Raw genomic sequence first — 42849 nt, 5'->3', positions numbered from 1 at the left:
GCCGGCAAGGACCGCGGCGCGTTGCTCTTCGCCATCATTGGTGCGAAATGATGCCCCCGCCTGATGGGATACCACCCCGGCGCGGCTGGCGAAGGTCCAGGGTCGCGGTCCATCCCGTGAGACAAAAAACACGCCGTCGTGGCGGTCGAGATCGCTCGGTCGCTTCGGCACTCCTCTGCGTTCCAGATAGTCCGCAGACGCTACGGCGACGAGGGCGAACTCGCCGATCTTGCGCGCGATAAGGCTAGAGTCCGCAAGGGCGCCATTGCGAATGGCGAGGTCGATGCCCTCGTCAACGAGATTGATCGTCCGCTCGGAGACGAGCGACTCGACAACGACCTTGGGATAGCGAACGCGGAACGCAGGGAGTTGCGGCACGACATAGAGTCGAGAGAAGGCGGGCGCGGCGCTGACACGCACCACGCCGGACGGCGAGACCTGTCCCGAACCGATGCGGGATTCCGCTGCCTCGAGATCGCTGATGAGTCGTACGGCAGATTCGTAGAAGTCGCGCCCGGCCTCGGTCAGGCTCAGGCTGCGGGAGGTGCGCATAAGAAGCTGCGCACCGAGATGTTCTTCGAGCGCGGCAACCTGTTTGCTGATCGCCGGCTGCCCTGTCCCAAGCTCACGCGCAACCGCTGAAAAGCTCCCGCTTTCTACGACGCGCACGAATATCTTGATGCCTTCGAGCCGATCCATCCGATCCTCCTACGGGGAATGGGTCATCTAACTAAGGAATAGATCATGCATGATCATGGGCAAATTTATTCCGGAATTGAGGGGGCCTCTCCGGGCCGTTTTGCGGCTCTTGTGACGAAGCATGAGGTAGTTACCTTGGGAAAGCTCGGCGAGGACCGTGCCCAGGTTCTCGGCCGTGCGCCCGTCGCCGCGATGTCCGGCTTCCAGATAGCGGTCGTTCACGACTGTCTGGAACGGGTCGAGGCTGTGTCAATACGCGTAGTGCTACGACTTGGCTAAAGTCGGCTTGTCAGAACGCTCATACGGGCTTCGTGCCCCTCCCGGAGGGGTAAAACGACCTCCCGAAACCTGGTGTTCTTGAGTTTTGACACAGCCTCGGTCGACTACGGTCTTTCGAAGGCAACGCGCGGTGTCGGCTGCTATATGCGGAACGGTTAATATGGATGGTTAATCGCGGTAAATAATTGAATTAAAAGGAATGACGACGGCCTGCAAAACCGTTTAGGCCGGTTCGAATCCCGGCACATCAACACGTGACTTTGCACGGAGCAGAGAGTAACCGAGCAATTGATGAATGCTCGAAAACTCTTGGACATTTTGGCTACCGACTTATGCAAAAGTCAGGCGGATGGGAAATCCGCGAGCCACTCGGTGGCCGCATCCGGACGAAGTCATTAGAACAACTAGTTGAGTACACTAGATCAAAGCAGTTTCAGGGTAACGCAAGGTGATACTCACACATTCGCTGCATTGACCGGCCCTCCGATCCCACACACGGCAACTGACAAGCTGGTCCCGCACATGTCGATCGTTGGACGTTCGCTCTTCGGAAACGTGACCGACCGGGACGGGGCGAACCCAGCTGCCGCGACAGTCTCAAGCACGCCGAAGTTGCGTCAGAACAAAAAGTCCCAAGGTTTGGGGTGACCCTTTACACTTATCTCGACGCTCCGAATCAGTTGTAGAGCGTTCAGCGTCACTTAGTAGATCGCGCCTCGTTGACGACGGTCGTAGGCGCCTTTGGGTACATGTACCCTCGGGACAATTAATGAAGAACAAGACGCTGCTCCTAACGTTCCTTCTGGCTGGTTGTGCAAGCGTTTCGGACATTGATACCAGCAAGATTGATGCGGCTTGCGCTCAATCCTGCACGGCGAACTATTCCGAATGTCTCGGAAAGTTCACGCTCTTTCCGCTTATGGCTCAACACCAGTGCACCGACGCCATGCACCTGTGCGCGAACGCCTGTCCGTCACGGGTTGCTGATTCACCAAACGCGGGGGGCACCACATCACGAAAGCTGGCCGATCTAAGCGACCTTTATAAACGCGGCTTGATCAGCAAGGAAGAATACGACTCCAAGCGTGCGGATATCTTGAAAGCGATGTGATACCCGGCGACGCGCTATCCTCCAACTTGACGCCTACGTATAGCCCGCACACGAGCCGAAACCGCGCGATTCGGGCTCGTGTGCGCCTTATGTCACGTTACACATGTGCGCGTAACCGACGCTCACGAGCGGCTTGTAGGCCAATCTGATAGGTCGATTTTCTCGCCCAGGATGCGGCGATTTTTTTAACAGAATCAACCGAGTCAAAGCTATGGCACGCGAAGCTGCGAAGCCGGCATCGCTTTGCGTTGAAGGGACACAGGAAGGTACACAAAAATCTGCTCGGTGCGACGAAGCCATTCTAGGAAAGGCAGGGACGGATATTTCTATATTTCGATCAGGAAAACGGTCGTGAACGAGCGCGTCTGCGACGTACCCGACGGATGTGGAGTCATGGGAATTCTCGATAAGGTTGGACGGTGCTTCCATGGATCTGAACCGCTCGCGACGTGCTTATCTCATAGGCGATACCAGAAAACCGGTGCGAATGATTCGTTAATGAAGGAGTCCGATGCATGGGAAGTCGCGATTATCCCAGCACCCTCTGAAAATGTGTGACCAAGGCTTGCACATACAGCGTTCAGCTTTTCGAGATGAAGGCCGAGGTTGGAAATTCGCGCGCGCTGGAGGGATCGCGGCGTTATCTTTTGATTGGCGTCAATTGTTCGCTTGATTGGATACGTTTTCTATGTCTATCGTTTCGTATTCCGATGCATTTGTCTCGGCGGACATATGGCGTGAACTGTCAGGCACTCGTGGTAACTTTCTGTCTTGACTTTTATCCCCGGATTGTGCGGACATGAACAATATCAAGGCGATTCTCACCGGTCATACACGCGGCCTCGGCGCGGCGCTGGCCGACCTCATGCTGTCACGCGGCATCGCGGTGCTCGGGGTATCGCGGACACGCAGCAATGCTCCCGGTTCAGCTCTGCTGCAGGAAGTTGAACTCGACCTCGCCAATCCCGCAACGCTCGGCGCGTGGCTTGGGACTGAAACGCTTGCCCGGTTTATCGATGGTGCGCATACCGTGCTGTTGATCAACAACGCCGGGATGTTGCAGCCGGTAGGTGGAATCGAAGGGCAGGATGTGAACGCGATCGGCCGCGCGGTGAGCCTCAACGTCGCCGCGCCGTTGATGTTGTCAGCCGCGGTGGCTGCGGCAAGCACGGCGTCCGACGAGCGACGGATCGTGCATGTTTCGAGTGGCGCAGCGCGTAACGCGTATCCCGGCTGGAGCATTTATTGCGCGACGAAGGCGGCGCTCGATCATCACGCGCGCGCGGTCGCGCTGGATAACAAACGGGCGTTGCGGGTGTGCAGCGTGGCGCCGGGTGTCGTCGATACGGACATGCAAGCCGAGATTCGCGGCACGGGCCTGGAGCGCTTTCCGTTGCGGGAAAAATTCGATGAACTCAAACGCAACGGCCAGCTTTCGACACCCGCCGATGCCGCCCGCAAAGTGCTCGACTACGCGTTGAGCGACACGTTCGGCGACGCACCGGTGATGGACGTACGCGATTTGTCTTGAGCGTTTGCCTCGGTACCGCCGTGGATTGCGTGCTGCGAAAGCGCATCGGCGGCTGCGTTGCGGGCGCGTGGAATCCACTGGAGACGGACATCGGCGAGCTGGGCGATTAAATGGCGCGCCTGCGTTGCGTAGGAACTGAGCCCGGCCGCACCGCTGGCTTCGTCGCGAAGCACGTCTTCGATCACGACTTGGCTGTCGCCGTGGATCACGAGCTTATCTGGCATTGGTGTTCGCGATAACGCCGCTTCCAGCACCGCGATCAGCGCAAGATATTCGGCCTCGCAGCTATCGCCGTGACCGGCGAGCGCACTGATTTTCACGACTTCGCCGTCCGGGCTTTCCAGCACGCCACCAATGCCGATCTTGCCCGGATTCGGATGCGCCGAGCCGTCGAACCAGGCGTGCCATGCAAGGGCGTCGCGGGCGGCCGGTTGCGGCTTTCTGGCCGCGCGAGCGGCAGCACGTTCTTGTTCGCGCTGGGTTAGCGCCTGCTCTGCTGCGGCCCGTTCCCGATGCCGGGCGCTCACGAGCTCAGCAAGCGTCTGCATGCCGGCGGATTTTTCCAGCGTCTGCGTCAAAGCAGCGTGCGCGGAGAGTGAGGTGAGCTTCGACAAGCGCCGGCTTGTCGCACGTTCCTTCTTGTAGGCAATTAAAAATAGCTCTTCGAACTCGAACATACCGGGAATTGAAGTGATCGAAAGCCGAGCTTAACAAGTTTTTGCGGTGGGTTCGGAAATTGGGGGTGACAGGCAAAACGCCTATAGCGATGGCGCCGCAATCACCACACTCGCGTGCCGGCTCTCCGCCCCCTTCGCATCACTTCGTCCGGTCAGATCATCCCCACCCGATGTCGAAACAATACGTGCTTCCACTACGACCTGCGGGTAGGCCGACAGCGTGTCGGCTGGATTGATGGCGAATCAGACCTTCGTGTGAGCGAAGGTGCGGCGGCGGTATCCATGAGCACGCGCCGTTCGATATCGCTGCGTAACGTCGCACGCTGATCTTCCGACAACGCGCCCGCGTGCAGATCGGCATCGGCCAATTCCCGCCGATACAGCGAGACCGTCAGCGCGCGAGCTTTAGGTGCATCGGCTGGGATTTCACGCTGCATCAGCGGCACAGCTGCGCACAGGATCGCCATGTAGTCGCGAATCTGCGCATCGGTTGCGCCCTGCTCGACTTGCTCGTGAATATTCAGGCGGAGATCGGCGGCGAGATCGGCTGTTGAATCCGCGATGGTTTCGTTCTGGCACATAAGACAGCGAAAGCTCGATTCGAGGCGGCGGATGCGAGCGGTAAGTGCCGGGTTGACGCTTGCAGTCGCGATGATTCCGGTGCTCGGGCTCGCGTCAAATTGGGTTCGAACGTTGCTTTGAACCCGCGCGTCAGCAGGCGAGTTAGCCATTCCCTGATCGCTGACATTGGCCTCGACAATCACCACGACACCGGACCTGGCCGCCGCGCCGGCCACACCCGTCGCTAACGCGCAGCACAACGCGACCACGATCCTATTCATCATCGCTCTCACCCTGGAGCCTGCGTACGAGCGGCAGGATTTGCGTGTCGAGTGCGGTTTGCGTCAGCGGTCCCGAGCGTTTGAAGCGTCACACCACGCCGGTCGACGACAAACGTCTCCGGCACGCCATACGCGCCATAGTCGATAGCCGTCTGCCCCGAGCGGTCCACCATCGATGCGATATACGGGTTGCCCGCCTGCTTGAGCCGCTGTTGCGCCGCGGCCGGCTCACCCTTGTAATCGAGCCCGTAGATCGGCACGATATTCTTGCCTGCGAGCGCTACCAGCGACGCATGTTCATCGCGGCACGACTCGCACCACGACGCCCACACGTTCATCACCCACACCTGCCCGCGCAACGCTTCGGGCGACAGACGCCGGTCGGCGGCATCGAGACGCGGCAGATCGAAGGTGGGCGCTTGCTTGCCGATGAACGTCGACGGCAGGCGTCTCGGGTCGTTCGACAGCGACGCCGCCAGCACCACGCTCAAGCCTGCGAAAAGAATCAGCGGAAGCAGAAAGCGTTTCATGATCTCGTCTCCTTCACCCGTGTCTCCTTCACCCGTGTCTCCTTCACATTAGCCGCCGCGATAGCCGCTTGAGTTCGAATGCGCACGTGAGCAGCACCCGATGCAGCCTCCCGCCGCTCACGCACGGCCAGCCGATACCGCCGGTCGCTCGCGGCCAACACTCTGCCAAACGCCATCAACAAACATCTCGCCCAGATCCAGTCGACGAACGGTTTGATCTGCACGCGCACGGTCCAGGCGGTGTTGCTGTTATCGGCTGCATCGCCGAGTGCGACGTCGAAGGCTACAGCGTCGGCGCCTATGCAACCTGGTACCAGAACGAAGAAAGCCGATCGGGCGTCTACGCCGATACCTGGATGCAGTACGGGTGGTTCAACAACAACGTCGAGGGCGACGAGCTGCCCACGGTGAAGTACTACGCCCATGGCTGGGCGGTATCCAGCGAGGTGGACTATGCCCTCCCTCGAAGAGGCGATTGGGTGGTCGTGCCACAGGGCCAGCTCATCTCCGTTGACTATCGGGAGGATTCGCTTAACGAGCCTAACGGCACTCAGGTGGACGGAGCCAATTCCAGCGGCGTTATCACCCGGCTTGGACTACGGCTGCAGCGCACCGTGCAGCGTAGTGCCGGCAAGAAGGCGCAGTTCTACGTGGCGGCTAACTGGTGGCACACGAACACCAGCAGCACCGTTTCATTCAATGAGCTGCCCAAGGGCAGTCTTTATCCCGCCAATCGATACCAGGTGAAGCTGGGCGTGAACCGCGATCTCGGAAAACGCTGGATGGCCTGGAGCACTGTGAGCGGCGCGTGGGGAGCGCAGAGCTATCACGAGTACATCGTGCGCCCTGGAGTCAAGTACGCGTGGTGATGTCGATAGCTGCTGCTGCGGCGGCGGATGCACGATCCGGCGCGCCCGCCTTACGGCGATGGAGTTGAAAGCCGGCGATTACGTCGATCTGCCCACGGCTTGCGCGGCGAACTGATCGGTTTATGGCCTTGGTTTCCGACGTCCGGCTGCCGGACAGGTTTCCCGCCTGGGCCGGATCGTCCCCGCCGGCCGCACGCCTTCGAGCCCCCTCAGCCCCGCTTCGGAATATTCAGGCCTCTGACCACCGCCGGCCGCGCGACGAACGCGTCCAGTGCGCGTTTCACGTTCGGAAAATTTTCGATACCCACCAGATCGCCCGCTTCGTAAAAACCGACCAGGTTGCGGATCCACGGAAAGCTTGCCATATCGGCAATCGTGTAGTCATCGCCCATGATCCACTTGCGACCGGCCAGCCGCTGGTCGACCACGCCAAGCAGACGCTTCGATTCGGCTACGTAACGGTCGCGCGGCCGCTTGTCTTCATATTCCCTGCCGGCGAACTTGTGGAAAAAACCGACCTGGCCAAACATCGGACCAATACCACCCATCTGGAACATGACCCACTGGATCGTCTCGTAGCGGCTGGCGGCGTCTTGCGGGATGAACTGGCCAGTTTTGTCGGCGAGATAGAGCAGGATCGCGCCGGATTCGAACAAGGCCAGCGGTTTGCCATCGGGGCCATTGGGGTCGAGGATCGCGGGAATCTTGTTATTGGGATTCAGCGATAAAAACGCCGGCGACATCTGGTCGTTGGTTTCGAAGCTGACCAGATGCGGCTCGTACGGCAAGCCGGTCTCCTCGAGCATGACCGATACCTTGACGCCGTTTGGCGTCGGCAGCGAATAAAGCTGAATCCGGTCGGGAAACTGCGCGGGCCATTTTGCTGTGATGGGGAAAGCGGACAAATCGGTCATGGTTATCCTTATCCTGGTGCATGAGGGAGATCGTTGACGCCTCGGCGATAGGTTTTCGGGTCGAGTTCGGCGCACAGGACGACAAATATAGACATTCCCGCGGCGCTTGTCTTTTTGCCCGGGTAACCGGCGGATAACCTAATAGGCAGTGAGGCTCGAAGCGACCTTCCGCAGCCATGGGTCAAATGGCGCTGAAGGGCGTCGCTGAAGGCTTCATTTAGCCTTCAGCGACGCCCCGGCCGCCGAACCCGCGGTGCTCGTGCCGCGCCGCCGCCAAATCGATCGGATAAAGAAGCGTTAACATCGCAACTACAATGCTGAATGTGCTGAACGGCAACGAATACAAACAGAGCTGGAGTTACCCATGAGTCAAATGATCAAGCGAAACGGATTGCAGGTTGCAGCCGAGCTCAGCCAGTACGTCGATGAAGAAGCGTTGTCGGGCGTTGGCATCGATAGCGAAGCGTTCTGGAAAGGCTTCGATGCCCTCGTCCACGATCTCGCGCCGAAGAACCGCGCGCTGCTCGCCGAGCGTGATCGGCTGCAGACGGAACTGGACCAGTGGCATCGAAAGAATCCGGGACCGGTGCGGGATTTGAAAGCGTATCGCGCGTTTCTGGAAGGTATCGGTTACATCGTGCCGGCGAGCGGCGCGGTGCAGGCGACGACCCAGAACGTCGATACGGAAATCGCCGGGCAAGCCGGGCCGCAACTCGTTGTGCCGCTGTCGAACCAGCGCTACGCGCTCAACGCGGCGAACGCGCGCTGGGGCAGCTTGTATGACGCGCTCTACGGCACCGACGCAATCCCCGACACCGACGGCGCGCACCGGACCGCGCAGTTCAACCCGGCTCGCGGTGCGCGCGTGATTGCACGCGCTCGCGCATTTCTTGATGAAACCGCGCCGCTCGCCAACGGTTCTCATGTCGATGCCACCGCGTATCGCGTCGAAGGCGGCAAGCTTGCCGTGACGTTGAAAAACAGCACGTCGGCGTTGAAGTCTCCCGATCAGTTCATCGGTTTCCAGGGCGATGCCGGCTCGCCGTCTGCGGTGCTGCTCAAGCATCACGGCCTGCACTTCGAGATCCAGATCGACGCGACGGATTCCATCGGCAAGACCGATGCCGCGCATGTGAAGGACGTGCTCATGGAGGCGGCCGTTTCGACAATCATCGATTGCGAGGATTCAGTCGCAGCCGTCGATGCCGCCGACAAGGTCCAGCTCTACCGCAACTGGACCGGCCTGATGAAAGGCGATCTGGCGGAGGAAGTCACGAAGAACGGCAAGACCTTCACGCGCCGCCTGAACGCCGACCGCGAATACACCGCGCCCGATGGTTCGACCGTCAAGCTGCATGGCCGCTCGCTGCTGTTCATCCGTAACGTCGGGCATCTGATGACGAATCCGGCTGTCGTCGATCGCGATGGGCACGAGATTCCCGAAGGCATTCTCGACGCCGTGATGACGTCGCTCGGCGCCATGCACGACCTCAAGAACAAGCTCAATTCGCGCACGGGATCGATTTACATCGTGAAGCCGAAGATGCACGGCCCGGCGGAAGTCGCTTTCTCCGATGAGCTGTTCGGACGCGTTGAGGACCTGCTCGGCCTGCCGCGTTACACCATCAAGATGGGCATCATGGACGAGGAACGGCGCACGAGCGTCAACCTGCAGGCGTGCATTGCGGTGGCATCGGCGCGGGTGGCGTTCATCAACACGGGCTTCCTCGACCGCACCGGCGACGAGATGCACAGCGCGATGGAAGCTGGCCCGATGATGCGCAAGGGCGACATGAAGTCGTCGGCGTGGATCACGGCTTATGAGCGCAATAACGTGCTGGCGGGACTTAGCTCAGGGCTGCGTGGGCGTGCACAGATCGGCAAGGGCATGTGGGCGATGCCCGACCTGATGCACGCCATGCTCGAGCAGAAAATTGCTCATCCGAAAGCGGGTGCGAATACGGCGTGGGTGCCCTCGCCGACCGCAGCAACGCTGCATGCGCTGCATTACCACCAGGTCGATGTGCAAGCCGTGCAGCAGGAGATGGAGAAAACCAGTTACGCCAGCGCTCGCGATGAACTGCTGAATGGACTGCTGACGATTCCTGTCGTTGAAAAGGCGCAGTGGTCGGATGAGGAAATTCGCCAGGAGATCGAGAACAACGCGCAGGGGATTCTCGGTTACGTGGTGCGGTGGATCGATCAGGGCGTGGGGTGTTCGAAGGTACCGGATATCCACGATGTCGGGCTGATGGAAGACCGCGCGACGCTGCGGATATCGAGTCAGCATATCGCGAACTGGCTGCATCACGGAGTGGTGTCGGAAGCGCTGGTGAACGAGACGTTCGAGCGCATGGCGAAGGTCGTTGATACGCAGAACGCCAACGACCCGCATTACCAGCCGATGGCCGGCCACTTTGAAACTTCGCTGGCTTTTAAGGCGGCTAAGGCGCTGGTGTTTGAGGGGCGTGCGCAACCTAGTGGATATACGGAACCTTTGCTTCATAAGTTCCGGCTGGAGGTTAAACAGCATCGCAGTTGAAAGTCAGTAGCCTGACGCTCGTTGGATATACAATGTAAAAACGTATATCTAACGAGGCAATCATGCAAGTATCCAAGTGGGGTAATAGTCTTGCGATCCGCCTTCCTGCAGCGGTAGTGGAAGCGCTCGAATTGCACGAAGGCGACGACGTGGAAGTTGTCATCGCCGGTGCGCGGGAATTCCAGATCAAGAAAAAACCGACCGGGCGTGACTTGCTGCAGCGGTTGCGCCAGTACCGTGGCCGATTACCTGCCGACTTCACCTTTAGCCGCGATGACGCCAATCGCAATGGCTAAGGTATTCCTGGACAGCAACGTGGCGCTGTACCTTCTTTCCAGCGATGCGGTCAAAGCAGACCGCGCTGAGGGTTTGATGGCAGAAGGCGGTGTCATCAGCGTTCAAGTGCTGAACGAGGTCGCTAACGTGACCCGGCGCAAGCTGACCATGTCATGGAGTGAAACAAACGATGTGCTGGACGCGATTCGCGCCGTTTGTACGACCGAGCCACTGACCGAGGAAACTCACGATACCGGCCGACGCCTTTCAGAGAGATACGGCCTGTCGGTCTATGACTCGATGATTGCAGCCGCGGCGTTGCTCGCCGAATGTGAAGTCCTCTACTCCGAGGACATGCATGATGGGCTGGTTATCGAGGAGAGGTTGCGGATTGTTAATCCGTTTGTTGGGACTGGATTGTGATTGCTCGTTTCAACATTTTTTTAGACGGACTGTCGGCGCATCGTGCGCGTTTCACGACCACGTCCAATGCACCAACCACTTCACTGCGTACTGGTGCGGCCTCATTTTTACTTCTGGGCATCCAGCGCGCCCTTCTTTTGATCCTCCTGCCAAAGATCAAGCGTGGCCTGATGAGCTAGCCAGGGTTCCGCGCTCTTGCCGAAGGCAATCTCAAGCCGCATCGCCACTCATCAACGTTTTTGTGCGTATCCGCCCGTCGTGAATGTCTTCTCCACAAGGGGGCTGGCACAGACGCGCGAGTTTGCTATAATCCGCGACTTGCTGGAGAGATGGATGAGCGGTTTAAGTCGCACGCCTGGAAAGCGTGTTTAGGGTCAAACCTAACCGGGGTTCGAATCCCCGTCTCTCCGCCAGAATACGTTTCGCATTGTTGAGCAGCACCCGAAACCCGCATCGAGCCTTGTGCCGACGCGGGTTTTTTGTTTTCCGCCGCGCCGAAAAGTCAGAATATTTTGACTAATACCGCCTCACGGATGCCGGATGTAATCCACCAACGCCCTCGTATACGCATCCGGTTTCCGGTCGAAAAGACTCACCCCCACCGCGACCACGAACCCCGCCGGCACCCCGAACACCCCCGAACTGATCGACTCGATCCCGAACCACCTTGCGCCGGAGAACCCCGTCATCTGCGTGAAATACGGATACGTCGACACGATGTAATAGATGCACACGCTCAAGCCCGCCAGCATCCCCGCGACCGCCCCGTGCTTCGTCGTCCGCTTCCAGAACACGCCCAGCACCAGCACGGGAAACAAACTGGAAGCCGCCAACGAAAACGCCGCTCCCACCAAAAACAAGATGTTCCCGGTATTAAGCGACGCCACATACGAAGCAAACAACGCCACGCCCAACAGCAATATCTTCGATATGGTTACCCTGCGCTGACTGCTCGCGGTCTTATCGACCATGCAGTAATAGACATCGTGCGAGAGCGCGTTGGCAATGGTCAGCAGCAGACCATCGGCGGTGGAAAGCGCCGCCGCCAACGCACCCGCCGCAATCAACCCCGACATCACATACGGCAGCCCCGCGATCTCCGGCGCGGCGAGCACCACCATATCCGGCTGCATCTGGATCCCGGACCAGCGCACAATGCCGTCACCGTTCACATCGCCGATACGAATCAGATACGGCTCCACCTTGCGCCATTGCATGACCCACGCCGGCAAATCGGCGAATTTGTGCCCAACAATTCCCGTCAGCATCTCGTACTTGATCAGCACCGCGAGCACGGGCACGCTCAGATAAAACAGCGCGACAAAAAACAGCGTCCAGCCGACCGAACGCCGCGCGGAAGCCACCGACGTCGTCGTGTTATAGCGCGTCAGAATATGCGGCAAGCTAGCCGTCCCCAACGACAGACACAGCAGCAGCGACAAAAAATTCCGTCGATGCAGCCGCGCGTTTTCATCGTCGGACGGGGGGAACGCTTCGGCCATCGGCACCGGTGGCGCGGCGCGTTCGAGCATCGCATCGCGAGCGCGGCTCCATTGAACGTTCGCCTCGGCGGGTGTCTTGGGGAACGACCCAAGTTCACGCTCACGCTCGCTGATATCGCGCAACGGCCCGTTGTGCCGGCGCAAGTCCGCGATCTCTCCCTGCAACCTCGCCTGCTCCGTGTGAAACGACGCCGGCAACTCGTCAATCTGCGCCTGGATCTGCTGCGCCTGACGCCGGTAATCGTCGCGGACCTTGGCTTCTTCTGGCGAACGTTCAATCGTGCGCTCGAGCACTTGCACGCGTTCAAGCAAGTGCCCGTATGAAAGCTGCGGCAACCAGCCAAGCCCTTCGCGATGCGCGATCATCGAGACGGGAATCAGCATGGCGCTGATCAGAATGATGTACTGCGCGACTTGCGTCCACGTCACCGCACGCATGCCGCCCAGAAACGAGCACACGAGAATGCCGGCGAGCCCGCAGAAGATCCCGATAGCGAAATCGATACCGATAAACCGCGACGCAATCAGCCCGATGCCCTGGATCTGCGCGACGAGATAAACGAAGGAACACAAGATGGCCGCGAACGCCGCGATGCCGCGCACGAGGTTGCTCGAAAAGCGCGTGCCGAGGAAGTCGGGGATGGTGTAGCGAGCGAGCTTGCGAACGTAGGGCGCGAGCAGGAACGCAACAAGGCAGTACCCGCCGGTCCAGCCCATCATGTAGGCAAGACCGTCGTAACCGGTTGCATAGATAGACCCGGCCAGCCCGATAAACGACGCCGCCGATAACCAGTCCGCCGCGGTGGCCATGCCGTTGAACGCGGACGGCACGCGCCGCCCGGCAACGTAATACTCGACCAGATCCGACGTCCGCGACAACAAGCCGATCACGGCGTACACGGCTATCGGCACGAACAGGAACACATAGCCGATCCACGTCCCCGGCCCGGTCACGCGCTCGATCCGCGTCATCACGTAGATGAACAGGAAGAAGCCGAGCGTATAAAGCGTGTAGGCCCGGATGAGGCGATGGGTGAGCTTCATCGGCGATTCATTGCTCGGGCTTGACGACGACAAGCGCGGCGAGAGCGCGTTGCAGACGGGCATCGGCGAGCTGCATCAGCACGATATACGCGACGATCAACACGACATACACCAGGATCGCGCCCTGCGCGCCGAAGTAGAACGGCAGCGGAAAACCGGCGAAACGCAGGCTGGCGAGACGCGTTGCCATGAGGGGAATGCCGAACGAGACCACGAGCCCGATCAGCATCAGCACCGATATCAACACAAGGTTCGTTCGCCAGTACAACTGATGCGCACGCGCCATCGCCTCCGTGACGGGCGGTGGTTCGGGAGGACTCGCAGGCGATGGAATCGAAGACATGTGCTTATCTACCAAATGCTTTAAAACGCGGCAATCGGGATCGACATCTTTCCGGCCTCGCTATATAAAAACGGCTCCCTGAAACAGGGAGCCGTTCTAGCCAAGTTTCCAGCCGAATAGTACTAAAACAAATTCAGCGCACTTCGCCGAGTTGATCGAGGATCGCGGGATTCTCGAGTGTCGATACATCCTGCGTGATCGCTTCGCCCTTCGCCAGCGAACGCAGCAAACGCCGCATGATCTTGCCCGAGCGCGTCTTGGGGAGGTTATCGCCGAAACGGATTTCCTTCGGTTTCGCGATCGGACCGATCTCCTTCGCCACCCACGCGCGCAGTTCGCTGGCAATCTGCTTGCCCTCTTCGCCTTCCGGACGCGAGCGCTTCAGCACCACGAATGCGACCACGGCTTCGCCGGTTGTATCGTCGGGACGGCCGACCACGGCCGCTTCCGCCACGATCGGATTCGACACCAGCGCCGACTCGATCTCCATCGTTCCAAGCCGATGCCCGGAGACGTTCAGCACGTCGTCGATACGGCCCATGATCGTGAAGTAGCCCGTCTCCTTGTCGCGCACGGCGCCATCGCCGGCAAGGTACAACTTGCCGCCGAGTTCTTCGGGGAAGTAACTCTTCTTGTAGCGATCCGGATCTCCCCACACGTTGCGTAGCGCCGACGGCCACGGCCGCTTGATGACCAGGATCCCGCCCTGCCCGTTCGGCACGTCCTGACCGGTTTCATCGACGACCGCCGCCATGATGCCCGGTAGCGGCAGCGTGCAGGAACCCGGCACCAGTGGCGTCGCGCCCGGCAGCGGCGTGATCATATGGCCGCCGGTTTCGGTCTGCCACCACGTGTCGACGATAGGACACACGCCGCCGCCCACGTTCTCGTGATACCACATCCACGCCTCAGGATTGATCGGCTCGCCGACCGTGCCGAGAATGCGCAGCGACGACAAATCGAAGCTCTTCGGATGGATCTTCGCGTCGGCTTCAGCGGCTTTGATCAGCGAGCGGATCGCCGTCGGCGCGGTGTAGAAAATCGTGACCTTGTGCTTCGCGATCATGTCCCAGAAGCGCCCGGCGTGCGGGTACGTCGGCACGCCTTCGAACACGACCTGGGTCGCGCCGATCGCGGTTGGGCCGTAAGCAATGTAGCTATGCCCCGTGATCCAGCCGATGTCGGCCGTGCACCAGAACACATCGTCGGGCTTGGCGTCGAAGGTCCACTTCATGGTCTGCGCGGCCCACAGCAAGAAGCCGCCGGTGCTGTGCTGCACGCCCTTCGGCTTGCCCGTGGAACCGGACGTGTACAAGATGAACAGCGGATGTTCGGCGCTCACCCATTCCGGCTCGCACGTATCGGCTTCATGCTCGACGAGCTCGTGCATCCACAGATCGCGGCCTTCGTGCCATTGCGTCTTGCCGCCCGTGCGCTTGTACACGATCACGCTCTTGACCGCTTCGCAGCCGCCGGCAGCGATAGCTTCATCGGCGATGCTCTTGAGCGGCAGCGCCTTGCCGCCGCGCATTTGTTCGTCGGCGGTGATGAGCGCGACCGCGCCCACGTCCACGAGCCGTTCGTTAAGCGACTTCGATGAAAACCCGCCGAACACGACCGAGTGCGTCGCCCCTATGCGCGCGCAGGCTTGCATGGCGACCACGCCTTCAATCGACATCGGCATGTAGATCACCACGCGGTCGCCCTTCTTGACGCCGCGTTTCTTCAACGCATTGGCGAAGCGGCACACGCGCTGCAGCAGGTCCTGGTACGTGACGTTCACGACGGCGCCGTCATCGGCTTCGAAGATGATTGCGTTCTTCGCGCCGTTACCCGCTTCCACGTGACGGTCGATGCAGTTATACGACGCGTTGATTTCGCCGTCCTCGAACCACTTGTAGAACGGCGGATTCGATTCGTCGAGGACGGTTTCGAACGGCTTGTGCCAGCTAAGGGTTTCGCGTGCGAGCCGCGCCCAGAAGCCTTCGTAATCGCGTTCGGCTTCGGACGTCAAAGCCTTGTACGCGTCCATGCCAGAGATCGCTGCTCCTGCCGACGCTTTGGCAGAGGGCGGGAAAATACGGCGTTCCTGGAGTACGGATTCAATCGCAGACATCGACAACCCCTTCTTTGATGGTGAATCTGAAAGCAGCGACGCCGGAGTCCGGCTCCGAAGCCGCTATGTCTTTTCGGCGTGGACGACACACGCGGCGCCAGGTGTTGTGCCGTGTCGCCTGCCGTTGTGCATGACCGTTCGATGCCGCGCAGCATACGCTGCCCGGTGTTGTATCGCGAAGATAAGCCGCGTGCCTTACCCGCTACTTACGCAATCCGCCCGATGACCACGGGGTATACACGTATCCGGTGACACAAACGTCACAAACGCGTAACGCAATCGCACGCTTCACGACACGCTACGTCATGTTAACTGAACTCGCCGTCCGGATTCCAGCTTGAATCGTTACGCGCTTTGGCTCGCCGCAGCCATGCTGCTGGTGTACCAGCCCTTGTCCGATTAGGGGCCCCACCTACGGGTTGACCCGCAAATGACCGACCTCATCGCGCTACAATGTCGGACTTTCGCAAAATTTGACGCAAAAACCCGCTTTCTCGCGCCTACCCGACGCTTTTACCCGATCCGACCAACTCCCCACGACCCGGCGCACCGCTCATGTCCGCATCCCCGAACATCCCCGGCACCCGTCCTCCCCGCCCTTCAATGAAGCCGCTTCCCACTGTCATTTTCATGAGCCGCTGGCTCCAGGTGCCGCTGTATCTGGGCCTGATCGTGGCGCAAGGCGTGTACGTCGTATTGTTCCTGAAGGAAGTCTGGCACCTCGTCACCCACATGACGACGCTCGACGAAACCAACATCATGCTGGTCGTCCTCGGCCTGATCGACGTGGTGATGATCTCCAACCTGCTCATCATGGTGATCGTGGGCGGTTACGAAACCTTCGTCTCACGGCTCGGCGTGGAAGGCCATCCCGACCAGCCGGAATGGCTCGATCACGTGAATGCCGGTGTGCTCAAGGTGAAGCTTTCAATGGCGCTCATCAGCATTTCGTCCATCCATCTGCTGAAAACCTTCATCAACCCGGACCAGTACTCGGAACACGCGGTGATGTGGCAGGTACTGATTCACGTGGCGTTCCTTGCGTCGGCGCTGATCATGGCGTGGGTCGACCGCCTGACCACGCACGCGCATCCGGAGCATTTTCTCGAACCCTCCGGCACGCCCGCGAAGGCACACGAATAAGCACGCAGCAGCTCCAAGCGAGCGCTTTGCAAAGCGCCGATGAAAGTACCCATGAAGTCCCGATAACGTCCCGTCCCCACACGTTCAAGCCATGACTATCATCAAGCAGGAAGACCTGATTCAGAGCATCGCTGATTCGCTGCAGCACATCAGCTATTACCATCCGCTCGACTACATCCAGGCGCTCGGCCGCGCGTACGAACTCGAAGAGAGCCCGGCCGCGAAAGACGCCATCGCGCAGATCCTGACGAACAGCCGCATGTGCGCGGAAGGCCATCGGCCGATTTGTCAGGACACGGGCATCGTCACCGTGTTTGTGAAGGTGGGCATGGACGTGCGGTGGGACGGTGCGACCATGGGCGTCACGGATATGATCAACGAAGGCGTGCGCCGCGGTTATCTGAACCCGGACAACGTGCTGCGCGCATCGATCGTGAGCCCGCCCGAAGGCGTGCGCCAGAATACGAAGGACAACACGCCGGCCGTGATCCACTACGAGATCGTTCCCGGCAATAAAGTCGATGTCCAGATCGCGGCCAAAGGCGGCGGCTCGGAAAACAAGACGAAATTCGCGATGCTGAACCCGTCGGATTCTATCGTCGACTGGGTGCTGAAAACCGTACCGCTGATGGGCGCCGGCTGGTGCCCGCCCGGCATGCTCGGTATCGGTATCGGCGGGACGGCGGAGAAAGCGATGGTCATGGCGAAGGAATCGCTGATGGACGCTATCGATATCCAGGATGTCATCGCACGCGGACCGCAGGACTGGATCGAAGAGCTGCGCGTGGAGTTGCACGAGAAGGTCAACGCGCTCGGCATCGGCGCACAGGGTCTCGGCGGCCTCGCAACCGTGCTCGATGTGAAGATCATGGCCGCGCCGACGCACGCGGCATCGAAACCCATCGCGATCATTCCGAACTGCGCCGCGACGCGTCACGCGCATTTCACGCTCGACGGTTCCGGCGTGGCGAAACTCGACGTGCCTTCGCTTGACGCATGGCCGAAGGTCGAATGGGTCGCGAACACGGAAACGAGCCAGCGCGTGGACCTGAACACGCTGACAAAGGAACAGGTCGCCGCATGGAAGCCGGGCCAGACGCTGCTGCTGTCGGGCAAGATGCTGACGGGACGCGACGCTGCGCACAAACGTATCGCCGATATGCTCGCCAAAGGCGAGAAGCTGCCCGTCGACTTCACGAATCGCGTGATCTACTACGTCGGCCCGGTCGACCCGGTGCGTGAGGAAGTGGTCGGCCCGGCGGGTCCGACCACGGCTACGCGCATGGACAAGTTCACCGACATGATGCTGTCGCAGACCGGCTTGATTTCTATGATCGGCAAGGCTGAACGTGGCCCGACGGCTATCGAAGCCATCAAGAAGCACAGGGCCGCGTACATGATGGCAGTGGGCGGCGCGGCGTACCTCGTGTCGAAGGCGATTCGCGGCGCGAAGGTCATCGCGTTCGAAGATCTGGGCATGGAAGCCATCTACGAATTCGACGTGCAGGATATGCCGGTGACCGTTGCAGTCGATTCGACCGGGACCTCCGTGCATCAGACCGGACCGAAGGAATGGCAAGCAAAGATCGGCAAGATTCCGGTCGCGACGGTTTAAACTACCGTCTTAGCAATACGAAAAAGAGCCGGGCCACGCGCCCGGCTCTTTCATTTTCGGGCGGTCGAGTAGAGAACTGTTTTCATTCTCATTCCAGCGCGCGGAAATACGAAATCTCCGCCAAATGGCGGGGAAAACACCATTTTTCATCTTGGCTTTTTAAACCTGAGCGGTTATGTTTGAAAAGCTGAAACGCCCACACAAGGAACTAACATGCAAGGCGACATCAAAGCCCTCGAATACCTCAACCAGCAGCTGAAAAACGAGTTGACTGCGATCAACCAGTACTTCCTGCATGCGCGCATGTACAAGCACTGGGGGCTGGAGAAGCTTGGCAAACACGAATACGACGAGTCGATCGGCGAGATGAAACATGCCGACTGGCTGATCCAGCGTATTTTCATGCTCGACGGCCTGCCGAACCTTCAGGACCTGCACAAGCTGCTGATTGGTGAAGAGACCGAAGAAATCCTTAAGTGCGACTTGAAGCTCGAACAGATTTCGCAGAGCACGTGCAAGGAAGCTATCGCCTATTGCGAATCGGTTCGCGATTTCATCTCGCGTGAGATCTTCGTGAAGATTCTCGACGATACGGAAGAGCACATCGACTGGCTGGAAACGCAGATCGATCTGATTGCGAAGGTCGGCATCCAGAACTATCAGCAAACCATGATGGGCGAAAACGAGTAAGCTACCGGCCACAATGCCCTTCGACGCCCTTCGTTCATCGTTTAGCCCCGCGGTCAGTGCCTCTGCCGAAGCGCTCGGTTCGGACGCGCCCGTCGGCATTTTCGATTCGGGCCTTGGCGGTTTGTCCGTCTTGCGCGCGGTACGTGCCGCCTTGCCGGACGAACGGCTGATCTACGCCGCGGATTCGCTATACGCGCCGTACGGTGAACGCGACGACGACTTTATCGCCGACCGGACGCTCGCGATCGGCGAATGGCTGGTATCGCAGGGCGCGAAGGCGCTGGTGGTCGCATGCAACACGGCGACCTCGCAGTCCATCGCTCAAACCCGCGAACGCTTGGCCGTTCCCGTGATCGGCGTGGAACCAGGCATCAAACCCGCGTCGCTCTCATCGCAAACGCGCGTGGTGGGCGTGCTGGCTACCGCCGTCACGCTGCGCAGCGCGCGGTTTCAGGCGCTGGCCGAGCGCCATGCCAGCGATTGCCGCTTTATCCTTCAGCCGGGGCACGGCCTTGTGCAGGCGGTGGAACGGTGCGACACGGACTCACCCGAACTCCTGGCTCTGCTGCGAAGCTACGTGCAACCCATGCTCGACGCCAACGCCGACACGCTCGTTCTCGGCTGCACGCACTACCCCTTTCTCGATGAAGCCATCCGCTCTATTGCCGGCGACCGGCTCAAGCTGGTCGATACGAGTGTCGCGATAGCGCGGCAACTCGAACGGCAACTGGATTCGTTTGGTCTGCGCGCGGCGCCTGCCCAAGCTCAGGCAATCGAATTGCCGCGCTTTTACTCCACCAACGACGGTTTGGCTCTGCGACAGCTCGCGGCGTCGCTGCTCGGTTTGGATGTCACCGTGGAACACGTCGTGATCCCGTCGCGGCGCACCCGGGCGCTGGAATCCGATCCGGTCTGAGACCACGCCCCAAGACCGGCCTGATCGCCTCCAGGCCACAAAAAACCGCGTTATCGGCTGAAAAAACCCCTTCCGCGCACGCGGTTTCAGTTCTTTACATAAAGCGGCTTCCTTCTGCGACAAGGCTTCGCACCCCGTCCCCTTTTCCCGTTCGCCGCACACCGAAAAAAACCGTTCACCGCTATTGCCAACTTTCGCATAAGGAATGATAATAATTCGCATTAACGTTAGCTATCGCGGTTGACCATGATCGTCTGTGTGTGCAAGTCAGTGTCGGATAGAAAGATTCGCGCGTCGATTGCCGATGGCGCATCTACCTTTGACGAACTGCAATTCGAACTGGGTGTTGCCTTGTGCTGCGGCAAGTGCGAGGAAACTGTACGCGACGTCATGTTGCAAAGCGGTTGCGCCTCGCATTGCAACATGCGAGGCGACCAGCATCAGGCCGTGCCGCTGACGTTCTACGAACGCAAGGCCGCGTAAGTACGCTCCAAGATCGACGGGGATTTGTTTGGCGCAAGTCGTCGCTACGCTGCCATCTGGCCACGTAGACGGCTTTCGCGCCAGTCACCGTGCGTCATCATGGTTGACACCGAAGTCCACGCTTCTCCGCCCGCAAGCCAGGTCACATCGAGCCAGCCCGCCAACCCCCATCCAAGGAGGGAATGATGGAATTGCTGATCGGTTTTGTGACCACGCTGTTTATTTCTCTGCTCATCTTCCGAAAATGAAGTCCTCCAGTCTCACATGCTGCATGGGCTTTGGCTATTCGTACGGTGTCGCCACCGTACAACCACGCTAATATGCCGTCTCCCCAGATCTCGCCCGGCAACTCGGCTGCGGCGCTTAGCGCTCACGCCTTCCCTTCGACCGAATCCTCAGGCATCAATCCGCGCGTGATTGCCGCGAGCGTCGCCGTGGTGGCGATTCACGTGGGCCTGCTCGTCGTCGCGCTTACCTTGCGTAACGAACCGCCGTCGCGCCCGATCAAATCGAAGACGATCACCGCCGAACTGATCAGCCTCGCGCCGCCGCAACCGGTCGCGGCTCCCGCGGCAATTCAGTCGACGCCCGTGCCTCCGCCGCCGAAACCGGTACCACCGAAGCCCGTACCAAAACCCAAGCCCGTTATTCAGCCGCGCCTGAAAGCCGCGCCGACACCGTTGCCGGAAACCACAGCGCCCTCGCCTGTTGCAGCGGCTGCGCTGGAGCCCGCTCCCGCTCCGCCTACGCCGCCCGGTGCGGCAGCGCCGGCCGCCGCCGCACCGGCTATCGGGCGCCCGACGATGGCTCTTGACGCGCCAAAGGACGTCGCGCATCTCGAATGCAACATCGCGATGCCGGACTACCCGGCGTTGTCGCGACGTCGCGGTGAATCCGGAGCGGCGCTGGTGAAGTTCGTCGTCGGGCTGACGGGGAAGATCGAGAACATCGAACTGAAGAAGAGCAGCGGCTCGTCGCGGCTGGATGACGCCGCGCTCGACGCCATGCGCTCGAGCGCATGCAAGCCCTATAAGGAAAACGGAGTGGCCATCCGCGCCGCGTATTCCCAGCCGTTCGTATTCGGGCTGAACGACTAGTGCAACGGTCGAGACCGGTCCAACGAACGCTGAATAGACACTAAAAAAATTCGACCTGATTTCTAGATATCTACACAGGAACTGCAATGCAAAACTACGGCTTGGCGCATGTCTGGGCGCAAGGGGATTTCGTCACGCGGGGTATCGCGCTGGCGCTGGCGATCATGTCGATTCTGTCGTGGACAGTGATCCTGGTGAAAGGCCTGAACGTGCTGCGCTTGAAACGCCTCACGAAAAACGCGGAGCAGGCGTTCTGGCATTCGGACGATTTCGCCGATGGCATCAAGAAGCTGAGCAGCCATTCTTTGAACGCGCAGGACAACCCGTTCCTTGCGCTCGCCCTCTCCGGCCAGGATGCCGCCGATCACCACCATCAGACGCAACCGCATCTGCACGACCGCATGGACGTGTCGGACTGGATCACGCGCTGCCTGAAGGACACCATGGACGAAGGCGTGGGACGCATGCAGACGGGGCTCGCCGTGCTCGCGTCGATCGGCAGCACCGCGCCGTTCGTCGGTTTGTTCGGCACCGTGTGGGGGATTTATCACGCGCTGCTGACCATCGGCGCGACGGGCCAGACTTCCATCGATCAAGTCGCGGGACCGGTTGGCGAGTCGCTGATCATGACGGCCTTCGGCCTGTTCGTTGCGATTCCGGCGGTGCTCGGATATAACGCACTGACCCGCTGGAACAAGGGCATTGTCACGAAGCTGAACCGCTTCGCGCACGGCCTGCATGCGTTCTTCGTCACGGGCACCAAGCTGGCGTCGAGCAAGCGCGGAGATGGCTTGCGCTTGGCCACTGGCGTCGCTTCGGGATCGGTTTCCGGTGCCACCCAGCCTGCATCGCGTGCGAGCTAAGGGGACGTCGCCATGGCCATGAGCCCTTTCTCCAGCGACGAGGACGACGGCATGATGAGCGAGATCAACATGACGCCGCTCGTCGATGTCATGTTGGTTCTGCTGATCATCTTTCTCGTGACCATTCCCGCGATCAATCATGCGGTCAAGATCGATTTGCCGAAAGCGAGCAGCCAACCGCAGGACACCAAACCGGCGCATGTGGACGTTGCCGTCGAAGCGGACGGCACGGTGCTCTGGAACGACCAGAAGGTCGACGACGCCGCCCTGCAGGCGCGCATAGCCGACGCCTCGAAGCAGACACCTCAGCCGGAATTGCGTTTGCGCGCGGACCGCAAGGTGCCGTATGAGCGCGTCGCCGATGTCATGTCGGCTGCACAAGGTGGCGGGTTATCGAAGATTGGCTTTGTTACCGAGCCTAAGGCGGGCGGCAAGTAAGCTGACTTACTTACGCGAACTTACGCCAAGCGTCATTCGCAAGACCCCAAAGTAAAAGGCCTTCATCGCAGTGATGAAGGCCTTTTTTTGTGTGCGCGCCGGCACATTCGGGCTAGCGGTTACTTTGGACTCGAGTAGCTCGAACTCGCAGTATCGCCACATGCGACAGCCGTGCTCGACACGGACAGCGCTATTAGCCCTATCAGGCCTACTATAAAAGTGGCCGTGAGTTTTCGCATAAGCAGCTCCTTAGCGAAGAGATTTCATCATAGCGCCCGGGTACAGCGCGTTCAAGCGCGTGGCGATTGAATCTGACCATCGCAAGCGCACGCTTCAATGTCAGAAACTTATTGATTCGCCGCGATTAGTCACACTGTTTCGCGAGCGGGCTCTACTTGGAGAGGACATTCTCCCGGGAAGCGATTGCTGTCATTGATCGACTCCACCAGAAAATCCACGAATGCGCGAATGGCTGGCACCATGCCCTGCCGCGATAAAAACACCGCATAGAGCTGCGGTGTCGGAAACGTCCAGCCGGGCATGACCGGTGACATCTGGCCGGTGCGCAGCGCAGCGCCGTACATCATCTCCGGCAACGCCGCGATACCCACGCCGCGCATCACGGCTTCGCGGATCATCCCGAGATCGGCCGTGACAAGGCGCGGTTCGTGCTCGAATTCGTGACGCGTGCCGTCGGGTGCGATCAGCCGGAAAACGTGGCGACCGTCGCCGGACGGGGTATCGATGGTATCGAATTGCGCCAGTTCCGACGGCGTGAGCGGCGGCGCGTTCGGCTTGAGCAGTGAAGGCGCGGCGACCAGCATCTGTTCGGTGCGCCACAGCGGCCGCGCGACGATCGTTGAATTGACGGGCGGCTCGGAGCGCACGCGCAACGCGACGTCGATAGCGTCCTCGAACAGATCGATCACGCGATTCGTCACGCTCATGATCACCCGAACCTCGGGGTATCGATGCAGAAAGTCCGGCATTACCGCCGATAAAAACGTCTGCGCCAAAGTCACCGGCACGCTGACTCGCACACTGCCGCGCGGCGAATCGCGCAGGCTATGCACGATATCGACGGCGGCTTGCGCCTCGGCGAGCATCGCCTGGCAATGCTGGTAGAAGAGCTGGCCGGCCTCCGTCAAGGCAAGCTTGCGCGTGGAGCGCTGCATCAGCCGCACGCCGAGAGAGGTTTCGAGTTCCGACACCCGTCGCGACAAACGCGACTTGGAGATGCCCAGCACGCGTTCCGCCGCCGAGAAACCACCGTGCTCGACGACATACGAGAAGTACATCAGGTCATTGAGGTCGTGCGAGTCAGGTTTCATGCGGTCAGTTCTACTCGGTTCTTGGTTGTCTCACAGGTGGGACAATCCATTGCGGAGGGACGGCTTTTTCCCCGAAATTCGATCCATATAATAGCGCTATGTTTTAAATTTGGCGCTAATGACCCAACGGCGCCCTACTTGTTGCATCGGTCACAACGGCCGCACGCGAGGACAAAATGGACACTACACGCAGTATCGAACGCACTGTTCCGGCGCTCCGCACCGTGGAGGGCGGCGGTTTTGTCGTGCATCGCCCGTTCCCCACGCGGCTTTTGATGGACTTCGACCCTTTCCTGCTGCTTGATGAAATGGGACCCGTCGACTACGCGCCCGGCGAGGCTAAAGGCGCGCCCGATCATCCGCATCGCGGGTTTGAAACCGTGACGTATGCGCTCGAGGGCCAGTTCGGCCACAAGGATTCGGCAGGACATTCCGGCACGCTGCGTCAGGGCGACGTGCAGTGGATGACGGCCGGAGCAGGCGTCGTCCACAGCGAAATGCCCGATCCGGAATTCACGCGCACCGGCGGCCGCGTGCACGGCTTGCAGCTTTGGGTGAACCTGCCCAAGCGCGACAAGATGATTCCGCCGCATTATCAGGAAATTGCGTCGGAGCACATTCCGGTTGCGACAAGCGACGACGGCCGTGTGCGCGTGAAAGTGATCGCGGGCGAAGCGCTGGGCGTGAAGGCGGCTATCGAAACGCGTACGCCGATTCTTTACCAGCACTTTTCGCTGGAACCGGGCGCGTCGATCGTGCATCCGGTGCCGCGCGACTTTCGCGTGTTCGGTTATGCGTTGTCGGGCGTTGGCCTGTATGGCGAGGCAAAGCAAGCCGTGGGTGCGCGGCAGATGATCGTGTTCGCGAACGATGGCGACACGGTGACGTTCGCCGCAGGCGACGAGCCGCTCGAATTGCTGCTGCTCGGCGGCGTGCCGCTGAAGGAGCCAGTAGTGCGCTATGGCCCGTTCGTGATGAACACGGAAGATGAGATCCGGCAAGCCGTGGTCGACTATCAGGCGGGGCGGATGGGTACGATCAACCACTAAGCAGGCTCGCCGCCATTGAGCGGTCAGACCGTGCTCGTTTCACCGGCGCGGCACGAATGACACTATTTGCGTCACAATAGTCATTCGTGCCGCGCCGTTTTATTGTCTGCTTTTTCATTCGATGCCGTGCGCCAATCACTCAGCCCTGGAGTACTGCATGTCCGAAAAGTTTGTGACGCCGCCTATCAGCGCCAGTATTGGTGCAACGGATTTCCAGGTTTCGCTGAGCGACGGCCAGCATGAATGGTTCGCCGACGAACCGTCCACGCACGGTGGCGCAGATACCGGCCCGACTCCCCACAGCTTGTTGCTGTCGAGCCTGGGCGCATGCACGTCGGTCACGCTGAGGATGTATGCCAAGCACAAGGCGTGGCCGCTCGAAGCGGTGCACGTGACGCTCACCCTGGACACCACGCCCGAAGGCACCGTGATCGACCGCCAGATCCTGCTGACCGGGGAGCTCGACACCACCCAGCGGGAACGGCTCTTGCAAATCGCGAATGCGTGTCCCGTGCACAAGATTCTCAGCGGCACGATCATGATTCATTCGGGCCTTACGCCCGCTTGACCCTCGCGATGGCCGGCTAATCGAACAACCCAAGGAAACTGTCGTTTTGAATTTCGAACACCTCATCCAGATCAACGACCCGCTCAATCCATTCGTGGAATCGATGACCCGTGAACAGGTCTGGCACGGACTCGTGCTGCGCGCGGAACAGCCGCAACTGTTCGTGATCGGCCTGGATCGATGCGCGATCCTGTCACGCGACGGCGACGTGCTCGAACGCGAATTGCACTACGGTCAGGCTATCGTGCGGGATCGCGTGACGCTCATCCCCGAAAGCAGCGTGCGCTACGACATCCTGCCGACCGCCGAGTACGTGGGCGGCTCGCTGACCATGGCGATCGAGCAACCGGACGAGCTTCAGTTGTTCCTGCGCTTCACCTACGCCACCACCCTGCCCGTCGCCGACGATCCCCAGGCCAGCGCCGACGCGCTGCAGACACAAGAGATTGTGAAGTCGGCGTATCGGGAAGCGGATATCGACACCGTCCGGCTGATCCGGCAGTTCGCTCACGGCAGCACACTCGAAGGTCCGTTGCACTAAAGCGCAATCATGTTTCGACCGTTTCGATAGTCGGACAGTCAGTGACTATCGAAACGTATGATCGATGAAAACTTCGTTGTTGTAAATAAGAATGGTTATCATTAAGATTAACCCATCGACTCAACGAACGGACTCTTCGACATGACCGACATCCTGCGCTCCACTACGCTTCGGCTGCGTCGCCCGGTCGAGCGCTCCGCGGCAGCGACCATTACGCGCCCCCGAACGGCTGCGGTAACGACTGCGCGTGCGGCGTCGAATGTATCCCCGGAGAGCGGCGAGCGCTCGCTACGCAGCGACACGCTGCTGCAGGGTCATAGTCATATCAGCATCCTGCATAACGGTGAGACGTATCAGCTGCGCGCCACGCGTCTGGGCAAGCTGATTCTCACTAAGTAACGAGCATCGGGCATCACGAAAGAATTGCAGTACCGGGTATTGTGGGGACCACCTCTTCGAGAGGTGTTTGGCACTAGCCAGCAAACGACGGCTTGCACGCGAGAATTTAGACCCCTTCGTGCAAACACCAGCCAGCCGTCGATAGCCAGCGAAGCCGCTTTTTTTTTTGGTTCCCGCCGTGTGCTTTGAAAAGCACCATTAGCTATGCAAAAAAGCACGTTTTCTCGCGAAAACGTGCTTTTTTATTTTGGCCGATTGGGTTTGATCAGACCTCCATCTGGAAGAACTTAGACGCTCTCGATTCCCAACGCTGCGATGCCCGCTCGCGCCACCGCCGCATCCTGATCCGACTTCACGCCCGACACACCCACCGCGCCGACGATATCCGCACCCACCACGATCGGCACGCCGCCTTCCAGCATGGCAGTCATTGGCGCGCTCAAAAACGCGACGCGGCCTTGCTTGATCATGTCCTCATACACTTTCGTTTCGCGCCGGCCCAGCGCGGCGGTACGTGCCTTGCCCGTCGCCATCTCGGCCGTACTCGCGCCTGCGCCGTCCAGCCTGTGCAGATGAAGCAGATGACCGCCGTCATCGACGACAGCAATCGTTACGTTCCACTTGTTCGCCAGCGCATGCGCTTCGGCAGCGGCCGCGATGGTCTTCACGTCCACATCGGTCAATGCGGGTTTCGTTCTCATTTCGTCACCTGTTGGAATCGTTGCGTTGAGATATCGATTGGCTCGATACCCGCAACGTTACCGCGAAAAGCCCCAGAACATCAGGTACCAGGCGCTATCAGCGACGGCGAGTGCGGCGATGAACCACAACATCGCCGCGCTCGGCGACACAAAGCGACCCGCGGCATACCGGCCGATAACGCGCCAGGCAAGCCACGCGCTCCATAGATTCGCGATACCGAGCAAACCCAGACGCACGTCCGTCACCCACCAGAGCGGCAAGTGTTCGGCGCGCAGCAGCGACACCGTGGTCGCCGATAAACCCAGGAACACGCCGCAGCCCGCCACGGGAATCAGCGCCTGCGTCAGATGATGCAGACGCGTGAAATCGAAACGGCCGAGCATGCGCGTGCCGGCGGCCAGCAAGCCGAGCAGCACCGTGCCATAAACCAGCCCCGTCACGACGATGTAACCCACGACCATGCCACCGTCGAGCCACGAGAAAACATCGTTTTGTTCGGGGTAATGCGTGAAGAGAAACCAGGGCGCGTTCGTGTCGAGCGGCCAGAGAATGTTGCGATCGATCAGCCACGACGCGAAGATCTGCTTCAGGTCGACAAACCACGTGCTCACGGTCCAGTGGAACGCGCCAATAGCGATGCCCAGCAAGCCGTACAGAATGAGCGCGGTGTCCCACCGATTAGCTTGTTTATCGCCGAGTTGCACGACTTCGGCCGAGGGCGAACGCCACTCCAGCGAAATGGCGTCCCGATGGCCGCTGCAACGGCCGCACATATGACAGTCCGACGCGCCTTTCATGGCGCGCAGCGGCACGAGCGGCGCGCAGTTGACGGGAATCACGCGATGCCCGTGCTCGCCCTCTTTATACGAGCGGCGCCACGCGTCCTCATTGACCTTGTAGTGAAAAGGCGCAAGCCGCGCCAGCAGCGAGAACACCCCGTTCACGGGGCAGAGATACTTGCACCACACACGCTTCTCGCGCCCATACAGCACGCCGACGATCATTGCACCGACCGTCGATCCGCCCAGCACGAGCAGCACGGCTTTCGGATACTGATAAACGCTGACCATCTGGCCATAGATGGTGGTGATGCCGAACGCGACGAAGGGCCAGCCGCCCCAGCGCAACCAGCGTGGAATCGCCCAGCCGCGGCCGAACTTGCTCGCCAACTCGGTCAACGCGCCTTCGGGACACAGCACGCCGCACCACACGCGGCCGAGCATCACCATGGAAAGCAGGACAAACGGCCACCAGATGCCCCAGAACACAAACTGTGCAGCAAGCGTCAGGTTGGTCCAGAGATGCGCGGTGCCATCCGGCAGCGGCAGCACGGCTGGAACCAGAATCAGGAACGCATACACGGCGACCACGACCCACTGAATGCCGCGGATCACGCTGCCGTGTTGTTGCATCCACTGCCCGGCTTGTTGAAGCCGGCCGGGCCGATTCATGACATGGCTCATGCCGCGCGTCTCGCCGATTTTTGCGCCATCTGGTTTTTCGAGCGGCGCAGCAGCAGGAAGATCACGGCCCAATACAGCGCGTACGCAATCAGGTTCATGCCGGCCGGATGCGCCCGATAACCCGTGAGCGACGCGACCAGCGAACCGAAGGTGCTGGAATCGTCGAGCAGCCAGGACGTGTCCCACACTTGATTCATGACCACGGGCAGGATTTCCTTGTCGATGAGTTTATCGACACCCGTTTCGAACAAGCCGGCCGCGAGGAACAGCAGCATGATTTCCGTCACGCGGAAAAAGAGCCGCCACGAGAAGATCTTGCCGCCAAGCTGCAGCAGATAGAACGTGAGGAACGCCAGCGCAAGACCGACCGCGACCGCCAGGTACTGCATGGGATCGACGTGACCCGACTGACCGAAGCCCAGGCCGTACAGGAAAATCACGGTCTCGCTGCCTTCACGCGCAATCGCGAGCGCAACCAACAACGTCACGCCCCACCAGTTCGCGTCCTGCTTGCTCTTTTGCAGCGACGCTTCCATGTCGCGTTTCATCGAGCGCCCATGCTGCTTCATCCACAGCACCATCTGCACGATCAACACGCACGCCACCAGCACCATGCCGGTCGTGAAATAGTCCTGCGCATCGCCGGACAATTCTTCTGTGAACCCGATCAGCACGGCGCCCAACGCCACTGCCGCCAGCAACCCGGCTGCGACGCCAGCCCACAAATAAGGAATACCGCGACGCGCATCGGCATCGCCATTTTTCAGCCATGCATACAGGATGCCGACGACCAGTAGCGCCTCGACACTCTCCCGCCACACGATGAAAAGAACCTGACCCATTACCTACCTCCTGCTCTTGCAGGCCAAAGCGGTTTGCGCGCGACGCTGCACAAACCGGCCCGGCATGACCTTACTTCGCGACGATGACGCCTTGCGCCGACTGATGAAAATCGTCGAAGAACTTGTATTCGCCCTTGTCCAGCGGCGCGATCACGACGAAGGAATCGGCGCCTGGCGCAAGGACCTTTTCTTTGCGCAACTGGATGCTTTCGAACTCCGCAGCGCCTTTGCCGATGTTGTGCACTTCAATTTTGAAGCGCTGCCCCGCCGGCACTTCGATACGCGCGGGATTCAGCTTGCCGTCGTCCATTTCCAGCTTGAAGGTCGGCAGGTCGGCGGCTTGCGCTGCAGCGGCACTGGCAAACCATCCAGCCGCCACGGCCAGCGAGGCGGCAACCAACTTGTATTTACGTTTCATGCATGCTTCCTGGCTGCGACGACCGGCAGGAAGTTTTTCACTTCATGCCGGACGGCTGTATCGAATGCTCAGTAACCGCCCTTCTTGCCGATGCCAGCGAACGGGAAGTCGTATTCGATCGTGTACGGCTTGAACCACGGACCCACGCCGGTTTCCTTGTCGACGTGGCGGCCGAACGCCATGTGGCCGGTTTGCATCGGCGGCGCAATGTTGAGTTTCAGGTGATATTTGCCCGGGCCGAACAGCTTCACGTTGTCGCCGTAATGCGGGCCGTCGCTTGCGACCATGCCCATCATGTCGCCCTTGATGGTTTGCGTCGTGCCGAGCTTGGTCAGCTCGTACGTCACTTGCAGGTACGGCATCCAGTCGCCTTCGGCGAACCCGTTCGGGTTGTTCTTCACGGCGTGGATGTCGGCTTCGAGATGCACGTCCGAATCCGAGGCCTTGCGCATCATGCCTTCCGGCTCCATGGTGATCGGCTGCAGGTACACCGCGCCGACTTCCATGCCGTTCTCGATGTGCTGCTTGCCGATCGGATATTCGGCAGCCGATGCCGACGCCATTGCCGCAAACGCGACTGCGGCCACCGAGCCGCGTACAAAAGTTGAAACCTGCATCCTTCACTCCTTCTTGTTATTGATCGGACGTGCGCTGGAGAGAGCGCTCAATCCGGCCCAATCGGTTCACCGAGCAACCCCGATGTTGATAATCGGAAATCGCAATGAGAATGTAACCTACAACCTTAATACGAACCATTCTCAATGGTGTTGGAGTTTAGCACCGATCTGAAGCCGGCGGAGACCAAAAGCCTTGTGGCAGTTGGGTTATGAGAGGCGCAGAGGTTTTTTGGGTCGGATTTTGTGCAACGCAACGCGGCGAACCCAATTGGGTTCGCCGCGTTGCGTTGCGTTGTCCCGACACCTTACGTTTAGGTAGCGCCCGGAATGTGGTCGCCCACATTGGCGCCAAACACGCGTTCGCGGAGAAGCGACAATTGGTCGCGGGTTTGCGCGGCTTTTTCGAATTCGAGATTCTTGGCGTGATCCATCATCTGCTTTTCGAGCCGCTTGATTTCCTTCGATATCTGCTTTTCGGACATATCTTCGAACTTCGCGCGCGTCTGGGCTTCCTTCAATTCGGCGCGTGCATCGTCGGCGTTATAGACACCGTCGATGATGTCCTTGATCCGCTTGGTCACGCCGCGCGGCGTAATCCCCATCGCGAGATTGTGCGCAATCTGCTTCGTGCGGCGCCGTTCGGTCTCGCCGATCGCGCGCTTCATCGAATCCGTCATGTTGTCGCCGTAGAGGATCGCCTTGCCGTTCACGTTGCGGGCCGCCCGGCCGATCGTCTGGATCAGCGAGCGTTCGGCGCGCAGGAAACCTTCCTTGTCGGCGTCGAGGATCGCGACGAGCGACACCTCCGGAATATCCAGCCCTTCGCGCAGCAGGTTGATCCCAACCAGCACATCGAACGTACCGAGACGCAGGTCGCGGATGATTTCCACGCGCTCGACCGTATCGATATCGCTATGCAGATAGCGCACCTTCACGCCGTGATCCGCGAGGAATTCGGTCAACTGTTCGGCCATGCGCTTGGTCAGCACCGTCACCAGCACACGCTCGCGCACTTTGACGCGTGCGTTGATCTCGCCAAGCACATCGTCCACTTGCGAGCGCGCCGGGCGCACTTCGATTTCCGGGTCGACCAGGCCGGTCGGCCGCACGAGTTGTTCGGCGACCTGCCCCGCCGTACGATTTTCGTAATCGGCCGGCGTGGCCGAGACGAAAATCGCCTGGCGCATCTTGCGCTCGAACTCGTTGAACTTGAGCGGCCGGTTATCGAGCGCCGAGGGCATCCGGAAACCGTAATCGACGAGATTCTCCTTACGCGCCCGGTCGCCGTTGTACATGCCGTTCAGCTGGCCGATCAGCACATGCGACTCGTCGAGCAGCATCAGCGCGTCGGGCGGCAAATAATCGACGAGCGTCGGCGGCGGCTCACCTGGTGCCGCGCCGGAAAAATGCCGCGAATAATTCTCGATGCCTTTGCAAAAGCCCAGTTCCTGCAGCATTTCCAGATCGAAACGCGTGCGCTGTTCCAGCCGCTGCGCCTCGACCAGCTTGCCGTCCTTGTGGAAAAACTCGAGCCGTTCGCGCAATTCCAGCTTGATCGTCTCGATGGCGCGCATCACGGTGTCGCGCGGCGTCACGTAGTGGGACGATGGGTACACGGTGAAACGCGGAATCTTGTTGCGCACGCGGCCGGTGAGCGGATCAAAGAGTTGCATCGACTCTATTTCGTCGTCGAACAGCTCTACGCGCACCGCCATTTCAGCGTGCTCGGCCGGAAAAATGTCGATGGTGTCGCCCCGCACACGGAAGCTTCCGCGCGAGAAATCGGCTTCGTTGCGGTTGTACTGCATCGCGATCAGACGCGCGATGATGTCGCGCTGGCCCATTTTGTCGCCGGTACGCAGCGTCAGAATCATCTTGTGATATTCCGACGGATTGCCGATACCGTAGATTGCCGATACCGTCGCCACGATCACCACATCGCGCCGCTCCAGCAGGCTTTTCGTTGCCGAAAGCCGCATCTGCTCGATGTGCTCGTTGATCGACGAATCCTTCTCGATAAACAGATCACGCTGCGGAACGTACGCTTCCGGCTGGTAATAATCGTAGTAAGAAACGAAGTATTCGACAGCATTCCGCGGGAAAAACTCGCGAAACTCCGCGTAGAGCTGCGCAGCGAGCGTTTTGTTGGGCGCGAACACGATAGCCGGGCGGCCCATGCGCGCAATCACGTTCGCCATGGTGAACGTCTTGCCGGAGCCCGTCACGCCGAGCAGCGTCTGGAACGACAGACCGTCCTCGATTCCTTCCACGAGCGTCGCGATCGCCGTCGGCTGGTCGCCAGCGGGCTGGTACGGTTGATAAAGCTGGAACGGCGAGCCTTCGAAGGTGACGAATTTGGATTCGTCGAGCGCGTCGGAAGCTTCGATTAGCGGGGTATCGGACATGAGGGAAAGGTGCCTTGGCCGAGAGCAAACATCCATTCTAGCGGTTCGCGCTGGAGCAAGTTCGACGGCGGATCGGGATTGTTGGGCCGGACTTCGGGCGATGTGCGCTGAGCTTTCGCGCGATGCCGATGTTTTCAAGATGAGGCGCCGACGCGAAATCGCAAGTGATTGTTTTGGCGGATGAAAGCTTGGCGGGAATATTCCGACGCGTTGCGGCCAGTCGTCACGGTTCTCGCGAAAAATCGCGGAATCGATGGAAAAAAATAGCGAAATCGCGCGTTTCTTCCATTTCGTGAGGCCGAAAAGCAGCGCCCAATTCGTTACAATGCCGAACTGGGGTTTTCATCGATGGGACGGAGTTTGTTGGCTCCTCAAGGTCCGCTTGCAGCCGCTTTGCAGCGCTCGAGCAGCCGTTTTTCCCGTCCCGACCGCCCGTGCCGACTTTCCACTACCGCCGATAAATCATGTCTCTTTTCTCAGCCGTCGAGCTTGCCCCCCGTGACCCGATTCTGGGCCTGAACGAAGCCTTCAACGCCGATCCGCGCACGACCAAGGTCAATCTCGGCGTGGGCGTGTATTTCAACGAAGAAGGCAAGATTCCGCTTCTGCGCGCGGTTCGCGAGGCCGAAAAGGCTCGTGTGGAGCTGGCTGCACCGCGTGGTTATCTGCCAATCGAGGGCATTGCCGCCTACGACGCCGCTGTGCAAAAACTGCTGCTAGGCGACGATTCGCCGCTGATCGCCGATGGCCGCGTGATCACGGCGCAGGCGCTCGGCGGAACGGGTGCGCTTAAGCTCGGCGCCGACTTTCTGAAGCGGCTGAACCCCACGGGCAAAGTCGCGATCAGCGACCCGAGCTGGGAAAATCACCGCGCATTGTTCGAATACGCCGGTTTCGAAGTGCTGAACTACCCGTATTACGACGCAGCCACGCACGGCGTGAAATTCGACGCCATGCTGGAAGCGTTCAACAGCTATCCGGCCGGAACGGTCGTCGTGCTGCATGCGTGCTGCCACAACCCGACCGGCGTCGACCTGACCCCGGCGCAATGGCAACAGGTCGTGGAAACGGTCAAGGCGCGCTCGCTGGTGCCATTCCTCGATATCGCGTACCAGGGTTTCGGCGAAAACATCGACGCCGATGCAGCCGCCGTACGTCTCTTCGCCAAGACCGACATCAATGTGTTCGTGTCGTCGTCGTTCTCCAAGTCGTTCTCGCTGTACGGCGAACGCGTGGGCGCACTGTCAATCATCACGAGCGGCAAGGAAGAAGCCGCGCGCGTGTTGTCGCAACTCAAGCGCGTGATCCGCACGAACTATTCGAACCCGCCGACGCACGGCGGCTCAATTGTCGCCGCAGTCCTCGCTTCGCCCGAACTGCGTGCCACGTGGGAGCAGGAACTCGGCGAAATGCGCGATCGGATTCGCGCAATGCGCAATGGCCTGGTCGAGCAGATCAAAGCGGCAGGCGTGGAGCGCGACTTTAGCTTCGTGAACCGTCAACGCGGCATGTTTTCGTACTCCGGGCTGACTTCACCGCAAGTCGATCGCTTGCGCGAGGAGTTCGGAATTTACGCCGTGGGCACGGGCCGGATCTGCGTGGCCGCGCTGAACACGCGCAACCTCGAAGTCGTGGCGAACGCTATCGCGACCGTGCTGAAGTAAGTTCGTTTGTGGTGTCGAAAACGGCGCTCCGTGTGAGCGCCGTTTTTTTTGAGGCTTCCGGTTTGCTCAAGACGCCGGACCACCCTCGCCTAACGCTCGCCTCGATGAATGTCGTGCGTGATAAAGCCGGAATCGTTCTTCGGCATATCGAGCCACTCACGATGACTCAGCGTGCCGCGGATATCGGACAAGCCGCTTTCCCAATGCTCGCGCATGGTCGACAATCCGAACTGATAGTCCTTGTAATGCCCCTCGTACTCCTTATGCCGGTAGATGAGGTGAATCACGTTAAAACGCTTCGAGCACGCAAGCTCCTCCGCCGTCTTGCACCACGGGTCGCTCTTGCGGATATCGGGCGGTACTTTGTCCAGCACTTCCCTCAATACGTTCCGAAATCGCTGTGAGCGCTGCATGGTGTCGGTAACCAGCCGCGTCCGGCTGGAATACTGAACGTCCTTCACGCGCCCCATCACATCGACAATACTGTCCGGCACCGGCCCACGTGCGCTCCACAAGTCGACCTGGAATGCGAGCGTGTCGCGACGCGGCGTGGTTTGCACAATCTCGTACAGCGGCGTATTCGACATCAGGCCGCCATCCCAGAAATATTCGCCATCGATTTCAACCGCCGCGAAACCCGGCGGCAAGGCCCCCGACGCCATGAAATGCTCGGCACGCAACTTGATGCGGGTGTTGTCGAAATACGCGAAATTGCCGGTAGCGACGTTCACTGCCCCTACCGACACCCGGGTCTCACGCGAATTGATCCGGTCGAAATCGCAGAGCCGCTCGAGCGTTCCCTTGAGTGGACGCGTGTCATAAAAGCTCGCCGCGCCCGGGTCCCCCGCAGCGAGCGGTGAGGGCGGCGGGAAACGCGGCACGAAAAATCCCTTCTGCCCTTCTACGAGCGCGCTCGCTGCCTGCATTGCCGTGAAAGCCTTGCGAATCTCGTCGGTGGAATTGAAGAACGCGTGTTCGACGAAAGCAGGCAACGGCGGCATGAAGGCAGGCTGGCAGATCGTCTCCCAAAACTCGAGCAGACGCGGCACGCGATCCTCGGGCGCGTTCCCCGCGATGATCGCCGTGTTCAACGCGCCGATGGAGATCCCCGCAATCCAGTTCGGGTGAATACCGGCCTCGTTCAACCCCTGATACACGCCCGCTTGATAAGCGCCGAGCGCTCCGCCCCCCTGCAGCATCAACGCGATGGTTTCATACGGCGGCACCTTGATGCGCTTGTCCGCCTCAGGGCCGCCCGAGGCAAATGCCTCAGGCGGCTCGCCGATATCGAGGGTCGTCACGTTGCGAGGCTCTTTGGTCGCCTTCGCTCGTTTCGTTCCTTTTGTCCCACTGCTTGCGCGCGCACTGCCCGTTCGCTCTACCATCGAAACTCCTTGTTCAAGCCTTATTGCATGTACCAGCCGTGGCTCACCACAATCGATTGGCCGGTGAGCGCTGCTGTGGGAAATGCCGCCAGGAACAGAACCGTTTGCGCCACATCTTCCACGGTTGTAAAGACGCCGTCGACCGTGCCGCCCAACATCACGCGCTTGACCACATCTTCTTCGCTGATACCCAGTTCCTTTGCCTGCTCGGGAATCTGCTTGTCGACAAGGGGCGTGCGCACGAAACCCGGACACACCACATGCGAGCGCACGTGATGCTTCGCTCCCTCCTTTGCCAGCACGCGAGCCAGCCCGAGCAACGCGTGTTTGGCCGTGACATATGCAGACTTGAGCGCCGACGCTTCATGCGAATGCACCGATCCCATATAGATCACCACACCGCCACGATCGTCCTTGTACATGTGCTGGAGCGCGGCTTTCGTGGTTAGAAACGCCCCGTCAACGTGAATGGCCTGCATCTTCTTCCAGTCAGAATACGCATAGTTTTCGATCGGATTGACGATCTGCACGCCCGCATTCGACACCAGGATATCGACCGAGCCGAATTCCGCCGCCACCCGATCAATACCTGTATTCACCGCCTGTTCGTCGGTGACGTCCATCACGACGCCTAATGCCCGGCCGCCTTGCGAGGTGATCTGTTCGGCCACGGCGTTGGCCGCGTCCTGGTTCAGGTCCGCTATGGCGAGCGCCGCGCCAGCCTCGGCCAGAGTCAGGGCGATTTGCTTGCCGATCCCGCTCGCTGCGCCCGTGACCACCGCCACCTTGCCCGCCAGACTCGTATTCAGAGATGTCATGTGCCGCCCTCCTCGGTGTCAGATTCGAACAATGAAACCACGCAACGCTGCGCCGATCAACCTCGATAAATGTCATAGACCTTTCGGTCAGCTATTCGACGCCAGCGGGCCGCGTTATGGTTCTTACACAAACGCGGTGAACGCAAAGGGCAACACGCAGAGCGTCGGCGCGCGAATCGTGAATTCGGATTAAGCTTTGAAACCCGCTTGGTGCAACTAAAACCCGAAACTGGAGATCACGAACATGAACTATCGTCGGCTTGGACGTTCCGGCTTGCAGGTCAGCGAATTGTCGATCGGCTCGTGGGTGACTTACGGCACGCAGGTCGATCATCGCGCGGCGCGCGAGTCGCTCGCTGCAGCCCGCGACCACGGGGTGAATTTCTTCGATAACGCCGAGGTCTATTCAAAAGGCAAGTCCGAAGAAATCATGGGGCGCGCGTTGAAGGAGCTCGCATGGCCGCGGGTGAGTTACGTGGTGTCGACCAAATTTTTCTTCGGACTCAACGAAGGCCCGAACCAGCAGCAGACGCTCAGTCGCAAGTACCTGCATAACGCCATCGACGGATCGCTTGCGCGTCTCCAACTGGATTACGTCGATCTCGTCTTCTGCCATCGGCCCGATGCGCATACGCCGATCGAGGAAACCGTATGGGCCATGAGCGACATCATTGCGCGGGGCAAGGCGCTGTATTGGGGCACCTCGGAGTGGAGCGCCGACGAGATTCGCACGGCGTATGACATCGCCGAGCGGCACCATCTGCACAAACCCGTAATGGAACAGCCGGAGTACAACCTGCTGCATCGTACGCGGGTCGAGAACGAATATAAGCGGCTCTACGAAGACATCGGACTTGGGCTGACTACGTGGAGCCCACTTGCGTCGGGGCTGCTCACCGGCAAATATCGCGATGGCGTGCCGTCAGATAGTCGCGCACAGCTTCAGGGTTACGAGTGGTTGTCGAAGAAGCTGACGGACAAGGGCGCGAACAGCATTGTCGGAAAGCTCGCGGAAGTGTCTGACCAGCTCGGCTGCTCGCTGGCGCAGCTCTCGCTAGCCTGGATTTTGCTGAATCCGCATGTCAGCACCGTGATTACGGGTGCGTCCCGGGTAGAGCAGATTCACGAGAATATGAAGGCTATCGACGTCGTGCAGAAGATCACGCCGGAGATCAAGCAGCGGATCGAGGAAATCGTCGGCGACGCGTTCGTCTGAGAGATACGGGGTCGTCGGCTACAATAACGACCCCGCCGCGTGCGCCGTGTGATGCACACGCGCCTCGGCGCTTAAGCATTTTCATCCGTTTGGCTCAGGCCGCGCTCATTCTCGTCTCGCTCATTCATTTGCCATGCTCAGTTATCGACACGCCTTTCACGCAGGCAATCACGCAGACGTGCTGAAACACGCGGTCGTCGTGCAGTTGCTGCAACACCTCGCCCAAAAGGACAAGGCGTTTTGGTATATCGACACCCACGCCGGCGCCGGCGTGTATTCACTGACTGACGGCTTTGCCACCAAGACGGGCGAGTTCGAAACGGGGATTGCCAAGATTTGGGCCAAGCGCGATTTGCCGGGTTTGCTCAAGGACTATGTCAAAGAGGTAAAGGCGCTTAATGCAGACGGCACGCTGCAGTTCTATCCCGGCTCGCCCTATCTCGCCTGGCGAGTGATGCGCGAGCAGGACCGCATGCGGTTGTTCGAGCTCCATTCCACCGAAATCGACGTGCTGCGTCACAATTTCCGCGACGCAGGCCGGCGTGCAGTGCTCTTTGAAGGCGATGGCTTCGACGGCATCATCAAGCTGTTACCGCCGCCGCCGCGCCGGGCGCTCGTTCTGATCGATCCGTCGTACGAAGACAAGCGCGACTACGCACGCACGCTGAATTGCCTCGAGGAAAGCCTGAAGCGGTTCGCGACCGGCACTTATGCGATCTGGTATCCGCAAGTGACCCGGCTGGAATCCCAGCGTTTCGCCGATCAGTTAAAGCGTGTGCAACCCAAGAATTGGCTGCACGCGTCATTAACGGTGAGCAAACCTCCCGTTGACGGCTTTGGCCTGTTCGGGAGCGGCCTTTTTATCGTGAACCCGCCGTACACGCTTGCGGGTGAGCTGAAAGAGGCGCTCCCTTATCTCGTCGATGCGCTCGGTCAGGACAGCAAGGCGGCGTTCAAACTCGAACATCGCGGTGACTGACAGCGTCTAGGTCGTTCGCTGCTAATCAAGCGACGTGGTGACCGTGCCGGTCGCGCTGTGTGGGTCCGATGAACGGGCTGGTGTGGTAACCGCAGGTTTCGGCGCTGCGATGGGTACCGTTGTGACTATCGAAGACTGCGGGGTTTGCGCCAACGCTGGCTGCGTTTGAGTTTGCGCTTGCGTTTGAGTGCCGGTCGGCACGCCGTAAGATCCGCCAGAATGCGGCGAGGTCGAATTTGGCCGATGCCGATAACTGGACGGCGATGACTGCGATCCCGTGGAAGAGCCGTATCCCTGAGCACCACCATGCCCGCCTTGCGGAAGTTCGATGTAAGGCGAAACCACGATCGTCTGTTGAGCTTGCTGCGGCAATTCGGGCAGCGTTGCCATCGGACGCGCTGCAACCAACCCCGAGTCATTCAGCGGCGCAGTTTGCAGAACAGTACCGCCCGCGCCGCTGTGAATCCCGGTCTGCGTGTCCAAAATGAGCGGCCGACCACCCGCTTGCGCGAATGCGTCGAGCGCAGTTAAGCCCAAAACCAGCCAAAGCGCCACAGTCGCCGCACATCTGATAGGTCGAAGTTCTGGACTCATGGCGCCCCCCCTTGTCGAATGAATAGTTGCCGACGCGCACATCCGGCTAATTCAGTTCAGATCATATAAATGCGCTTTACCTTACCGCGATGGCAAGCTTTAGGCTAGCGCTCTCGATAGTCGACACTTAAGGAGATTCGATGGCATTCCCAAAAACCTTCCTCGCCGTCGCTGGCGCGGTTGCAGTTTCAATCGTTGTATCGATGCCCGCCGCGTTTGCACAAACGCCGGCATCGTCAGCATCAATGGAGGGCATGGACATGTCCGCCTCGAGTGGCAGCCAGAGCGATTTCGCATCTACGAAGGAATTCCAGGCTGCCGATCATTCGATGATGTCCGGCATGTCCAGCGTTCAGTACACCGGTGACGCCGATCATGATTTTGTCGCGCACATGATTCCGCATCATCAGGGCGCAGTCGCGATGGCAAAAGTCGAGCTGAAGTACGGCAAGGACGCGAGGTTGCGCGCCTTGGCCAAGGAGATCATCGCCTCGCAGGACAAGGAGATTGCGTTCATGAAGCAATGGCTCGCAGCGCACCCGCAGAGAAAGTGAGCGTCCCCGCCTGATTGCCTAGCGCAGCCCAAAAATGACAAAGCCCCGCATGCGGGGCTTGTTCAATATGTCGACCGGGTACTTTCGGCTGAAATTACAGCGAGTAGCCTTCGGTTTCCAGCGAACGGATACGCTTTTCGAGCTGGACGATATCCGACGATTGCGCCAGATATTCTTCACGGCGATTGCGTTCGGCGGTTTCAAACCAAATGCTGACTTTTTCGAGCAGGAATGCAAACATGATTTTTTCTCCAAGGATTTCAAATGAATCCCCGGCGGTTCGGGTCAGGGATATCCCTCGAAAGGGTTAACCCGGATTATAGACGAACCGTGCTGCCGATGTTAGTGAAATGCCTGCATTGGGTGCATTCTTTTTTGGAATGGTGCATGCACCGACCCGGAACAAGTGGTTGATTTGGCTAATCTTATCTGAAATTTTCCGCGTACCCACTCAATTACGCACATTTGTGGTGCGCAAATCTGCGCGAACGCGCATACCCGGTCGCACCAAGATGGTCACTCCGCCAGTCTTTCCAAAATAGGGCAATCCGGGCGCTCGTCGCCGTGGCAATGAACCGCGAGATGGGCCAGCGTATTGCGCATATCCGTGAGTTCCGCGATCCGCCGGTCCAGTTCCGCGACATGTTCGAGCGCGATCGCTTTGACCTCCGCACTGGCACGTCGCCGGTCCTGCCACAACGCGAGGAGTTTGCGAATATCGTCTACGAGGAAGCCAAGTCGACGCGCTTGCCGAACGAAACGCAGCGCGTGAACTTCGTGGGTTCCGTACATTCGATACCCCGATGTGGTCCGGTCAACCGGCGGCAAAAGGCCAACACTCTCGTAGTACCGAATCATCTTGGCCGTCACGCCGGACGCGCGGGCCGCTTCGCCGATGTTCATAGCAGACACTCCTAATTTTCCTAAACTCTATACCTTCCAACCATGGGAGGGTATAGCATGGTCCTCTCTTACGAAAACCAAATCAAAGGAAATTGATATGGCCGAATTTAAAGTGGAAGGTATGAGCTGCCAGCATTGCGTTGCCGCCGTGACGCGCTCGATCCACGAAATCGACGCCACCGCGCAAGTGCAAGTGGATCTTGAGTACGGACGTGTTGTTGTGGCATCAACTGAGACCTTGGACGCGCTCAAGGAAGCCATCGATGACGCGGGTTACACGGTCGTATCGGCGAAGGCAGCATGATTCGGGGGGCACGCTTCAGGGTTGCGTTGATCGGCGCGACTGGGTTGCTCGGACGCGCCGTTGCGAACGAACTCGCCGCGACAACACGGTGGCAGGTGGTGCGAACAGCGTTTCGTCATGGCGACGCGAATACCATCACCCTCGATATTCGCGACGCAGATGCCGTCCGCGAGTTCATCTCGGAACAGATGCCTGACGCAATTGTCGTGGCTGCGGCCGAGCGGCGTCCTGACGTTTGCGAGAATGATCCCGCGCTCGCGTGGGCGTTGAACGTCGACGCGCTGCGCTTTATCGCCGGCGCCGCGCAGGACATAGGTTCGTGGGTGCTCTCGATCTCGACCGATTATGTCTTCGATGGCACACGACCACCCTATCGGCCGGACGATGTGCCGAATCCACTCAACGCTTACGGTCGCAGCAAGCTTGACGGAGAACAGGCGTTGCTGCGCTCAGGAGCACGGGCCTGCGTGCTGCGTTTGCCGCTGCTTTATGGTCCTGTGATCGACTGGGGCGAATCGGCGGTGACAAGCCTGGCGCCGGCAATCGTGGAATCCGCGCGCGGAGCGACGCCTGCGGTGATGGATGCTTGGGCGACGCGCTACCCCACGTTCACGCCTGACGTCGCGCTCGTGATCCGGCAGTTACTGATGCGTCACGAAATTGGCGAGTCGGTGAACGGCGTGACGCACTGGTCCGGCGATCAGCCGATGACAAAGTTCGACATCGCGCAAACCATCGCACGCGTGCTGAACATCGATGCCCGGATCACAGCGCAACGCACACCGGTCGACGCCACGCCGCGCCCTCGGAACTGTCATCTCGCATCGGATGTGTTGGAGGATTTGAAGATCGGCCTGCGAACACCTTTCGAGGCCGCGATCCGCGTTGTCCTGCAAAACTGGCCGCATCCGACCACAAGTCTGTGAGCGGTAGCCAAAATTCGGGCATTGTCAGCGAAGCGATGTTCCAGTCCATTGCACCTTCGCTCCGACGCTCGCTTCTTGTAGGTCCGCTAAACGCGGTTGGTGAGCGACGCGAAACTTCGATATAGCATCGACTGAGTATCGGGAAAACGGACACGAGCGCTAAAGAGAGGTACAGAAACGCAAAAACCCCACTTTTTGGGTGGGGTTTTTGTTAGCTGGCAAGTGCTC

At 59.8% G+C, this 42849-nt stretch carries 44 protein-coding genes, 1 tRNA gene and 1 pseudogene; 25 read left to right on the top strand and 21 right to left on the bottom strand.

The genetic code is table 11. The annotated features are described in order from the left end of the window. The coding region (locus tag M0D69_RS34120; protein WP_301786234.1) for a LysR substrate-binding domain-containing protein at nt 1-699 on the bottom strand (699 nt) is incomplete at its 3' end. 1048 nt (nt 700-1747) lie between these two features. Between M0D69_RS34120 and M0D69_RS34115 the strand changes: the two genes are divergently transcribed. Beyond that, nucleotides 1748-2089, top strand: a complete 342-nt coding sequence (locus M0D69_RS34115; RefSeq protein ID WP_301786233.1) for an SHOCT domain-containing protein — start codon at nt 1748-1750, stop codon at nt 2087-2089. Nucleotides 2090-2888: 799 nt separating this feature from the next. Then, complete coding sequence (locus tag M0D69_RS34110; RefSeq protein WP_301786232.1) at nt 2889-3620, top strand: SDR family oxidoreductase; 732 nt, start codon at nt 2889-2891, stop codon at nt 3618-3620. Here the strand turns inward: M0D69_RS34110 and M0D69_RS34105 are convergent. The 4 genes and pseudogenes from M0D69_RS34105 to M0D69_RS34090 form a co-directional block, all read right to left on the bottom strand. Then, entirely contained in the window at nt 3560-4297 is a 738-nt protein-coding gene (locus M0D69_RS34105) for a ribonuclease HI family protein (protein WP_301786231.1), read from the bottom strand. The genes M0D69_RS34110 and M0D69_RS34105 overlap by 61 nt on opposite strands. A gap of 194 nt (nt 4298-4491) precedes the next feature. Further along, on the bottom strand, nt 4492-5142 hold the full coding sequence (locus M0D69_RS34100; RefSeq protein WP_301786230.1) for a cytochrome c-type biogenesis protein CcmH: 651 nt from the start codon (nt 5140-5142) through the stop codon (nt 4492-4494). A gap of 5 nt (nt 5143-5147) precedes the next feature. Continuing rightward, nucleotides 5148-5669 carry a DsbE family thiol:disulfide interchange protein gene (locus tag M0D69_RS34095; protein ID WP_367619798.1) on the bottom strand — a complete coding sequence of 174 codons (522 nt, stop codon included), beginning with the start codon at nt 5667-5669 and terminating at the stop codon, nt 5148-5150. Continuing rightward, a pseudogene (locus tag M0D69_RS34090) lies at nt 5666-5938 on the bottom strand (cytochrome c-type biogenesis CcmF C-terminal domain-containing protein); the annotation flags it as partial. The pseudogene M0D69_RS34090 and the gene M0D69_RS34095, both read right to left, overlap by 4 nt. Here M0D69_RS34090 and M0D69_RS34085 point away from each other — a divergent pair. Then, nucleotides 5888-6538 carry an autotransporter outer membrane beta-barrel domain-containing protein gene (locus tag M0D69_RS34085; RefSeq protein WP_301786238.1) on the top strand — a complete coding sequence of 217 codons (651 nt, stop codon included), beginning with the start codon at nt 5888-5890 and terminating at the stop codon, nt 6536-6538. The pseudogene M0D69_RS34090 and the gene M0D69_RS34085 overlap by 51 nt on opposite strands. 209 nt (nt 6539-6747) lie before the next feature. On the opposite strand, the gene M0D69_RS34080 is transcribed toward M0D69_RS34085, so the two are convergent. Continuing rightward, complete coding sequence (locus M0D69_RS34080) at nt 6748-7452, bottom strand: glutathione S-transferase N-terminal domain-containing protein (RefSeq protein WP_301786229.1); 705 nt, start codon at nt 7450-7452, stop codon at nt 6748-6750. A gap of 364 nt (nt 7453-7816) precedes the next feature. On the opposite strand from M0D69_RS34080, the gene M0D69_RS34075 reads away from it, so the two are divergent. The 4 genes from M0D69_RS34075 (at nt 7817) to M0D69_RS34060 (ending at nt 11106) form a co-directional block, all read left to right on the top strand. Further along, the gene (locus M0D69_RS34075; RefSeq protein ID WP_301786228.1) at nt 7817-9994 is read left to right on the top strand and encodes a malate synthase G; all 2178 of its coding nucleotides are present in this window, start codon (nt 7817-7819) and stop codon (nt 9992-9994) included. Between the two features lie 62 nt (nt 9995-10056). Beyond that, a complete protein-coding gene (locus M0D69_RS34070) occupies nt 10057-10290 on the top strand; it encodes an AbrB/MazE/SpoVT family DNA-binding domain-containing protein (protein ID WP_301786227.1) in 234 nt (77 codons plus the stop codon). Then, nucleotides 10277-10693: a PIN domain-containing protein gene (locus M0D69_RS34065; protein WP_301786237.1), complete on the top strand. Its 417-nt coding sequence runs from the start codon at nt 10277-10279 to the stop codon at nt 10691-10693. The genes M0D69_RS34070 and M0D69_RS34065 overlap by 14 nt, the downstream gene beginning before the upstream one ends. Before the next feature lie 323 nt (nt 10694-11016). Next, nucleotides 11017-11106 (top strand) — tRNA-Ser (locus tag M0D69_RS34060). Between the two features lie 114 nt (nt 11107-11220). Here M0D69_RS34060 and M0D69_RS34055 read toward each other — a convergent pair. From M0D69_RS34055 to M0D69_RS34040, 4 genes are all read right to left on the bottom strand, one after another. Next, nucleotides 11221-13239, bottom strand: a complete 2019-nt coding sequence (locus tag M0D69_RS34055; protein ID WP_301786226.1) for a sodium:solute symporter family protein — start codon at nt 13237-13239, stop codon at nt 11221-11223. Between the two features lie 7 nt (nt 13240-13246). After that, on the bottom strand, nt 13247-13582 hold the full coding sequence (locus M0D69_RS34050; RefSeq protein ID WP_301786225.1) for a DUF4212 domain-containing protein: 336 nt from the start codon (nt 13580-13582) through the stop codon (nt 13247-13249). A gap of 133 nt (nt 13583-13715) precedes the next feature. After that, the gene (gene acs, locus M0D69_RS34045; RefSeq protein ID WP_301786224.1) at nt 13716-15698 is read right to left on the bottom strand and encodes an acetate--CoA ligase; all 1983 of its coding nucleotides are present in this window, start codon (nt 15696-15698) and stop codon (nt 13716-13718) included. Between the two features lie 500 nt (nt 15699-16198). After that, on the bottom strand, nt 16199-16330 hold the full coding sequence (locus M0D69_RS34040; RefSeq protein WP_301786239.1) for a hypothetical protein: 132 nt from the start codon (nt 16328-16330) through the stop codon (nt 16199-16201). On the opposite strand from M0D69_RS34040, the gene M0D69_RS34035 reads away from it, so the two are divergent. The 8 genes from M0D69_RS34035 (at nt 16302) to M0D69_RS34000 (ending at nt 22943) form a co-directional block, all read left to right on the top strand. Next, nucleotides 16302-16841, top strand: coding sequence for a TIGR00645 family protein (locus M0D69_RS34035; RefSeq protein ID WP_301786236.1), 540 nt, complete (start codon nt 16302-16304; stop codon nt 16839-16841). The genes M0D69_RS34040 and M0D69_RS34035 overlap by 29 nt on opposite strands. Before the next feature lie 91 nt (nt 16842-16932). Then, nucleotides 16933-18456, top strand: coding sequence for a fumarate hydratase (locus tag M0D69_RS34030; protein ID WP_301786223.1), 1524 nt, complete (start codon nt 16933-16935; stop codon nt 18454-18456). 213 nt (nt 18457-18669) lie between these two features. Next, nucleotides 18670-19146: a bacterioferritin gene (gene bfr, locus M0D69_RS34025; RefSeq protein WP_301786222.1), complete on the top strand. Its 477-nt coding sequence runs from the start codon at nt 18670-18672 to the stop codon at nt 19144-19146. A gap of 13 nt (nt 19147-19159) precedes the next feature. Beyond that, complete coding sequence (murI, locus tag M0D69_RS34020; RefSeq protein WP_301786221.1) at nt 19160-20062, top strand: glutamate racemase; 903 nt, start codon at nt 19160-19162, stop codon at nt 20060-20062. A 246-nt stretch (nt 20063-20308) separates the two neighbouring features. Next, nucleotides 20309-20545, top strand: coding sequence for a bacterioferritin-associated ferredoxin (locus M0D69_RS34015; RefSeq protein WP_301786220.1), 237 nt, complete (start codon nt 20309-20311; stop codon nt 20543-20545). A gap of 320 nt (nt 20546-20865) precedes the next feature. After that, the gene (locus M0D69_RS34010; RefSeq protein WP_301786219.1) at nt 20866-21642 is read left to right on the top strand and encodes an energy transducer TonB; all 777 of its coding nucleotides are present in this window, start codon (nt 20866-20868) and stop codon (nt 21640-21642) included. A gap of 86 nt (nt 21643-21728) precedes the next feature. Then, complete coding sequence (locus M0D69_RS34005) at nt 21729-22505, top strand: MotA/TolQ/ExbB proton channel family protein (RefSeq protein ID WP_301786218.1); 777 nt, start codon at nt 21729-21731, stop codon at nt 22503-22505. Between the two features lie 12 nt (nt 22506-22517). Further along, complete coding sequence (locus M0D69_RS34000) at nt 22518-22943, top strand: biopolymer transporter ExbD (RefSeq protein WP_301786217.1); 426 nt, start codon at nt 22518-22520, stop codon at nt 22941-22943. Nucleotides 22944-23311: 368 nt separating this feature from the next. Here M0D69_RS34000 and M0D69_RS33995 read toward each other — a convergent pair whose 3' ends face one another. Continuing rightward, on the bottom strand, nt 23312-24274 hold the full coding sequence (locus tag M0D69_RS33995; protein ID WP_122174449.1) for a LysR family transcriptional regulator: 963 nt from the start codon (nt 24272-24274) through the stop codon (nt 23312-23314). 176 nt (nt 24275-24450) lie between these two features. On the opposite strand from M0D69_RS33995, the gene M0D69_RS33990 reads away from it, so the two are divergent. The 4 genes from M0D69_RS33990 (at nt 24451) to hemP (ending at nt 26831) form a co-directional block, all read left to right on the top strand. Continuing rightward, nucleotides 24451-25323: a pirin family protein gene (locus M0D69_RS33990; RefSeq protein WP_301786216.1), complete on the top strand. Its 873-nt coding sequence runs from the start codon at nt 24451-24453 to the stop codon at nt 25321-25323. Between the two features lie 157 nt (nt 25324-25480). Further along, a complete protein-coding gene (locus tag M0D69_RS33985) occupies nt 25481-25891 on the top strand; it encodes an OsmC family protein (protein WP_301786215.1) in 411 nt (136 codons plus the stop codon). 46 nt (nt 25892-25937) lie between these two features. Then, on the top strand, nt 25938-26432 hold the full coding sequence (locus M0D69_RS33980) for an SRPBCC family protein (RefSeq protein WP_301786214.1): 495 nt from the start codon (nt 25938-25940) through the stop codon (nt 26430-26432). A 141-nt stretch (nt 26433-26573) separates the two neighbouring features. Then, nucleotides 26574-26831, top strand: a complete 258-nt coding sequence (gene hemP / locus M0D69_RS33975; RefSeq protein WP_301786213.1) for a hemin uptake protein HemP — start codon at nt 26574-26576, stop codon at nt 26829-26831. Between the two features lie 287 nt (nt 26832-27118). On the opposite strand, the gene M0D69_RS33970 is transcribed toward hemP, so the two are convergent. The 6 genes from M0D69_RS33970 to uvrB form a co-directional block, all read right to left on the bottom strand. Next, the gene (locus M0D69_RS33970) at nt 27119-27532 is read right to left on the bottom strand and encodes a heme-binding protein (RefSeq protein WP_047898249.1); all 414 of its coding nucleotides are present in this window, start codon (nt 27530-27532) and stop codon (nt 27119-27121) included. A gap of 57 nt (nt 27533-27589) precedes the next feature. Beyond that, on the bottom strand, nt 27590-28996 hold the full coding sequence (locus tag M0D69_RS33965) for a 4Fe-4S binding protein (protein WP_301786212.1): 1407 nt from the start codon (nt 28994-28996) through the stop codon (nt 27590-27592). Then, nucleotides 28993-29838 (bottom strand): FTR1 family protein, encoded by an 846-nt coding sequence (locus M0D69_RS33960; protein ID WP_301786211.1) that lies wholly within the window; start codon nt 29836-29838, stop codon nt 28993-28995. The genes M0D69_RS33965 and M0D69_RS33960 overlap by 4 nt, the downstream gene beginning before the upstream one ends. 70 nt (nt 29839-29908) lie before the next feature. Next, nucleotides 29909-30256 carry a cupredoxin domain-containing protein gene (locus tag M0D69_RS33955; protein ID WP_301786210.1) on the bottom strand — a complete coding sequence of 116 codons (348 nt, stop codon included), beginning with the start codon at nt 30254-30256 and terminating at the stop codon, nt 29909-29911. Between the two features lie 68 nt (nt 30257-30324). Continuing rightward, nucleotides 30325-30873 (bottom strand): iron transporter, encoded by a 549-nt coding sequence (locus M0D69_RS33950; protein WP_301786209.1) that lies wholly within the window; start codon nt 30871-30873, stop codon nt 30325-30327. Between the two features lie 311 nt (nt 30874-31184). Further along, complete coding sequence (gene uvrB, locus M0D69_RS33945; RefSeq protein WP_301786208.1) at nt 31185-33278, bottom strand: excinuclease ABC subunit UvrB; 2094 nt, start codon at nt 33276-33278, stop codon at nt 31185-31187. Between the two features lie 464 nt (nt 33279-33742). Between uvrB and M0D69_RS33940 the strand changes: the two genes are divergently transcribed. Further along, on the top strand, nt 33743-34942 hold the full coding sequence (locus M0D69_RS33940) for an amino acid aminotransferase (RefSeq protein ID WP_301786207.1): 1200 nt from the start codon (nt 33743-33745) through the stop codon (nt 34940-34942). A gap of 89 nt (nt 34943-35031) precedes the next feature. On the opposite strand, the gene M0D69_RS33935 is transcribed toward M0D69_RS33940, so the two are convergent. Next, nucleotides 35032-36243, bottom strand: coding sequence for a patatin-like phospholipase family protein (locus tag M0D69_RS33935; protein ID WP_301786206.1), 1212 nt, complete (start codon nt 36241-36243; stop codon nt 35032-35034). 104 nt (nt 36244-36347) lie between these two features. Next, nucleotides 36348-37145, bottom strand: coding sequence for a 3-hydroxybutyrate dehydrogenase (locus tag M0D69_RS33930; protein WP_301786205.1), 798 nt, complete (start codon nt 37143-37145; stop codon nt 36348-36350). A 244-nt stretch (nt 37146-37389) separates the two neighbouring features. Between M0D69_RS33930 and M0D69_RS33925 the strand changes: the two genes are divergently transcribed. From M0D69_RS33925 to M0D69_RS33915, 3 genes are all read left to right on the top strand, one after another. Continuing rightward, nucleotides 37390-38361 carry an aldo/keto reductase gene (locus M0D69_RS33925; RefSeq protein WP_301786204.1) on the top strand — a complete coding sequence of 324 codons (972 nt, stop codon included), beginning with the start codon at nt 37390-37392 and terminating at the stop codon, nt 38359-38361. A gap of 133 nt (nt 38362-38494) precedes the next feature. Further along, nucleotides 38495-39340, top strand: coding sequence for a 23S rRNA (adenine(2030)-N(6))-methyltransferase RlmJ (locus tag M0D69_RS33920; protein ID WP_301786203.1), 846 nt, complete (start codon nt 38495-38497; stop codon nt 39338-39340). 797 nt (nt 39341-40137) lie between these two features. Further along, nucleotides 40138-40488, top strand: a complete 351-nt coding sequence (locus M0D69_RS33915; protein WP_301786235.1) for a DUF305 domain-containing protein — start codon at nt 40138-40140, stop codon at nt 40486-40488. A gap of 94 nt (nt 40489-40582) precedes the next feature. Here M0D69_RS33915 and M0D69_RS33910 read toward each other — a convergent pair whose 3' ends face one another. Beyond that, the gene (locus M0D69_RS33910; protein ID WP_087882081.1) at nt 40583-40729 is read right to left on the bottom strand and encodes a DUF3563 family protein; all 147 of its coding nucleotides are present in this window, start codon (nt 40727-40729) and stop codon (nt 40583-40585) included. A gap of 275 nt (nt 40730-41004) precedes the next feature. After that, nucleotides 41005-41391: a Cu(I)-responsive transcriptional regulator gene (gene cueR, locus M0D69_RS33905; protein WP_301786202.1), complete on the bottom strand. Its 387-nt coding sequence runs from the start codon at nt 41389-41391 to the stop codon at nt 41005-41007. A gap of 97 nt (nt 41392-41488) precedes the next feature. On the opposite strand from cueR, the gene M0D69_RS33900 reads away from it, so the two are divergent. Next, on the top strand, nt 41489-41695 hold the full coding sequence (locus M0D69_RS33900; RefSeq protein WP_301786201.1) for a cation transporter: 207 nt from the start codon (nt 41489-41491) through the stop codon (nt 41693-41695). Next, the gene (locus M0D69_RS33895; RefSeq protein WP_301786200.1) at nt 41692-42621 is read left to right on the top strand and encodes an SDR family oxidoreductase; all 930 of its coding nucleotides are present in this window, start codon (nt 41692-41694) and stop codon (nt 42619-42621) included. The genes M0D69_RS33900 and M0D69_RS33895 overlap by 4 nt, the downstream gene beginning before the upstream one ends. Nucleotides 42622-42849 lie beyond the last annotated feature (228 nt).

Origin of the sequence: Caballeronia sp. SEWSISQ10-4 2 (assembly GCF_030464885.1) — a bacterium.
Lineage (GTDB): Bacteria > Pseudomonadota > Gammaproteobacteria > Burkholderiales > Burkholderiaceae > Caballeronia.
This window is presented reverse-complemented; position numbering and strand designations above follow the sequence as displayed.

Coding starts and splice junctions, on each gene's coding strand:
- M0D69_RS33985 (WP_301786215.1), top strand. CDS start 25,481: ATGTCCGAAAAGTTTGTGACGCCGCCTATCAGCGCCAGTATTGGTGCA.
- M0D69_RS33960 (WP_301786211.1), bottom strand. CDS start 29,838: ATGGGTCAGGTTCTTTTCATCGTGTGGCGGGAGAGTGTCGAGGCGCTA.
- M0D69_RS34080 (WP_301786229.1), bottom strand. CDS start 7,452: ATGACCGATTTGTCCGCTTTCCCCATCACAGCAAAATGGCCCGCGCAG.
- M0D69_RS33970 (WP_047898249.1), bottom strand. CDS start 27,532: ATGAGAACGAAACCCGCATTGACCGATGTGGACGTGAAGACCATCGCG.
- M0D69_RS34075 (WP_301786228.1), top strand. CDS start 7,817: ATGAGTCAAATGATCAAGCGAAACGGATTGCAGGTTGCAGCCGAGCTC.
- M0D69_RS34095 (WP_367619798.1), bottom strand. CDS start 5,669: ATGAAACGCTTTCTGCTTCCGCTGATTCTTTTCGCAGGCTTGAGCGTG.
- M0D69_RS33910 (WP_087882081.1), bottom strand. CDS start 40,729: ATGTTTGCATTCCTGCTCGAAAAAGTCAGCATTTGGTTTGAAACCGCC.
- M0D69_RS33940 (WP_301786207.1), top strand. CDS start 33,743: ATGTCTCTTTTCTCAGCCGTCGAGCTTGCCCCCCGTGACCCGATTCTG.
- M0D69_RS34115 (WP_301786233.1), top strand. CDS start 1,748: ATGAAGAACAAGACGCTGCTCCTAACGTTCCTTCTGGCTGGTTGTGCA.
- M0D69_RS34050 (WP_301786225.1), bottom strand. CDS start 13,582: ATGTCTTCGATTCCATCGCCTGCGAGTCCTCCCGAACCACCGCCCGTC.
- M0D69_RS34000 (WP_301786217.1), top strand. CDS start 22,518: ATGGCCATGAGCCCTTTCTCCAGCGACGAGGACGACGGCATGATGAGC.
- M0D69_RS33920 (WP_301786203.1), top strand. CDS start 38,495: ATGCTCAGTTATCGACACGCCTTTCACGCAGGCAATCACGCAGACGTG.
- M0D69_RS33895 (WP_301786200.1), top strand. CDS start 41,692: ATGATTCGGGGGGCACGCTTCAGGGTTGCGTTGATCGGCGCGACTGGG.
- M0D69_RS34070 (WP_301786227.1), top strand. CDS start 10,057: ATGCAAGTATCCAAGTGGGGTAATAGTCTTGCGATCCGCCTTCCTGCA.
- M0D69_RS34110 (WP_301786232.1), top strand. CDS start 2,889: ATGAACAATATCAAGGCGATTCTCACCGGTCATACACGCGGCCTCGGC.
- M0D69_RS33950 (WP_301786209.1), bottom strand. CDS start 30,873: ATGCAGGTTTCAACTTTTGTACGCGGCTCGGTGGCCGCAGTCGCGTTT.
- M0D69_RS34105 (WP_301786231.1), bottom strand. CDS start 4,297: ATGTTCGAGTTCGAAGAGCTATTTTTAATTGCCTACAAGAAGGAACGT.
- hemP (WP_301786213.1), top strand. CDS start 26,574: ATGACCGACATCCTGCGCTCCACTACGCTTCGGCTGCGTCGCCCGGTC.
- M0D69_RS34010 (WP_301786219.1), top strand. CDS start 20,866: ATGCCGTCTCCCCAGATCTCGCCCGGCAACTCGGCTGCGGCGCTTAGC.
- M0D69_RS33915 (WP_301786235.1), top strand. CDS start 40,138: ATGCCCGCCGCGTTTGCACAAACGCCGGCATCGTCAGCATCAATGGAG.
- M0D69_RS34040 (WP_301786239.1), bottom strand. CDS start 16,330: ATGAAAATGACAGTGGGAAGCGGCTTCATTGAAGGGCGGGGAGGACGG.
- M0D69_RS33995 (WP_122174449.1), bottom strand. CDS start 24,274: ATGAAACCTGACTCGCACGACCTCAATGACCTGATGTACTTCTCGTAT.
- M0D69_RS33965 (WP_301786212.1), bottom strand. CDS start 28,996: ATGAGCCATGTCATGAATCGGCCCGGCCGGCTTCAACAAGCCGGGCAG.
- M0D69_RS34100 (WP_301786230.1), bottom strand. CDS start 5,142: ATGATGAATAGGATCGTGGTCGCGTTGTGCTGCGCGTTAGCGACGGGT.
- uvrB (WP_301786208.1), bottom strand. CDS start 33,278: ATGTCCGATACCCCGCTAATCGAAGCTTCCGACGCGCTCGACGAATCC.
- M0D69_RS33930 (WP_301786205.1), bottom strand. CDS start 37,145: ATGACATCTCTGAATACGAGTCTGGCGGGCAAGGTGGCGGTGGTCACG.
- murI (WP_301786221.1), top strand. CDS start 19,160: ATGCCCTTCGACGCCCTTCGTTCATCGTTTAGCCCCGCGGTCAGTGCC.
- cueR (WP_301786202.1), bottom strand. CDS start 41,391: ATGAACATCGGCGAAGCGGCCCGCGCGTCCGGCGTGACGGCCAAGATG.
- M0D69_RS33990 (WP_301786216.1), top strand. CDS start 24,451: ATGGACACTACACGCAGTATCGAACGCACTGTTCCGGCGCTCCGCACC.
- acs (WP_301786224.1), bottom strand. CDS start 15,698: ATGTCTGCGATTGAATCCGTACTCCAGGAACGCCGTATTTTCCCGCCC.
- M0D69_RS34015 (WP_301786220.1), top strand. CDS start 20,309: ATGATCGTCTGTGTGTGCAAGTCAGTGTCGGATAGAAAGATTCGCGCG.
- bfr (WP_301786222.1), top strand. CDS start 18,670: ATGCAAGGCGACATCAAAGCCCTCGAATACCTCAACCAGCAGCTGAAA.
- M0D69_RS34035 (WP_301786236.1), top strand. CDS start 16,302: ATGAAGCCGCTTCCCACTGTCATTTTCATGAGCCGCTGGCTCCAGGTG.
- M0D69_RS34005 (WP_301786218.1), top strand. CDS start 21,729: ATGCAAAACTACGGCTTGGCGCATGTCTGGGCGCAAGGGGATTTCGTC.
- M0D69_RS33955 (WP_301786210.1), bottom strand. CDS start 30,256: ATGAAACGTAAATACAAGTTGGTTGCCGCCTCGCTGGCCGTGGCGGCT.
- M0D69_RS34055 (WP_301786226.1), bottom strand. CDS start 13,239: ATGAAGCTCACCCATCGCCTCATCCGGGCCTACACGCTTTATACGCTC.
- M0D69_RS34030 (WP_301786223.1), top strand. CDS start 16,933: ATGACTATCATCAAGCAGGAAGACCTGATTCAGAGCATCGCTGATTCG.
- M0D69_RS33900 (WP_301786201.1), top strand. CDS start 41,489: ATGGCCGAATTTAAAGTGGAAGGTATGAGCTGCCAGCATTGCGTTGCC.
- M0D69_RS33925 (WP_301786204.1), top strand. CDS start 37,390: ATGAACTATCGTCGGCTTGGACGTTCCGGCTTGCAGGTCAGCGAATTG.